Origin of the sequence: Isoptericola sp. NPDC058082 (assembly GCF_042885055.1) — a bacterium.
Lineage (GTDB): Bacteria > Actinomycetota > Actinomycetes > Actinomycetales > Cellulomonadaceae > Isoptericola.
Genome location: NZ_JBHVSQ010000001.1, coordinates 330,016 through 384,698 on the forward strand (window position 1 = coordinate 330,016; position 54,683 = coordinate 384,698).

The 54,683-nt window shown below is 75.2% G+C and carries 51 protein-coding genes, 6 tRNA genes and 4 riboswitches (1 of these 61 running past the window's edge); of the genes, 34 read left to right on the forward strand and 23 right to left on the reverse strand.

The genetic code is table 11. From position 1 onward, the window contains the following. Positions 1-419: 419 nt before the first annotated feature. The 7 genes from ACFVS0_RS01495 to ACFVS0_RS01525 form a co-directional block, all read right to left on the reverse strand. Positions 420-746, reverse strand: a complete 327-nt coding sequence (locus tag ACFVS0_RS01495; protein WP_430586956.1) for a hypothetical protein — start codon at positions 744-746, stop codon at positions 420-422. Positions 747-756: 10 nt separating this feature from the next. Continuing rightward, complete coding sequence (locus tag ACFVS0_RS01500) at positions 757-1,083, reverse strand: DUF2277 domain-containing protein (RefSeq protein ID WP_429729700.1); 327 nt, start codon at positions 1,081-1,083, stop codon at positions 757-759. A 109-nt stretch (positions 1,084-1,192) separates the two neighbouring features. Next, positions 1,193-1,267: transfer RNA gene (locus tag ACFVS0_RS01505), tRNA-Val, on the reverse strand. Positions 1,268-1,310: 43 nt separating this feature from the next. Further along, positions 1,311-1,383: transfer RNA gene (locus ACFVS0_RS01510), tRNA-Gly, on the reverse strand. 201 nt (positions 1,384-1,584) lie between these two features. Continuing rightward, a tRNA-Val gene (locus ACFVS0_RS01515) sits at positions 1,585-1,659 on the reverse strand. Between the two features lie 8 nt (positions 1,660-1,667). Then, a tRNA-Cys gene (locus tag ACFVS0_RS01520) sits at positions 1,668-1,738 on the reverse strand. A 54-nt stretch (positions 1,739-1,792) separates the two neighbouring features. Then, positions 1,793-1,865: transfer RNA gene (locus ACFVS0_RS01525), tRNA-Gly, on the reverse strand. A 127-nt stretch (positions 1,866-1,992) separates the two neighbouring features. On the opposite strand from ACFVS0_RS01525, the gene ACFVS0_RS01530 reads away from it, so the two are divergent. Continuing rightward, positions 1,993-3,153 carry a chorismate-binding protein gene (locus ACFVS0_RS01530; RefSeq protein ID WP_430586957.1) on the forward strand — a complete coding sequence of 387 codons (1,161 nt, stop codon included), beginning with the start codon at positions 1,993-1,995 and terminating at the stop codon, positions 3,151-3,153. Between the two features lie 95 nt (positions 3,154-3,248). Beyond that, positions 3,249-3,851, forward strand: a complete 603-nt coding sequence (locus ACFVS0_RS01535; RefSeq protein ID WP_430551132.1) for a dihydrofolate reductase family protein — start codon at positions 3,249-3,251, stop codon at positions 3,849-3,851. A gap of 18 nt (positions 3,852-3,869) precedes the next feature. Here the strand turns inward: ACFVS0_RS01535 and ACFVS0_RS01540 are convergent, their stop codons facing one another. Next, positions 3,870-5,405 carry a multicopper oxidase family protein gene (locus ACFVS0_RS01540; RefSeq protein WP_430586958.1) on the reverse strand — a complete coding sequence of 512 codons (1,536 nt, stop codon included), beginning with the start codon at positions 5,403-5,405 and terminating at the stop codon, positions 3,870-3,872. A gap of 9 nt (positions 5,406-5,414) precedes the next feature. Next, positions 5,415-5,912 (reverse strand): hypothetical protein, encoded by a 498-nt coding sequence (locus ACFVS0_RS01545; protein WP_430586959.1) that lies wholly within the window; start codon positions 5,910-5,912, stop codon positions 5,415-5,417. A 160-nt stretch (positions 5,913-6,072) separates the two neighbouring features. Between ACFVS0_RS01545 and ACFVS0_RS01550 the strand changes: the two genes are divergently transcribed. The 3 genes from ACFVS0_RS01550 (at position 6,073) to ACFVS0_RS01560 (ending at position 8,943) form a co-directional block, all read left to right on the forward strand. Next, positions 6,073-6,939 carry an aminotransferase class IV gene (locus ACFVS0_RS01550; RefSeq protein WP_430586960.1) on the forward strand — a complete coding sequence of 289 codons (867 nt, stop codon included), beginning with the start codon at positions 6,073-6,075 and terminating at the stop codon, positions 6,937-6,939. A gap of 59 nt (positions 6,940-6,998) precedes the next feature. After that, positions 6,999-7,070, forward strand: a tRNA-Val gene (locus ACFVS0_RS01555). Positions 7,071-7,290: 220 nt separating this feature from the next. Next, positions 7,291-8,943: an FAD-binding protein gene (locus ACFVS0_RS01560; RefSeq protein WP_430586961.1), complete on the forward strand. Its 1,653-nt coding sequence runs from the start codon at positions 7,291-7,293 to the stop codon at positions 8,941-8,943. Between the two features lie 66 nt (positions 8,944-9,009). Here ACFVS0_RS01560 and ACFVS0_RS01565 read toward each other — a convergent pair whose 3' ends face one another. Both ACFVS0_RS01565 and ACFVS0_RS01570 read right to left on the reverse strand, forming a co-directional pair. Continuing rightward, positions 9,010-9,654 carry a maleylpyruvate isomerase family mycothiol-dependent enzyme gene (locus ACFVS0_RS01565; RefSeq protein WP_430586962.1) on the reverse strand — a complete coding sequence of 215 codons (645 nt, stop codon included), beginning with the start codon at positions 9,652-9,654 and terminating at the stop codon, positions 9,010-9,012. A 115-nt stretch (positions 9,655-9,769) separates the two neighbouring features. After that, positions 9,770-10,558, reverse strand: a complete 789-nt coding sequence (locus ACFVS0_RS01570; RefSeq protein ID WP_430551138.1) for a hypothetical protein — start codon at positions 10,556-10,558, stop codon at positions 9,770-9,772. 167 nt (positions 10,559-10,725) lie between these two features. On the opposite strand from ACFVS0_RS01570, the gene ACFVS0_RS01575 reads away from it, so the two are divergent. Both ACFVS0_RS01575 and ACFVS0_RS01580 read left to right on the forward strand, forming a co-directional pair. Beyond that, a complete protein-coding gene (locus tag ACFVS0_RS01575; protein ID WP_430586963.1) occupies positions 10,726-12,258 on the forward strand; it encodes an amidohydrolase family protein in 1,533 nt (510 codons plus the stop codon). Then, positions 12,255-13,919: a S41 family peptidase gene (locus ACFVS0_RS01580; RefSeq protein ID WP_430562297.1), complete on the forward strand. Its 1,665-nt coding sequence runs from the start codon at positions 12,255-12,257 to the stop codon at positions 13,917-13,919. The genes ACFVS0_RS01575 and ACFVS0_RS01580 overlap by 4 nt, the downstream gene beginning before the upstream one ends. Before the next feature lie 55 nt (positions 13,920-13,974). On the opposite strand, the gene ACFVS0_RS01585 is transcribed toward ACFVS0_RS01580, so the two are convergent. Then, positions 13,975-14,535 carry a TetR/AcrR family transcriptional regulator gene (locus tag ACFVS0_RS01585; RefSeq protein WP_430562296.1) on the reverse strand — a complete coding sequence of 187 codons (561 nt, stop codon included), beginning with the start codon at positions 14,533-14,535 and terminating at the stop codon, positions 13,975-13,977. A gap of 122 nt (positions 14,536-14,657) precedes the next feature. Here ACFVS0_RS01585 and ACFVS0_RS01590 point away from each other — a divergent pair, with 122 nt between their 5' ends. Then, a complete protein-coding gene (locus tag ACFVS0_RS01590) occupies positions 14,658-16,478 on the forward strand; it encodes a flavin-containing monooxygenase (protein WP_430586964.1) in 1,821 nt (606 codons plus the stop codon). Positions 16,479-16,532: 54 nt separating this feature from the next. Then, positions 16,533-17,552, forward strand: a complete 1,020-nt coding sequence (locus ACFVS0_RS01595) for a LacI family DNA-binding transcriptional regulator (protein WP_430551143.1) — start codon at positions 16,533-16,535, stop codon at positions 17,550-17,552. 46 nt (positions 17,553-17,598) lie between these two features. Here the strand turns inward: ACFVS0_RS01595 and ACFVS0_RS01600 are convergent, their stop codons facing one another. Next, on the reverse strand, positions 17,599-18,327 hold the full coding sequence (locus ACFVS0_RS01600) for a GTP pyrophosphokinase family protein (protein WP_430551270.1): 729 nt from the start codon (positions 18,325-18,327) through the stop codon (positions 17,599-17,601). A 258-nt stretch (positions 18,328-18,585) separates the two neighbouring features. Beyond that, positions 18,586-18,699: riboswitch (SAM riboswitch) on the forward strand. Positions 18,700-19,080: 381 nt separating this feature from the next. On the opposite strand from ACFVS0_RS01600, the gene ACFVS0_RS01605 reads away from it, so the two are divergent. The 12 genes from ACFVS0_RS01605 to ACFVS0_RS01660 all read left to right on the forward strand — a co-directional run bounded on the left by ACFVS0_RS01605 (position 19,081) and on the right by ACFVS0_RS01660 (position 30,627). After that, positions 19,081-20,340 carry an LLM class flavin-dependent oxidoreductase gene (locus tag ACFVS0_RS01605; protein ID WP_430586965.1) on the forward strand — a complete coding sequence of 420 codons (1,260 nt, stop codon included), beginning with the start codon at positions 19,081-19,083 and terminating at the stop codon, positions 20,338-20,340. A gap of 94 nt (positions 20,341-20,434) precedes the next feature. Beyond that, entirely contained in the window at positions 20,435-21,379 is a 945-nt protein-coding gene (locus tag ACFVS0_RS01610) for a DUF1684 domain-containing protein (RefSeq protein ID WP_430586966.1), read from the forward strand. Further along, positions 21,376-22,440 carry an amino acid ABC transporter permease gene (locus ACFVS0_RS01615; RefSeq protein ID WP_430551146.1) on the forward strand — a complete coding sequence of 355 codons (1,065 nt, stop codon included), beginning with the start codon at positions 21,376-21,378 and terminating at the stop codon, positions 22,438-22,440. The genes ACFVS0_RS01610 and ACFVS0_RS01615 overlap by 4 nt, the downstream gene beginning before the upstream one ends. Continuing rightward, positions 22,437-23,309: an amino acid ABC transporter ATP-binding protein gene (locus ACFVS0_RS01620; RefSeq protein ID WP_430586967.1), complete on the forward strand. Its 873-nt coding sequence runs from the start codon at positions 22,437-22,439 to the stop codon at positions 23,307-23,309. The genes ACFVS0_RS01615 and ACFVS0_RS01620 overlap by 4 nt, the downstream gene beginning before the upstream one ends. A gap of 77 nt (positions 23,310-23,386) precedes the next feature. Then, positions 23,387-24,421: an ABC transporter substrate-binding protein gene (locus ACFVS0_RS01625; RefSeq protein ID WP_430551148.1), complete on the forward strand. Its 1,035-nt coding sequence runs from the start codon at positions 23,387-23,389 to the stop codon at positions 24,419-24,421. Positions 24,422-24,483: 62 nt separating this feature from the next. Beyond that, positions 24,484-25,476: a nitroreductase family protein gene (locus tag ACFVS0_RS01630; RefSeq protein ID WP_430586968.1), complete on the forward strand. Its 993-nt coding sequence runs from the start codon at positions 24,484-24,486 to the stop codon at positions 25,474-25,476. Between the two features lie 91 nt (positions 25,477-25,567). Continuing rightward, complete coding sequence (locus tag ACFVS0_RS01635; RefSeq protein WP_430584925.1) at positions 25,568-26,767, forward strand: LLM class flavin-dependent oxidoreductase; 1,200 nt, start codon at positions 25,568-25,570, stop codon at positions 26,765-26,767. 31 nt (positions 26,768-26,798) lie between these two features. Beyond that, the gene (locus ACFVS0_RS01640) at positions 26,799-27,236 is read left to right on the forward strand and encodes a rhodanese-like domain-containing protein (RefSeq protein WP_430586969.1); all 438 of its coding nucleotides are present in this window, start codon (positions 26,799-26,801) and stop codon (positions 27,234-27,236) included. A gap of 41 nt (positions 27,237-27,277) precedes the next feature. Beyond that, complete coding sequence (locus tag ACFVS0_RS01645) at positions 27,278-28,414, forward strand: LLM class flavin-dependent oxidoreductase (RefSeq protein ID WP_430584923.1); 1,137 nt, start codon at positions 27,278-27,280, stop codon at positions 28,412-28,414. Beyond that, positions 28,414-29,550, forward strand: a complete 1,137-nt coding sequence (locus ACFVS0_RS01650; protein WP_430586970.1) for an LLM class flavin-dependent oxidoreductase — start codon at positions 28,414-28,416, stop codon at positions 29,548-29,550. Before ACFVS0_RS01645 ends, ACFVS0_RS01650 begins: the two co-directional genes overlap by 1 nt. A 108-nt stretch (positions 29,551-29,658) precedes the next feature. Then, positions 29,659-30,105: a thioredoxin family protein gene (locus tag ACFVS0_RS01655; protein WP_430586971.1), complete on the forward strand. Its 447-nt coding sequence runs from the start codon at positions 29,659-29,661 to the stop codon at positions 30,103-30,105. Between the two features lie 66 nt (positions 30,106-30,171). Continuing rightward, positions 30,172-30,627, forward strand: coding sequence for a DUF4395 domain-containing protein (locus tag ACFVS0_RS01660; protein WP_430586972.1), 456 nt, complete (start codon positions 30,172-30,174; stop codon positions 30,625-30,627). Between the two features lie 6 nt (positions 30,628-30,633). On the opposite strand, the gene ACFVS0_RS01665 is transcribed toward ACFVS0_RS01660, so the two are convergent. Both ACFVS0_RS01665 and ACFVS0_RS01670 read right to left on the reverse strand, forming a co-directional pair. Then, positions 30,634-31,500: a GntR family transcriptional regulator gene (locus ACFVS0_RS01665; RefSeq protein WP_430584921.1), complete on the reverse strand. Its 867-nt coding sequence runs from the start codon at positions 31,498-31,500 to the stop codon at positions 30,634-30,636. Positions 31,501-31,550: 50 nt separating this feature from the next. Then, on the reverse strand, positions 31,551-32,819 hold the full coding sequence (locus tag ACFVS0_RS01670; RefSeq protein ID WP_430584920.1) for a carotenoid oxygenase family protein: 1,269 nt from the start codon (positions 32,817-32,819) through the stop codon (positions 31,551-31,553). Between the two features lie 181 nt (positions 32,820-33,000). After that, positions 33,001-33,114, forward strand: a riboswitch (SAM riboswitch). Between the two features lie 72 nt (positions 33,115-33,186). On the opposite strand from ACFVS0_RS01670, the gene ACFVS0_RS01675 reads away from it, so the two are divergent. The 12 genes from ACFVS0_RS01675 (at position 33,187) to ACFVS0_RS01730 (ending at position 47,837) form a co-directional block, all read left to right on the forward strand. Beyond that, entirely contained in the window at positions 33,187-34,824 is a 1,638-nt protein-coding gene (locus tag ACFVS0_RS01675) for an ABC transporter substrate-binding protein (RefSeq protein WP_430586973.1), read from the forward strand. 4 nt (positions 34,825-34,828) lie between these two features. Beyond that, the gene (locus tag ACFVS0_RS01680) at positions 34,829-35,809 is read left to right on the forward strand and encodes an ABC transporter permease (RefSeq protein WP_430586974.1); all 981 of its coding nucleotides are present in this window, start codon (positions 34,829-34,831) and stop codon (positions 35,807-35,809) included. Continuing rightward, positions 35,806-36,723 (forward strand): ABC transporter permease, encoded by a 918-nt coding sequence (locus ACFVS0_RS01685; RefSeq protein WP_430562281.1) that lies wholly within the window; start codon positions 35,806-35,808, stop codon positions 36,721-36,723. The genes ACFVS0_RS01680 and ACFVS0_RS01685 overlap by 4 nt, the downstream gene beginning before the upstream one ends. Then, on the forward strand, positions 36,720-38,447 hold the full coding sequence (locus ACFVS0_RS01690) for a dipeptide ABC transporter ATP-binding protein (protein WP_430586975.1): 1,728 nt from the start codon (positions 36,720-36,722) through the stop codon (positions 38,445-38,447). The genes ACFVS0_RS01685 and ACFVS0_RS01690 overlap by 4 nt, the downstream gene beginning before the upstream one ends. Continuing rightward, entirely contained in the window at positions 38,444-39,859 is a 1,416-nt protein-coding gene (locus ACFVS0_RS01695) for a M20/M25/M40 family metallo-hydrolase (protein ID WP_430586976.1), read from the forward strand. The genes ACFVS0_RS01690 and ACFVS0_RS01695 overlap by 4 nt, the downstream gene beginning before the upstream one ends. A gap of 128 nt (positions 39,860-39,987) precedes the next feature. After that, on the forward strand, positions 39,988-40,434 hold the full coding sequence (locus ACFVS0_RS01700) for a GNAT family N-acetyltransferase (protein ID WP_430586977.1): 447 nt from the start codon (positions 39,988-39,990) through the stop codon (positions 40,432-40,434). 86 nt (positions 40,435-40,520) lie between these two features. Then, positions 40,521-40,634, forward strand: a riboswitch (SAM riboswitch). Between the two features lie 14 nt (positions 40,635-40,648). After that, on the forward strand, positions 40,649-41,977 hold the full coding sequence (locus ACFVS0_RS01705) for an O-acetylhomoserine aminocarboxypropyltransferase/cysteine synthase family protein (RefSeq protein WP_430584915.1): 1,329 nt from the start codon (positions 40,649-40,651) through the stop codon (positions 41,975-41,977). Next, positions 41,974-43,293: an LLM class flavin-dependent oxidoreductase gene (locus ACFVS0_RS01710; protein WP_430586978.1), complete on the forward strand. Its 1,320-nt coding sequence runs from the start codon at positions 41,974-41,976 to the stop codon at positions 43,291-43,293. Before ACFVS0_RS01705 ends, ACFVS0_RS01710 begins: the two co-directional genes overlap by 4 nt. A 190-nt stretch (positions 43,294-43,483) precedes the next feature. Next, on the forward strand, positions 43,484-44,725 hold the full coding sequence (locus tag ACFVS0_RS01715; RefSeq protein WP_430586979.1) for an LLM class flavin-dependent oxidoreductase: 1,242 nt from the start codon (positions 43,484-43,486) through the stop codon (positions 44,723-44,725). Positions 44,726-44,776: 51 nt separating this feature from the next. Then, on the forward strand, positions 44,777-46,168 hold the full coding sequence (locus ACFVS0_RS01720) for an NtaA/DmoA family FMN-dependent monooxygenase (RefSeq protein ID WP_430586980.1): 1,392 nt from the start codon (positions 44,777-44,779) through the stop codon (positions 46,166-46,168). A 19-nt stretch (positions 46,169-46,187) separates the two neighbouring features. Continuing rightward, a complete protein-coding gene (locus tag ACFVS0_RS01725) occupies positions 46,188-46,706 on the forward strand; it encodes a gamma carbonic anhydrase family protein (protein ID WP_430551168.1) in 519 nt (172 codons plus the stop codon). A gap of 111 nt (positions 46,707-46,817) precedes the next feature. Then, entirely contained in the window at positions 46,818-47,837 is a 1,020-nt protein-coding gene (locus ACFVS0_RS01730) for an aldo/keto reductase (protein ID WP_430586981.1), read from the forward strand. A gap of 31 nt (positions 47,838-47,868) precedes the next feature. Here the strand turns inward: ACFVS0_RS01730 and ACFVS0_RS01735 are convergent, their stop codons facing one another. From ACFVS0_RS01735 to ACFVS0_RS01770, 8 genes are all read right to left on the reverse strand, one after another. Beyond that, positions 47,869-48,234 carry a nuclear transport factor 2 family protein gene (locus tag ACFVS0_RS01735; protein ID WP_430562273.1) on the reverse strand — a complete coding sequence of 122 codons (366 nt, stop codon included), beginning with the start codon at positions 48,232-48,234 and terminating at the stop codon, positions 47,869-47,871. 50 nt (positions 48,235-48,284) lie between these two features. Beyond that, positions 48,285-48,677 (reverse strand): hypothetical protein, encoded by a 393-nt coding sequence (locus ACFVS0_RS01740; protein WP_430584911.1) that lies wholly within the window; start codon positions 48,675-48,677, stop codon positions 48,285-48,287. 142 nt (positions 48,678-48,819) lie between these two features. Further along, complete coding sequence (locus ACFVS0_RS01745; protein ID WP_430562271.1) at positions 48,820-49,554, reverse strand: GNAT family N-acetyltransferase; 735 nt, start codon at positions 49,552-49,554, stop codon at positions 48,820-48,822. Positions 49,555-49,588: 34 nt separating this feature from the next. Continuing rightward, a complete protein-coding gene (locus ACFVS0_RS01750; RefSeq protein WP_430551173.1) occupies positions 49,589-51,016 on the reverse strand; it encodes an LLM class flavin-dependent oxidoreductase in 1,428 nt (475 codons plus the stop codon). 9 nt (positions 51,017-51,025) lie between these two features. Continuing rightward, entirely contained in the window at positions 51,026-52,219 is a 1,194-nt protein-coding gene (locus tag ACFVS0_RS01755) for a nitrilotriacetate monooxygenase (protein WP_430586982.1), read from the reverse strand. A gap of 17 nt (positions 52,220-52,236) precedes the next feature. After that, on the reverse strand, positions 52,237-52,770 hold the full coding sequence (locus ACFVS0_RS01760; protein WP_430587132.1) for a flavin reductase family protein: 534 nt from the start codon (positions 52,768-52,770) through the stop codon (positions 52,237-52,239). A gap of 29 nt (positions 52,771-52,799) precedes the next feature. Continuing rightward, a complete protein-coding gene (locus ACFVS0_RS01765) occupies positions 52,800-53,438 on the reverse strand; it encodes an NADPH-dependent FMN reductase (protein WP_430586983.1) in 639 nt (212 codons plus the stop codon). A 22-nt stretch (positions 53,439-53,460) separates the two neighbouring features. Then, a riboswitch (SAM riboswitch) is annotated at positions 53,461-53,592 on the reverse strand. 116 nt (positions 53,593-53,708) lie between these two features. After that, positions 53,709-54,290 (reverse strand): NADPH-dependent FMN reductase, encoded by a 582-nt coding sequence (locus ACFVS0_RS01770; protein ID WP_430586984.1) that lies wholly within the window; start codon positions 54,288-54,290, stop codon positions 53,709-53,711. Positions 54,291-54,445: 155 nt separating this feature from the next. On the opposite strand from ACFVS0_RS01770, the gene ACFVS0_RS01775 reads away from it, so the two are divergent. Further along, positions 54,446-54,683, forward strand: partial view of a winged helix-turn-helix transcriptional regulator gene (locus ACFVS0_RS01775; protein ID WP_430586985.1) — the 5' portion only. It continues 233 nt past the right edge of the window; the window shows 238 of its 471 coding nt (coding positions 1-238); the start codon lies at positions 54,446-54,448; its stop codon lies off the right edge, out of view.

A 54,683-nucleotide genomic window follows, 5' to 3' on the forward strand; every position in this document is an offset into this window, starting at 1 on the left:
GCGGGCGACGGTGGCGCGCAGCGACCGTCCGGCCGTCGTCCGGGACTCGTCCAGGACGTGCTGCCCCGGGGCCTGGGCGACTAAATAGTGTGCCAAGCGCGGGCGCGGCAACCCGCCGGCTGCTAGACCTTGGCCATGAGCACGGATGGCACAGGCACCCGACCCACGGTGCCGGTGGACAGGTTGGACGAGTCGATCGCCTCGCAGGCCAGGCTGGCACCCCGGCGGCGCCCGCTGGACGATCGAGACCGGGACGCCAGGTCCGGGGGTGACGCGGCAAAGGCGCCGGCGTCGCTCTCCGCGGCGGAGCTCGGCCCCATCGAAGGCGCCTCGAGCGGAGTCTCCTGGGATGACCCGGACGAGCTCTGACCCCGTGACGTGATCCTGAGCGTCGACGTCGACCCCGACGGCGCGTGGCGTCAGCGGGGGAGCCGGTCCGTGCCCACGGGGACCAGTCGCGGCATCCCGGCGGGGGCGACGCGGCTCAGGGCGACGTAGCGCGCCTCGGCGCGGTGCAGCCGGATGTGCTCGTCGAGGGACCAGTCCGGCCCGTTGGTGAGGACCATCCCGCACGAGCAGTCGATCTCCACGGCGCCGCCGTGGCCGTGCCGGACCTGTCCCACCGTGACGTGCGACGCCCGGGCGTGCGCCTTGGCGCGGTGCATCGTCGCGGAGACCGGGTCGGGCGCGGTCGGCGGTGCGTCGACGAGGGCCTCGTCGACGGGTGCGGGGAAGGGCTGATCCACGCGGGCGAGCCTAGTGCGTGTGGGCGATCCCGAGCTCGTGCATCCGCTCGTGCTCCTCGCGCGCGGCCTGCCGCGCGGCGATGCGCGCCTGCACCTCCTCGCGGCGCAGCGGCGGCACGGTCTTCGGCGGCTGCCGACGCTCGGGGAGCTCGCCGAGCAGGCGGGTGACGATCTCCGCGATCTCCGCGGTGGCCTGCTCGCACGGCTCACGGGTGGCCGCGCTCGCCGAGCGCTGGACGCCCGTCACCTTGCGGACGAACTGCTCCGCGGCGGCCCTGATCTCCTCGTCGGTGGCGGGCGGCTCGAGCCCCCGCAGGGTCGTGATGTTGCGGCACATGGTCTCGACGCTACGCCGCGGGGGTGACGAGGGCGACACCCGGCGGCGAGCGGACCCGTGGGGGAGGAACGCGAAAGGCCGCCCCGGGCGAACCGGGACGGCCTCGTTCTGGTGGGCGATACTGGGATCGAACCAGTGACCTCTTCCGTGTCAGGGAAGCGCGCTACCGCTGCGCCAATCGCCCTTGCGGCTGCTGCGCTCCCCCGAGAGGGGGATGCAGAGCTCGGAGCGGATGACGGGACTCGAACCCGCGACCCTCACCTTGGCAAGGTGATGCTCTACCAACTGAGCCACATCCGCGCGACCGGGTCGTTCAGGACTGCTGTCCTGGCCTCCCGGCGCCTGAGGAACATTACTCGACCTTCGGCTCACTGGTCCAATCGCGACCGTGTGACCTGCGACGCTGCCGTCCTCCGGCCGTCGACGGCGCGTCAGGGAGCCCGGTCGTGGCCCGAGAACGACGAAACCCCGACCGGTGACCCGGTCGGGGCTTCGTGATGCTGGTGGGCGATACTGGGATCGAACCAGTGACCTCTTCCGTGTCAGGGAAGCGCGCTACCGCTGCGCCAATCGCCCGTGCTGCGAGGTGGGTACGGGATTCGAACCCGTGTATACGGCTTTGCAGGCCGCTGCCTCGCCTCTCGGCCAACCCACCTTGAGACGTGCTCTCCCGACGCTCATCGTGAGTCGATCAGAGAGTGGGCCTCCGAGCGGATGACGGGACTCGAACCCGCGACCCTCACCTTGGCAAGGTGATGCTCTACCAACTGAGCCACATCCGCGCGACCAGGAACCAGGACACCCTGCGGTGCCCGCCGTTCTGGCGCGCCCCAAACATTAGTGGACCCCTGGCGGTCCGTCCAATCGCCTCCGCCGGGGTGTCCGCGCAGGACCCACTAGCGTGCTCGTGTGCACGATCCGACCTCCTGGGCCACGTTCGCCGGGCGCCGCGCGTCGCGCGCCGTCGAGTGCGTCGATCTCTCCGAGCAGCCGGAACGGCTCGACTCGGGGCTGTGGTTCGTCGTCGCCGACTTCGAGGCCGACCTGGGGCGCGACGGCGTCACGCGGCCGGGCGGTCGGGCCCGTGCCTGGCGGTTCGCCGACGTGGGCCCTGCTCCGGCGGCGGGGGGTGACGGAGGGCGCTGGTGCGGCCCCTCTCCGTCGGCATGGACCAGCTCCCTCGACCGGGACGCGTACGTCCGAGCCGTGGCGACGGTCCGCGAGCGGGTACGGCGCGGCGACGTCTACCAGGTCAACGTGTGCCGGGTGCTCTCGGCCCCGCTGGCCGCGTCGGACGTCCCGTCGGGCATCTCGTCGGGCGATGCCCGACGGGACATCGTCGAGCCCGATGCCGCGGCTCTTGCCGCGCGGCTCGCCGTCGGCAACCCCGCCCCGTACGCGGCCGCGGTGCACGTGCCCGCGGCGAGCGGCCTCGACCCGGTGTGGGTCGTGAGCGCCTCGCCCGAGCTGTACCTGTCCCTCGACGTCTCGGCCGGCGCTGCCGGCGGGGCCGCGTCGCTCGCCTCGGGCCCCATCAAGGGCACCGCGCGTACGCCGTCCGGGCTCACGGCCAAGGACCGCGCCGAGAACGTGATGATCACCGACCTGGTGCGCAACGACCTGCAGCGCGTCTGCCGCCCGGGCACGGTCGAGGTCTCCGACCTGCTGGCCGTCGAGGAGCACCCCGGCCTGGTCCACCTGGTGTCGCGCGTGCGCGGCGAGCTGCTCGGCGACGCTCCGGGACGCTGGGCGCGGGCGCTCGAGGCCACGTTCCCGCCGGGATCGGTGTCGGGGGCGCCCAAGTCGTCCGCGCTGCGGCTGATCGCCGAGCTCGAGCCGACGGCCCGCGGTCCCTACTGCGGCGCGGTGGGTTGGGTCGACGGCGACGCCGGGCGGGCCGAGCTCGCCGTCGGGATCCGTACCTTCTGGTGGGAGGACGCCCCCGGCGGCGGCGTCCTGCGGTTCGGCACCGGCGCCGGGATCACGTGGGGGAGCGACCCCGCGCGCGAGTGGGACGAGACCGAGCTCAAGGCGGACCGGCTGGTCGGGCTCGCGTCGTCGGAGGGGTGAGCCGCCGCGCCGACGGGTCTCCGGACCCCGTCGAGTCTCCGCACCGATGACTTTTCGCACCGATGAGTCTCCGCGTCCGGCGCCGTCTCCCGTGCATGACACAGGTGACCTGCGACCTCGGTATCTCCCTGGACGGCATCTCGGCGGGCGTGAACCAGTCCCTCGACCAGCCGTTCGGCGACGGTGTCGGCGACGGCGAACGGATCATGCACGCGTGGATGTTCGACAACCCGGACGACCACCGGGCGGAGCTCGACGCGATCACCGCGGCGGGCGCGTTCGTCATGGGCCGGAACATGTTCACCCCCGGGCGCGGGGAGTGGGACCTCGGCTGGCGCGGCTGGTGGGGCGAGGACCCGCCGTACCACGCGCCCGTCTTCGTGCTCACGCACCACGAGCGCGACCCGATCGAGATGGAGGGCGGCACCACGTTCCACTTCGTGACCGGTGGGCCGCAGGAGGCCCTCGCCCGGGCACGTGATGCGGCCGGCGAGCGGAACGTGTCCGTGGCCGGCGGGGCGACGACCGTCAACCAGTTCCTCGCCGCGGACCTCATCGACGAGCTGCGGCTGCACGTCGGGCCCGTGGTGCTCGACGTCGAGGGGGTGCGCCTGTTCGAGGGCGTGGGGACGCACGACCTGCGCATCGTGTCCGCGCGGGTCACGCCGGAGGTGACGCACCTGGTGCTGCGGCGCTGAGACGCCGTCACGGGCACGTCACTCGGGGACGTTGCCGGTGGCGTGCCCCAGCAGGTACGGCGTCGTGACCCCCGCGTACATCAGGTGCGCCACGAGGCCCTCGGTGGCGTGGGGCAGGTTGTGGCAGTGGTCCATCCAGATCCCCGGGTTGTCCGCGACGAACGCGACGTCGTAGACCTCGCCGTCGGCCACCTCGAGGGAGTCGGTCCACCACGGGCTGCCGCTCGCGGCCACGCCGTCGCGGGACAGCACGACGACGTGGTGGCCGTGCAGGTGCATCGGGTGCGGCGTCCCGCTGCGGTTGTCGATCCGCATGCGCACGACGTCGCCCTGGCCGACCTCGAACATCGGCACGTCCGGGTAGGTGTGCCCGTTCACCGTCCAGTGCATGCCCGGCCTCCCGTCGAGGAAGCCCGGCGCCCTGCCGATGACGTAGTCGAACGAACGGTCCGCCGCGTCCGGGTCCAGGCCGAGCGGCGCCGGCGTCCCATAGCCGAGCAGGTCGAGGGTCGCCGTCGGGCGCCGCGTCGGGGAGGACGCCGCGCCGTCGGGGCCCACGACGACGGCGGAGGCACCGCCCAGCTCGACGCGCGCCGCCGAGCCGTCGTCCGGCGCCACGACGAGCAGGTCCGCGCGCCCGCCGGCCGGGACCACCACCGCACGATCACGGACCTCGGGCGGGTCGTGCACGTCGGTGCCGTCGACGGCGAGGAGGCGGAACGGCACCCCGCCCACCCAGACGGGCAGGACGCCGTTGTCGCTGTTGATCACCCGGACGCGTGCCGCCGTCCCGGGCGGGACGTCGACGGGCAGGTCCCCGGTCGCGCCCTGGACCGTGCGCCGCGCCCCGTACCGGTGCACCAGCGCGGGGACGTCGACGGCGTCCTCCAGGAGGCGCGCGACCTCCCGCCCGCCGGCCGGCCGGGCGTCCCGGGCCGGGGCCACGACCACCGCCCCGAGCAGCCCCTTGCGCACCTGCTCGTGCGAGATCTGGTGGGAGTGGTACCAGTACGTTCCGGCGTCGGAGGCGACGAACCGGTACGTGTGCGAGCCGCCGACGGGGACGGCGTCCTGGGTGACGCCGGCGACGCCGTCCGCGGCGTTCGGCACGTCGATCCCGTGCCAGTGCAGCGTGGCGCCTCCCGGCACGCTCTCGTTGACGAACGTCACCTCGACGAGGTCGCCCTGCACGGCGCGCAGCGTCGGGCCCGGCGTCGTCCCGTTCACGGTGTACGCGTCCGTCGTCGTGCCGGGCGCCAGCTCCACGCGCTCGGCGCGCGCGGTGAACGTGAGGGCCACGTCGGCCGGGCCGGTCGGCGCCACCAGCGTGTCGACGCTCGTGGCGGCCGCGGCGCTCCCGCCGCCATGGCCGGAGTGACCCTCGAGCGTCGTGACGCGCGGCCCGCTGCCGCGCTCGAACGACCCCGTCTCGGTGACGGAGAACCGGCCCGGTGCCCTGCTGGTCTGCCAGAGCAGCAGGAGCGGCACCAGGACGGCCGCCGCCGCCAACCCGGCGACGACGCGCCGCAGGACCGGGGAACGGTCGGCCGCCATGTCGGCGGGTCAGGGCGTGACGCCGCCGGCGGCCAGCCCCGGCGTCGCGGTCGCGGCTGCCGCCTGCTCGGCCCGGTCGCGCGCCGCCACGCGCCAGCCCGTGTACAGGGAGACGCCGAAGAGCAGCAGGGCGTTGACCCCGTGCAGGCCACCGAGGAACGGGACGCTGTGCCCCGCGAGGCCGAGCGTGACCTGGAGCGCCACGAGGAGGAGGATCGCGAGGCCCCAGCGCCAGGCGCCGCGCACGCCGGCGAAGAACGACGCGACGAAGGTCAGCAGGGCGATGACCGGCAGGATCATGGTGCCCGTCATCCCGTGGAGCATCAGCCCGATCTCCTCGGGGAACAGGGACTCCCCGGACATGGACTGCTCCATGGCAGCCTGGTCCAGCACCCCGCCCTCGTCGATGAAGAGTCCCAGCCCGGCGACGGCGTAGACCATGACGGCCGCCTGGACGACGACCCCCGCCGCGACGACGTACGCGAGCACGCGAAACACCTGTCTCATGCCGATCACCTCGATCGTGCGAGGGCCGCACCGTCGCGGCCCGTTCTCTGATGGTGAGTCGGCCGTGGTGCCGCCGCTACGAACGGTCGGGGTGAACCGGGGGTGAACTCGAACGCCCGGGGCGACGCCGTCCGGGCGTGAAGTCGGGCACACTGGCCCCATGAGTCTGGTGATCTGGGCGGAGGGCCGTCTGGTCGGGCAGGGGGAGGCCGCGCTGAGCGCCGTCGACCACGGCATCACGGTCGGGGACGGGGTCTTCGAGACCTGCACGGTCTTCGACGGTCGGGCGTTCGCGCTGACGCGGCACCTGCGACGACTCGCGCGCTCCGCGACCGGGCTCGGCCTCGCCGCCCCCGACGAGCAGAAGGTGCGCGACGGCGTCGCGGCCGCGCTGGCCGAGGCCGTGCGCCTGGACGGCGCGTTCGACGGCCGGCTCCGCATCACCGTCACGGCCGGTGTCGGCCCGCTCGGCTCCGGTCGCGTCGACGCGCCGCAGACCGTCGTCGTGGCGGCGCAGCAGTCCGCGATGGCGCCGACGTCGCGGTCCGCGAGGTCGCCGTGGCCGCGCAACGAGCGGTCCGCCGTCGCCGGGCTCAAGACGACGTCCTACGCGGAGAACGTCGTGGCGCTCGCGGACGCCGTGAGCAAGGGCGGCGACGAGTCGATCCTGCCCAACACCGTCGGCGACCTGTGCGAGGGCACCGGCTCCAACGTCTTCGTGGAGCGCGACGGCGAGCTGGTCACCCCCACCCTCGACTCGGGCTGCCTGGCCGGGATCACCCGCGCCCTCACGCTCGAGTGGGCGGCGGAGGAGGGCCTGCCCGTGCGCGAGGCGAAGGAGGGCGAGCTGCCCTTCACGGTGCTCGACGAGGTGACGCAGGGGCGCGCGCAGCTCGCGCTCACGTCGTCGGGGCGCAACGTGCAGCCCGTCGTCTGGCTGGACGGCGCCGACGTCGCCGTGGGCGAGGTGTCGCGCGCGGCGCGCGAGGTGTTCGAGCGCAACTGCCGCGAGCGCCTCGACCCCTGAGTGCCCGTGGCGCCGGTTTGGTCCGCCGCCCGATCTGTGGCTAATATCGTCCACGCACCGGGCGATTGGCGCAGTGGTAGCGCGCTTCGTTCACACCGAAGAGGTCACTGGTTCGAACCCAGTATCGCCCACCCGTGAGCAAGGCCCCCTGACCGGCGGAAAGCCGGTGAGGGGGCCTTCGTCGTACGGCGCGGTGGTGCCCGCCTTCCAGGTGATCCCCGGCGACGACGCCGTGGCGCGACCGTGCCCGGCCTGTCGGGCTTCGCCTGACCCCATTGACGCCCGGCCTCCGGTGCAGGACCATCGGTGCTCAGCGAACCGGACAGTGGTGTCCGGATGAGAGGAGCCGTCATGCCTGTGCCGTCCCAGCCCCGGTTCGACCACACCTACGACGTCGTGGTGGTGGGCAGCGGGTCCGCGGGCTTCGCGACCGCCCTGGGCGCCGTGGACGCGGGGCTCAGCGTCCTGATCGTCGAGGGCACGGAGAAGTGGGGCGGCAGCTCGGCGATGTCCGGGGGCGGGCTCTGGCTGCCGGCCAACCCGCTGATGGAGCGTGCCGGCGCCGGTGACTCCCGCGACGAGGCGCTCACGTACCTGGAGGAGACGGTCGGGGAGGTCGGCCGCTCGACCTCCCGGGAGCGCAAGGAGGCGTTCGTGGACGGGGTCGCGGACTTCGTGACGACCGCCGAGCGCCACGGGATGCGGTTCGCGCGTGGCAAGGACTACCCGGACTACTACCCGGAGCTCCCGGGCGGGAAGATCGGGCGGTCGATCGAGGTCGAACCGCTGGACTCCCGGCCGCTCGGCGACTGGTGGGGCACGCTGCGCTCCGCGGTGCCGCTGCCGGCGAAGACCGACGACGTGTGGCTGCTGGGCCGGGCGTGGTCGACGCCGTCCGGGTTCGTGCGGGGAGCCCGGTTCGTGTTCCGCGCCCTGGGCGGCCTGGTGACCGGCAAGCGCCTGGTGGGCATCGGGAACGCGCTGATGACGTCGTTCGGTCGCGCGCTGCTGGTGGAGCGCGACGTGCCGCTGTGGCTGTCCTCGCCGCTCGAGGACCTCGTGGTCGACGACGCCCGGGTGGTCGGCGTCCGGGTGCGCCGCGAGGGGCAGGTCGTGACGGTGGGCGCGAGCCGCGGCGTGATGCTCGCGGCGGGCGGCTTCGAGTCGAACCCCGACTGGCGGCAGAAGTACCACGGGATCGACGGCAACCCGTCAGGCAACCCGGGCAACGTCGGGCAGGTGATCGAGATCGCGCGCGAGGCCGGCGCGGCGCTGGAGCTCATGGACGACGCCTGGTGGGGCGCCTCGGTCGAGGCACCGCCCGGTGGCACGCCGGCGTTCATCGTCGGGGAACGGTCGATGCCGTACTCGATCATGGTCGATGCGCAGGGCGCGCGGTTCGCCAACGAGTCCGAGTCGTACGTCGACCTCGGGCACCACATGCTCGACCACGACAAGGACGGGCCGTACTGGCTCGTCTTCGACTCCCGCGCCCCGCGCCGGTACCTGCAGACCTTCGCGATGGACCCGCGCGCCACGAAGGCGATGAAGGCCGCCGGCATCGTCCACAAGGCGGGCACGCTCCAGGAGCTGGCGGCTGCCATCTCCGTCGACCCTGCGACGTTCCGGGCCACGGTGCAGCGGTTCAACGGGTTCGCGCGGTCCGGCGTCGACGGCGACTTCGGGCGGGGGAACTCGGCCTACGACCGCTACTACTCCGACCCGCTCGTGCACCCCAACCCCAACCTCGGCCCGATCGAGAAGGGGCCGTTCACGGCGTACCGCGTGGTCATCGGCGACCTCGGGACCAAGGGCGGCGTCGTGACGGACGCCGACGGGCGGACGCTGCGCGAGGACGGGACGGTCATCGACGGGCTCTTCGCCGCCGGCAACGCCTCGGCGTCGGTCATGGGGCGCACGTACCCGGGTCCCGGCTCGACGATCGGCCCCGCCACCGTCTTCGGCATGCGGGCCGCCCGCTTCATGGCGAGGTCTCGCGACTGAGGCCGACGGGGCTGCGAGGGCGAGTCGCCGTCGGCCCCGGCTCGTGCGGGATCCGGTCCGTGGGGGCTAGAGCCGGCCCGCGAGGAGGGGGAGGCCCGCGCCGTCGAGCCGGGGCAGGACGGCGGAGCGGCCGCACGCGCCCATCAGCAGGTCGATGCCGCGCCCGGTGAGCGCGGCGCCCTCGCCCCAGGCCCAGTCGAGGTCGGTGGCCGCCAGGCGCAGCCCGCGCAGCCGGCCGCGCGGGGCGAACCCGACCGCACGCCCCGTCGTGACGAACTCCAGCCCGACGCGGACCGTCCCGGGGTCCGGGTCGTGGCCGAGCCCCAGGGGGAGCCGCATGTCGCCCTCGTGGACGAGGAGGTCGGTGAGGGGCGCTCGCGGGCCGGTCAACGGCGGGCTGAACCGGCTCTCGGCGCGTCGGCGCAGCAGCGTCACGGTCTCCGCGACCGGTCGCTGCCCGGCGCGCCGGGCAGCGGCGTCGTTCGCGCGATGGATGCTGCCCCGGGCACGGACGACGTCCCGCAGGAACTCTCCGAGAGCCCCGGGAGCCGCGGTCTGGGCGAGGTGCGCGCCGACGGTGAGCACGTCCCAGCCGGCGCACAGGCTCGGCGCGGCGAGCTGCGACTCGTCCAACGCCTCGAGCAGGTCCGCGACGGCGCGGCGTCGCTCGGCGGTCGCGGCGAACACGCGCGCCAGTGCGGATCCGTCCAACGCCGGTCCTTCCAGGTGGGGCCGAGAACGGGGGGCCGAGAACGGGGGTCGAGAAGAAGAGCATGCCAGGTCTGCCGGGAGTGCGGACCGTCGGACGGCGCAGGGGCGGCGGTCGTCAGGCGGAAGGCACCTCGACGCTGATGTTGGCACGCTCGGTGCCCGGCGGGTCGCCGAGCACCGCCCAGAAGTCGGTGTCGCGCATCCAGGCCGGGATGCCCGCCGGGAGGTCGCGGCTCGGGACGGCGGGCAGCTCGTCCGGCGTGAAGTCGGCGCCGTAGGGGATCAGCGGTCGCACCTCGTCGGGCGCCTGGACCCTCGCGTGCAGCCGTTCCAGCGCGACGTTCCAGTTGTCGAGCAGGTCCTTGCGGCTGATGGGCCCGCCGGGCTTGTCGGCCGTCGGGTGCAGGGCCCGCTGGTGGAACACGGACACCCCGGCTCCCTCGGGGGAGGTCACGAACGTGCGCCAGGCCTCGAAGGCGGGGGTGCCGAAGGTCACGACCGCCTCGATGCGGCCGGGCGCGAGCGCCGCCGCGAACCACCGGTGGCGGTAGGCGACGACCTCCGGGTCGTTCAGGTGCGGCAGCGCCATCGACTGGTTGTAGATGCCGTACAGGAACGCGTTGACCATGAGGTAGCTGGACGTGAACCCGAGCTTCTCGACGAAGCCCTGCACCCGCCGTCCCGCCTGTCCCGACAGGATCCGCCGGGTGAACGCCTCGGTCTGGGCCGGGTCCTGCCCGACGACGAGCAGCCGGGCGGCGCCGTTCGCGCGTCCGCGGTAGAACACCGGCCCCCACAGCGACCGGAAGCCGTCGGTGCCGCGGAACACCGTGTCGTCCGGGTAGGTGCGGCACAGGGTCCGGAACCGGCCGGTCGGCCCGGTGTCGAACGGATCGGTGATCATGGCGCCTCCCTCACCGACAGGGAGCGCCCAGAGCGCGCGACACGCACGCCCGCCACCGGGTGAAGTCGGTGCCCGGGGCCGGTGGGGCACCGCTGACCGTGGCGACAATGAGGCGATAGTCCCGGTGCGGGCGCCCGCCCGCCGGGGTCGACGGCAGGGGGACGGCCATGGCGCAGCTGGTCATCACCGGGAACGTCGCGACGATGGCGCAGGGGGCGTCGGAGCCCCCGTCGCGCGGGCGGGTCTGGATCGACGGCGACACGGTCGTCGACGTCACGACCGGTCGCCGGCGGGTCGCCGGCTTCGCCCGCGCCACCGAGGTCGACGTCGGCGACGCGTCCGTGCTGCCGGGCTTCGTGGACATGCACAACCACCTGGCCTACAACGCGCTGCCGCTGTGGACCGAGCCCGGCCGCACCGAGCCCTGGCTGCACAACAAGCACTGGCCGGACGCCGACACCTACACCGAGTCGATCACCGAGCCCGCCTGGGTGTACGCGAAGGCCTGTCCCGAGGCGTTGCTCGCGTACGTGCAGGTGCGCGCGATGGCCGGGGGAGCGACCGCGGCGCAGGGCTGGCCCACCGCCAACCGCGGGTATCGCACCGTGATGCGCAACGTCGACGCCGAGGACGTCGGCACCGGTCGGGACGACCTGATCTACACCTCGGTGGTCACCAAGACGGGCGAGGCGCTCACCACCGCCGTCCGGCGCATGACCGCCGGCTCCGGGTTCATCTACCACTGCGCGGAGGGGCGTCGCGGCTCCCGGGTCCTGGCCGACTACACGGACCTCGACCGCGCCGACGGGCTGCTCCCCACGCTGCTGGCCGTGCACGCCTGCGCGGTGGACGCCGACGGGTGGGCCCGGTGGGACCCCGCCGAGGCGGGCGGCGTCGTCTGGTCGCCGCTGTCCAACCTGCTGCTCTACGCGGAGACGACCCTCGTGGACGACGCCCGCGCCCGCGGCGTCACCGTGTGCCTGGGCAGCGACTGGGGCCCGTCGGGCACGAAGAACCTCCTCGGCGAGATGAAGGTGGCCCGCATCGCCGCCGACCGTCTCGGCTACGACCTCACGGACGCGCAGATCGTCGAGATGGTCACCAGCAACCCCGGCACGCTCCTCGAGCGGTGCTGGCACCGTCCCGTCGGCCGCCTCGTCCCGGGGGCGCTCGCGGACGTCACCGTCGTGCGGGGCCGCGGGCGCGGGGACGCCTGGACGCGCGTCGTCGCCGCCCGCGAGCGGGACGTCGCCCTCGTCGTCGTCGGCGGCGTCCCCCGCTACGGGGACTCGGGCCTCATGACGGCGGCCGCGGCGCCGCCCGCCTTCACCGCCACGGTGGGGGGCCGACGGCGCCGGGTCGCGCTGCCCGACCCGGCCGACCCGCAGCGCGCCTGGTCGTGGCGCGCGGTCCTGGACAGGCTGCGGGAGGTGCAGCAGGACCCCCAGCAGGCCATCGCGACCGCCCAGGCGCGCGCCTCCGCCGGGCCCCGCTTCGCGCCGGACGCCGAGCTCGAGCTCTTCCTCGACATGCCCGACACCCGCCGCACGGGTCGCGCCGGTCCGCCCAAGGACCCGGGCACGGTGCGGATCCCGCCGGTGCCGGCGCTGGAGCACGACGCGGCGTACTTCGACCTCCTCGACGCCGCGCCGATCCCGGACGGCGTCCTCGCCCCGCTGCGCGCGAGGTTCGGGTCGTGACGCCGCCGCCGAGCCCGGCCGCCCTCCGCGCGCGCGCCGGCAGCCGCCTCGACGACGTCGTGCCGTCCCGGGCCGAACCCGGGCCGGAGCCGGTGACGCTCACGGCGACGCAGCAGCACGACCTGGTCGACCTCTGGACCACGCTGCTCACCGACGTCTACGTGCACTACGGGCAGAAGCGGGCGCTCTACGGCTACGACCCGCTGCGGGCGCTCGCGGCCCTGCGCCGGGAGATCCCCCTGCTCGACGGCGCCGGGTTCCTGCGAGCGCTCACCAGGGTGGTCAACCGGCTGCGCGACCAGCACACGCAGCTGTTCGTGGGTGTGCCCGGGGCCGACCCGTACGTCGCCGCGCTGCCGTTCCTGGTGGAGTCGTCCGGCCCGTACACGTCGCCCACGTTCCTGGTCACGAAGACGACGGACGAGGTGCCCGACCCGGCGTTCGCCCCCGGGGTCCGGCTCACCACCTGGAACGCGGTGCCCTTCACCCGCGCGGTCGACCTGTTCGCCGACACCCTCACCGGGGGACGGCCGGACGCCCGCCGGGCGCGGGCCCTCGAGACGCTCACCCAGCGGCCGCTCGCCTTCCTGCCGCCGCCGGACGAGCTGTGGGTCGACGTCGGCTTCCGGAGGCCCGAGGACCCGGCGGGAGACCCCGACCGCACCGCCAGGTTCGAGTGGCGCGCCATCCGCCCGGGGGCCGCCGCGACCGCCGACGACCGGGTCGCGACCCGGACGCGCCGCGGGATCGACGTCGTCGGCGAGACCGCCCGCCGCGCTCGCAAGCTGCTCTTCGCCACCGACCTGTGGGAGGGCGACCGGCGGGGCGTGCAGCCCCGGGCGAAGGGCTCCGGGTGGCTGCGCACCAGCATCGCGGACGCCCTCGCCGCCCGGCCGGTGACGACGTCGCACGGCACGTTCGGCTACCTGCGGATCTGGACGTTCGACGTGCGCCATCCCGGCCGGTTCGTCGACGAGGTCGCCCGGCTGCTGCGCCGGCTGCCGCAGAACGGGCTCGTCGTCGACCTCCGCTCCAACCCTGGCGGCGTCGTCGACGCGGCCGAGCGGCTGTTCCAGCTCTTCACCGACGAGCGGGTCGAGCCGGCGCGGTTCGCGTGCCGCGCGACGCCGGCGATGGCCGACCTCGCCGAGGCCGACGGCAACGGGGCCGACCTCGCCGACTGGGCGGGCTCCCTGCGCGCCGCCCTCGACCTCGGCGAGGAGTTCTCGCAGCACCTGCCCCTCGCGGACCCCGACCTGTGCAACGGTGCCGCGCGGGCGTACCGGGGTCCGGTCGTCGCCGTCGTCGACGCCAACACGTACTCCTGCGGCGACCTCTTCGCGGCGGGCCTGGTGGACCACGGCATCGGCCGGGTGGTCGCCGTGGGTGCGGCGACCGGCGGGGGCGGCGCGAACGTCTGGAGCGGCGACGACGTCCAGTACGCCTACCACGCGGCCCACCGCGCGCTCCCGCCGTTGCCGCCAGGGATCGGCTTCGCGCTCGCCGTGCGGCGCATGGTCCGGTCCGGCACCTCCGCGGGCCTCGCGATCGAGGACGTCGGGGTGGCGGGCGAGGAGCGCTACGACATGACCGAGCGCGACGTCGTGGACGGGAACCTCGACCTCCTCGAGCACTGCACCGCGCTCCTGGCCTCCGCGTAGCCGCGCCAGCCCGCCGGTGGGGCCCGCCGGTGCCGCGCGACCCCCGGCCGCGACGTCAGGACGCCGGGACCGCCGTGGTGAACAGGCCGCGGTGCACGATCTCCCGGGCCTGGGTGCCGCGGGCGCCGCCACGGTCCCGCCGCTCGAGGGCGAGCGCGGACATGGCCATCGGCAGGGCGAGCATGAGGTGCTGCGTCGTCACGCCGGGGTGCACGACGCCGGCCGCGAGGCCACGCGCGAGCAGCGGCGCGAAGGCCGCGGCGGTGCGCCGCGCGAGGTCGGCGAGGGCGGGGGAGTCGCTGAGGGCGACGAGCGCGAACGACGGTGCGGCGACCTGGACGTCCAGCGCGTGATGGAGCAGCGTGACCACGCCGTCGTCCGCGTCGCCCAGGGCGGTGGCGAGCGTCTCCAGGTCGGCGACGTTCTGCTCGAGCACGGCCGACGCCAGCGCCTCGCGGCTGGGGAAGTGCCGGTGCAGGGTGGTGCGGCTGACGCCCGCGGCGGCCGCGACCCGCTCGAGCGGGACGTCGGGGCCCTCGGCCGCGAGCACGCGGCGGGCCGCCGCGAGCAGCAGGTCGCGGTTGCGCGCGGCGTCGCGACGGACGGGTTCGGCCATGGCGCCGAGGGTACCGACGGACCGACACGGCGTCAGAGGCGGACGCAAAACGTACGTTGATGTACGTTTCGTGGTGCAGGGCTGTCGCCCTGGCGAACCGTTCTCCTGACGAAAGGCCCTCCGTGACCGACACGACGACGCCTGCCGACCGCATCGCCGCCCTCGACCCCGACGCCCTGCGTGAGCGGTACCGGCACGAGCGCGACCGCCGGCTGCGCCCCGACGGGAGCGCCCGGTACCGGCGGGCGGCGGGGGAGTTCGGCTACTACGCGAAGGACCCGTACACCGAGCGCACGGAGCGTGACCCGCTGACCGACCGGGTGGAGGTGCTGGTCGTCGGTGGCGGGTTCGGTGGCCTGCTCACGGGCGCCCGGCTGCGCGAGGCGGGCTTCGGGTCGATCCGGATGATGGACGAGGCCGGCGACTTCGGCGGCACCTGGTACTGGAACCGCTACCCGGGGATCCACTGCGACATCGAGGCGTCGGTGTACATGCCGCTGCTGGAGGAGACGGGGTACCTCCCGACGATGCGCTACGCGCCCGGGGAGGAGATCCGGCGGCACGCGGTGCGGATCGCCGCGCAGTACGGCCTGTACCGCGACGCCGTCTTCCAGACCCGGGTCACGGAGCTCACCTGGGACGAGGACGGCGCCGAGTGGCTGGTGCGCACCGACCGGGGCGACGCGATGCGCGCCCGGTACGTGGTGGTCTCCTCGGGCACGCTGACCCAGCCGAAGCTTCCCGGCATCCCCGGGATCGAGGACTTCCGCGGGCACACGTTCCACACCAGCCGGTGGGACTACGGCTACACCGGCGGCAGCGCCGACGGCGGGATGGCCGGGCTCGCGGACAAGCGCGTGGCCGTGGTCGGCACCGGGGCCACGGGGCTCCAGGTGATCCCGCACGTGGCCCGCGACGCGGCACACCTGTACGTCATGCAGCGCACGCCGTCGTCGGTGGACGTGCGCGACAACCGGCCCACCGACCCCGCGTGGGCCGCCTCGCTGCGGCCGGGCTGGCAGCGCGAGCGGATGGAGAACTTCCTCGCGATCCTCTCGGGCGAGGATGTCGCCGAGGACCTGGTCGGCGACGGCTGGACGTCCACCGCGCGGCTCCAGCGGCAGATGATCACCGGTGCCGTCGACACGACCCTCGACCCCGTCGAGCGGGAGCGGCGCGACGAGCTCGCCGACTTCGCGAAGATGGACCTGATCCGGGCGCGCGTGGACGAGGTGGTCGCCGACCCGGCCACGGCCGAGGCGCTCAAGCCCTGGTACCGGTACATGTGCAAGCGCCCGGGCTTCAGCGACCAGTACCTCCAGGCCTTCAACCGGGACGACGTCACCCTGGTCGACACCGCCGACCACGGCGGCATCACGCGCATGACCGAGACGTCCGTCGTCGTGGGGGACACGGAGTATGAGGTCGACTGCGTGATCTTCGCGACCGGGTTCGAGGTCGGCGTCTCCGGCGTCGTCTCGGGCACGATGCCGGTGCACGGGCGCGGCGGGACCACGCTGCTCGAGGCCTGGGGCCGCGGGCCGCGCACCCTGCACGGCTTCTTCTCCCACGGCTTCCCGAACCTGTTCCACCTCGGGGCGATGCAGAACGCGAACTCGGTGAACTTCGTGCACATCCTCACCGAGCAGGCCGAGCATCTCGCCGCCGTCCTCGCCCGCGCGGCCAAGACCGGCGCGCGGTACGTCGAGCCGACAGCGGAGGCCGAGCAGGCGTGGTGCGACACGATCCTCGACGTCGCGGTCGACAACTCGTCCTTCCTCGCCGAGTGCACCCCCGGCTACTACAACGGCGAGGGCACGCGGCGCGCGACCCCGACGTCGTACAGCCCCGGCCCCGTCGCGTTCCACCGCCTGCTGGCCGAGTGGCGCGAGGGCGACATGCGCGACGTCCTCGTGCCGCCCGTCGACGAGCTCGCGGTGTGAGCGCGGGTAACCTCGTCTCGTCCCCACCCACCGGCCCGAGGAGCGACGACCCCGGTGAGACGTTCGTCCCCGAGCATCTCGGACGTGGCGCGCGCCGCCGGTGTGTCGATGGGCACGGTGTCGAACGTCCTCAACGGCACGGTGCGCGTCACGCCCGCGACCCGCGCCCGGGTCGAGGCGGCGATCCAGGAGCTCGGGTTCGTCCGCAACGGCGTCGCGCGCTCGCTGGCGGCCGGGCGGAGCTCGACGCTCGGCTTCGTGATCATCGACCTCGCGAACTCCTACTTCCTGGACATCGCGCGGGGCGCCGAGGAGGAGGCCGGCCGGGCGGGCCTGAACCTGCTGCTGGCGAACTCCGACATGTCGGAGGAGAAGCAGCGCACGTACGTCGACCTGTTCGTCGAGGACCGCGTGGCGGGCATCCTTGTCGCGGCGAACCACGGCTCGACGCAGGACCTGCACCGCTCGGCCCCGGGCGTCCCGCTCGTCGTCGTCGACGCGCCGGGCGACCACTCGGACGTCTGCTCGGTGGTGCCGGACAACGAGCTGGGCGGGTACCTGGCCGCGACGCACCTCGTCGAGCAGGGGCGCCGGCGGCTGCTGTTCGCCGGCACGACCGAGCTCGTGCCGGTCCGGGACCGTCTGCTGGGGGTCGAGCGCGCCGTCGCCGAGCACCCGGGCGTGGTGCTCGAGGTGGAGCAGACGGGGAACGTCCAGGTCGAGGACGGCCGGCGGGTGGGTGACGACCTCGTGCTGCGCGACCCGCGCGAGCGCCCCGACGCCGTCGTCGCCGCGGCGGACCTGCTCGCCGTGGGCGTGCTGCAGTCGCTGCTGCTGTCGTCCTCGCTGCGGGTGCCTGACGACGTCGCGATCATCGGCTACGACGACAACCGTGCCGCGTGGGACTCCGCCGTCCCGCTGTCGACCGTCCGGCAGCCGGGGGAGGCCGTCGGCCGGGAGGCGGTGAAGCTCCTGCTGGAGGAGCTGGTGACGGGCGCCGAGGCACACCGGCACCGGCTCGTGACGTGCGAGCCGCAGCTCGTGGTGCGCGCGAGCACGGCCGGGCCCGGCTGACCGCCGCGGGGCAGTCGTCGGGGCAGTCGTCGGGCCAGTCGTCGGGTCAGTCGTCGCGGGTGGTGCGCAGCGTCAGCCGCTCCGCCCGAGCCGCGCCCCAGAAGTTGTGGAAGATCTCCTCGGGGCTGAGCAGGGAGTCGCGGCGCTCGACCGGCTCGTCGGCACCGGCGATCGCCTTGACCTCCTCGTGGATACGTTCCATCGAGCTGTCGAGCGACGCGGCGACGTCCGCGGCGAGCTTGAGGGAGTCGGTGAGGTGGCGCGGCACGTCCCGCTCGTACTTGTAGTAGATCTTGTGCTCCAGGCTGGCCCAGAAGTCCATGGCGATGGTGCGCAGCTGGATCTCGACGATCACGTGCTCCACGCGGTCGGAGAGGTAGACCGGCACCTGCACGATGAGGTGCAGCGACTTGTACCCGTTCGCCTTGGGGTGCGCGATGTAGTCCCGCTCCTCCAGGACGGTGAGGTCGGCCTGGTTCGTGAGCATGTCCCGCACCTTGTAGAGGTCCGAGACGAAGCTGCACGTGACGCGCACGCCGGCGACGTCGAACATCTGCTCGCGCACGCCCTCGGGAGTCAACGGGATGCCCTTGCGGCGGCACTTGGCGACGATCGACTCGAGCGACTTGAGGCGCGAGCCCACGTGCTCGACGGGGTTGTAGTTCTGCATGTGCCGGAACTCGTCGCGCAGGATCGAGATCTTGGTCATGACCTCGTCGATCCCGAACTTGTACGTCAGCACCAGGCGTCGGAGGTCGTCCACGAGCGCCCTGATCTCGGCGGCGTCGGGGGAGCGGTGCTCCGCGTCGTGTGCGGCGTGCTGCCCTGGGTCGTGCCTCGCGTCCTGGCTCACGCGTCCCACGGTAGACGGGATTCCTGCGTGACCGAGTATCCGATAAATCCGGTCGGATCTGTTCAGTATCCGAGACGTGCGGGGGGAACCGTTGACACCCCCCTGTCGGGCACCTACGTTCCTGCGCACCGGGTCGGACGACCGCGGCGCCGTGAGGCGGCGCGTCCGGCCGTCCCGGGTGGTCACGAGCTCCGACGCGAAGCCCCGGCTGGTCGGACGGCAACCCCCAGCGCGGGTGGGTGCCCCGGGTGAGGACCAGGCCGGCCGTCGCCGACGGTACGGCAACACGCGAACCCCGCCCCGGCGGGGAGCAGGAGAGGACGAGCATGCACCGCGACGCGATCAGCACGCGCCCCCTGTCGTCCCGGACCCGGCACGTGCCGTCCGCCTCGCCGATGTCCATGTCGATGTCCATGTCGACGTCCGTGTCGATGTCCGTGCCGACGTCCACCCCGGCGTGGTGTCGACGCCGCTGATCGCGGCCTGAGCGTCCGCCGCCCCGCGGCGGACGCCCCTCCTCGACGGCCCGGCTCCTGCCGGGCCCGGCCGCAGACGGCCCCCGCCCGCCGCTCCCGGCGGGCCTTCCTCCCCTGCCCTCCCGGCGGCGGTGCGCACCCGCGGGTCCACGACCCGCGCCCGAGCGCGCCCGCCCGCCGCGCCCCGATCGGAGCCGACGTGCCGTACTCCCCGACCACCACGCCCGCGCTGCCCACCACGCCCGGCACCGCCCCGTCCCCCCTCGTCGTCGGTGTGGACCTCACGGCGGCCGGCGCCCGCCCCGGCGTCCACCGGGCGCGCGGCATCGTGCAGCCCCGGTCGTTCGACGGCGAGCGCTTCGTCCAGCTCGTGCGCACCGCCGACGACGGTGGCCTCGACCTCGTCACCCTCGACGAGGGCTTCCTGCTGCACCCGGGGCGGCGGCAGGTGACCGGGCGGCTCGACGCCGCCGTCGCCGCCGCGCGGGTGGCGCCGCACACGAGGCGCACCGGGCTGGTCGCCGCTGTCGACACCGCGCACGTGGACCCGGCGCACGTCGCCCAGGCCGTCGCCCGCGTCGACCAGGCGAGCTCCGGCCGGGCCGGGTGGCAGGTCGGCCTCCCCGCCGGCGCCGTCGTGCAGGACGACGCCTGGGCGGCGCAGGCCCGCGGCGTCGCCGCGCAGGTCGTGCGGCACTGGGACGGGCTCGCGACCGGGGCCGCGGGTGACGCCGCCGGCGCCGTCGCCGTGGACGACGAAGGACGGTTCCGCGTGGACCACGACGGCATCCGGTTCGCGGTGCGCCGGCACCGTCCGGCCGAGGGCCAGGCCGCCGACGCCCACCGTGGGGGCGGGACGCGGCAGGGCCGGCCGCCCGTCGTCGTCTCCGTCCGGAGCGAGGCCGCGATCGACCTCGCCGCCCGGACGGCGGACGTCGCCCGCGTGGCCGCCACCGCGCCGGCGCGCGCGATCCACCTGCGCACCCGGTTGCGCGACGCGGCCGAGGCCGCCGGTCGCGACCCCGACTCGCTGCGCGTGCTCACCGAGGCCTACGTCGTGCTGGCCGAGGACCGGGCCAGCGCGCAGGCGCGGCTCGAGCTGGTCGAGGCCCTGGAGGGCCCGGAGATCTCCGGCGGGCTGCTGGTGGTGGCGGGGACCCCCGACGACCTCGCCGAGACCATCGTCGACTGGCGGGACGCCGGCGCGTCCGACGGGTTCCTGCTGCGGCCCTCGTCGCTCGGCCCCGACCTGGACGCCCTCGTCGACGGCGTGCTCCCGCGGCTCGTGCGCGACGGCGTGCGGGCGGTGGCGTCCCCGGCGCCGCGCACGCTCCGCGCGACGCTCGGGCTGCCCGACGTCGACCCGGCCGCCACGGCCGTCGCCGCCCCCGCTCCCGCGCACTCCCGGCCGCGGGCCCGCGCGGGCCGCGCCGCCGACCCCCGGCTGGTGCGCGCGTGACCGCCCGACCCGACGCGCGCCGCGTCGCCCCCGCCGCCCGCGTCGTCGGAGCCCACCGCGACGCTGCTCGTCCTCTCGTGACCGGAGGTCCCCGATGACCGTCACCGACGCACCGCGCGTCCGCCTCTCCGACCCTGCCGCCGACCCCGCCGCCGACCCCGCCGCCGACCCCGCCGCGGAGCGACGCGCGCGCCGGCGGGCCGACCGCGAGCGAGACCTCGCCGCGCCCCACGGCTGGCTGAGCCTGGCCGGCTACCACTGGCTCCCGTCGCGACCGGAGCCGCTGCCCGGCGTGCCCGGGCTGTGGCTGGCGGACGACGCCGGCGCGCACCTGCGTCCGGGGGAGGCGGACGGCCCCCGGGTGCAGGGCCCCGAGGTCGCGGACGGCGCGTACGACGGCGACGTCCCCGAGGGCGGCAGCGTCGTCCTGGGCACGTTCCTGCCCGCCGGGCGCGAGCCCGTCGACGGTGCAGGCGGTGCCGACGGCGCCCGGCAGGACGCCGACGGGGTCGCGGCGGGCGAGACGGCCGCGGTGGCGATCGAGCTGGTGCGGCGCACCGGCCGCCTCGCGATCCGGCTGCGCGACCCGCACGCCCGCACCCGCCTCGACTTCGCCGGGGTGCCGGCCTTCGACCACGACCCGTCGTGGCAGGTGGAGGCGCCCGTCCGGCTCTACGAGACTCCGCGCGACCTGGTGGTCGGTGCCGCCCGCCCCGGCCTGGTGCACCGGCTGCAGGCGGTCGGCGAGCTGGACCTGACCCGTGGCGACCGGACCGTCACCCTCGTGCTCACCGGAGGGCCGGGAGGCGCGCCGACGCTGCTGTTCAGCGACGAGGCCTCCGGCGTCGCGCCCTGGCGGGTGGCGCGCCCCGAGCTCTCCGGGTCCCTGACCCCGGGCGGCACGGGCGTGGCACGGCTCGACCTGAACGACGCCGTCAACCTCCCGTACGCCTTCAGCGACCACGGCACGTGCCCTGCCCCGCCGCCGGGGAACCACGTCCCGTTCGCCGTCACCGCGGGGGAGAGGGTGCCGCGATGACCGCCGTCAGGACCGCGGGCGCACCCGCCCCGGCGCTCCCGTCGCCCGCGCCGGACGCCGGGGACTCCCCGTACTCGCACCTGCGCATCGTCCCCGCCCGCCACCCCGGCCGGTGGGTCGCGACCGCCGGCGTGGCCGTGCTGCTCGCGATGGTCGTCAGCTCGCTGCTCACCAACGACCGGTGGGAGTGGGACGTCGTCGCGCAGTACCTCACCTGGCCCTCGATCCTGTCCGGCGCCTGGGCGACCATCCGGCTCACGGCCGCGGCGTCGGTGGTCGGGTTCGCGCTGGGCACGGTGCTGGCGCTCATGCGCCTGTCGCGCTCGCCCCTGCTCGTCGGGGTGTCGTGGGCGTACACGTGGGTGTTCCGGTCCGTGCCGCTGCTGCTGCAGCTGCTGCTCTGGTACAACCTCGCCTACCTGTACCCGCACCTGAGCCTCGGCGTCCCCTTCGGGCCGGAGTTCCTCTGGTTCGACACCCTCGGCGTCATCGACAAGTTCGGCGCCGCCATCCTGGGCCTGGGGCTCTCGCAGGCCGCGTACTCCGCCGAGATCGTGCGCGCCGGCATCCTCAGCGTCGACCAGGGGCAGCAGGAGGCCGCCGCCTCGCTCGGCATCCCGCGCCGCCGCCAGGTGACCCGCATCGTGCTGCCGCAGGCGATGCGCTCGATCGTCCCGACGGCGGTGAACGAGGTGATCGGGCTGCTCAAGGGCACCTCGATCGTCTACGTCCTGGCGTACGGCGAGCTGTTCTACATCGCGTCCGTCATCTACGGCCGCAACGGCAAGGTCGTGCCGCTCCTCATCGTCGCGGCGATCTGGTACCTGGTCCTCACCACGCTGATCACGATCGTCCAGTACTACGTGGAGCGGCACTACGCGAAGGGCGCCGTGCGCACCCTGCCGCCCACCCCGCTGCAGCGGCTGCGCTGGTCGTCCGCCGTGACCGCGGCCCGTCTGACCGGTCGTCCGGTGCCCCCGCACGTGCCGCCGGCGTTCGCGGCCCGCGCGCGGGTCGGCGTCCTCACCCGCACCGCCCGCACCTCGGGAGGCCCCGCATGACCGCCACCACGACCCGCACCACGACCCGCACGACGACCCGCACGACGACCCGCACGACGGGGCCCACGACGGCGCCGGACAATGCTGCGGGACGCGTCGAGGTGCACGGCCTCCACAAGAGCTTCGGCACCCTCGAGGTGCTCCGGGACGTGGACCTCACCTTCGAGCCGGGCACCGTGACCGTCGTCCTCGGGCCGTCGGGCTCGGGCAAGTCCACGCTGCTGCGCGCGATCAACCACCTCGAGAAGGTCGACGCCGGCTTCGTCACGGTGGACGGCGACCTCGTCGGCTACCGCCGTCGGCACGCGCGACGCGGTGGCCGCCGGGGCGAGGTGCTGCAGGAGCTCAAGGAGCGGGAGATCCTCGGGCAGCGCACCCGGATCGGGTTCGTCTTCCAGAGCTTCAACCTGTTCCCGCACCTCACCGTGCTGGAGAACGTCGTCGAGGCGCCGCTGTCGGCGCAGCGCCGCCCCCGTGCCGAGGTGGAGGCCGAGGCGCGCGAGCTCCTCGCCCGCGTCGGGCTCGCCGACAAGGCGGACGCGCGGCCCCGCCAGCTGTCCGGCGGACAGCAGCAGCGCGTCGCGATCGCCCGCGCCCTCGCGCTGCGGCCCCGCGTGCTCCTCTTCGACGAACCCACGTCCGCCCTCGACCCCGAGCTGGTCGGCGAGGTGCTCGAGGTCATCAAGGACGTGGCGAGCACCGGCACCACCCTCGTCGTCGTCACCCACGAGATCGGCTTCGCCCGCGAGGTCGCCGACAACGTCGTCTTCATGGACGGCGGCGTCGTCGTCGAGCAGGGGCCGCCCGACCAGCTGCTCTCCCGCCCGCGTCACGACCGCACGCGCGCGTTCCTCGACAAGGTCCTCTGACCTCCCCGGCGTCCCCGCGCCCTTCCGGCACCACCTCACCCGCGGCCCCGGCCGCCCACCCGTCCCAGGAGACACCCATGACCGCACCGACCCGTCGAGCCCGCGCGCTCGCCCTGCTCGCCACCGTCCCCCTGCTGGCCCTCACGGCGTGCGCCGGCGTGAGCACCTCCGCGCCCGAGGCCGCCGGCACCGACGACGGCGTCGAGGCGCCCGCCGGCACCAGCTCCGAGGGCGCGGCCGCCGCCGGGCTCGAGGTCAGCACCAGCCCCGACCAGGACCGCATCAGGTCCACCGAGTCGGCCGAGGCCGTCGGCCTGCTGCCCGACGCGTTCGCGGACAAGGACGACTTCGTCGTCGCCGTCAGCGCCGGCGCGGCACCGCCGCTCGGCTTCTTCGCCGACGACGACAAGACCCCGATCGGCAACGAGACCGACATCGCGCAGCTCGTCGCCGACGGCCTCGGCAAGGACCTCCGCCTCGAGGTCAAGGCCTGGGCCGACTGGCCCCTGGCGCTGCAGTCGGGCGACGTCGACGCCGTCATCTCCAACGTCACCGTGACCGAGGAGCGCAAGGAGACGATCGACTTCTCCTCCTACCGCAACGACGAGCTGGGCTGGCTGACCAAGGCCGGCTCCGACGTCTCCGAGATCACCGAGCGGAAGGACGTCGCGGGCCTGCGGGTGGGCGTCGGCTCGGGCACCAACCAGGAGAAGATCCTGCTCGAGTGGAACGACCAGAACGTGGCCGAGGGTCTCGAGCCCATCGCCGGCGGGCAGCCGGAGTACTACGAGCAGCTCTCCGACGTCCTGCTCGCCCTGAAGTCCGGTCGCCTCGACGTCTACGTCGGCCCCAACGCGTCCCTCGCGTACCAGGCCAAGATCTCGCCCGACGAGCTCGCCGTCGTCGGCACGCTCAACGGCGGCTGGCCCGACACCGCGCAGATCGCCGTCGCCACCAAGAAGGGCAACGACCTCGCGCCCGCCGTCACCGCGGCCCTGCAGCAGGCCTTCGACGACGGCACCTACTCCCAGGTGCTCGAGCGCTGGGGCCTGGAGACCGAGGCCGTCGAGAAGCCCGAGACCAACCCGCCGGGCCTGCCCAAGACGGAGTGACGGCACCGGCCGTCCGCACGCCCGACCCGTCCCCTGACCCGTCCCCGAATCGAGGAGTGCCCGTGACCGAGAACACCACGCCGTCCGCCGTCGCGGTCCCGCGACCCCCGGGCAGGCCCCGCCCCGCCCGTCCCGCGACGCCGCGGGTGGCCGCGGACCTGCGGGAGCTGCAGGCCCGCGCGCGGGTCGCCGCCCGCTACGGTGTGCGACCCGAGGACGCGGACGACGCCGCGCCCGGCGTCGCCTCGGCCCTCACGAGGGCGCTCGCCACGTCGCACGGCGCGGCGCACCCCGGTGCGCCGGCCGGCGGCCCGGCGGCCCTCGACGTCCAGCTGGGTCATCGCTCCGTCCGGGCGTTCCTGCCGGGGCCGCTGGAGCCGTGGGTGCTGCCCACCGTCGTCGCGGCGGCGCAGTCCGCGCCGTCGTCGTCGAACCTGCAGCTGTGGAGCGTCGTCGCGGTCACCGACCGCGACCGCCTCGCGAGGGTGGCCGCGCTCGCCGGGCACCAGGAGCACGTGCGCGACGCGCCGCTGCTGCTCGTGTGGGTGGCCGACGTGGCCCGCGCCCGGGAGCTGGGCGCGCAGGACGGCGTCGAGCTCGAGGCCGCGGGCTACCTCGAGACGACGGTCGTCGCCTTCCTCGACGCCGCGCTCGCCGCGCAGAACGCGGTGGTGGCCGCCGAGTCGCTCGGCCTCGGCACCGTGTACGTCGGCGCGGTCCGGAACCACCCCGAGGACCTCGCCGCCGAGCTCGGCCTGCCGCCCGGTGCGGTCGCCGTCGTCGGGCTGGCCGTCGGGCACCCCGACCCCGACCACGCCCCGCGCGTCAAGCCGCGCCTGCCCCAGGACGCCGTCCTGCACCGCGAGACCTACGACGAAGGGCGAGTCGCGCACGTCGCCGACTACGCGCCGCGCATCGACGCGTTCTACCGCGACGAGCGGCTCGACGGGTCGTGGTCGCGGCGGGTCGTCGACCGGCTGCGCGGCGGCGGCTCGCTCAAGGGCCGCGAGCGCCTGCGCGAGGCCCTCACGGCCCTCGGCCTGCCGTCGCGCTGACCGTCCGCGCGCACCACGCACGACCCGCACGACACCGCACGACACCGCTCGACCCGCACGACACCGCACCACCCGCGACCTGGAGACCACCATGACCGACCCCGCCGCGACCCCGACCAGCAGGGTGCCCCTGTCCGTCCTCGACCTCGCGCTCGTGCCCGAGGGCCGCACCGGGGCGCAGGCGGTGCGCGACGCCGTCGACCTCGCCGTCGACCTCGACCGGCTCGGCTACCGCCGGGTCTGGTACGCCGAGCACCACCTGTCGCCCGGGGTCGGCTCCGCCTCGCCCGCGGTGCTCGCGGCCGCCGTCGCCGCCCGCACCGAGCGCATCCGCGTGGGCTCGGGCGCGGTGCTGCTGAGCACCACGAGCCCCCTCGTCGCCGCCGAGCAGTTCGGCACCGTCGCCGCCCTGCACCCGGGGCGGGTGGACCTCGGCCTGGGCCGGGCGTTCACGCCGCCGCAGGGCGGCCGCGCCACGCGTCCGGCCCCGGCAGCGGCCGCGGCGGGCGGGCCGCGGGTCGTCGACGGGCTGTACGTGCCCCCGGCCCCGCCGACCGCGGGGGACTCCGTGCTGCGCGAGCGGGCGCTCGCCCAGGCCGCGGTGGTGGGGGCCTCGCGCACGCCGGCGAGCTTCCGGGCCGAGGTCGAGCTCGTGCTCGGGCTGCGGGCGGGCACGTACACCGACGACGGCGGGCGCCGGTACGTGTCACCGCCGGTGCAGGACGCCGCCTTCGACCTGTGGGTGCTCGCGTCCTCCGGCGGCGAGAGCGCCCGGGTGGCGGGGGAGCTCGGCCTGCCCCTGGCGGCGAACTACCACGTGAGCCCGTCGAACACCCTCGAGACCGTCGCCGCGTACCGGGCGGCCTTCCGGCCGGGGGTCCTCGCCGAGCCGTACGTCGTCGTCTCCGCGGACGTGCTCGTCGCCGACACCACCGAACGCGCCCGCGAGCTCGCGGCGCCGTTCGCCGACTGGGTGCTCTCCATTCGCCGCGGGACGGACGGCGCGATCGCCTACCCCCGCCCCGCCGACGCCACGCCCTGGGCGGAGCGACCCGAGGCGGAGCGCGCGGTGGTCGCCGACCGGGTGGACACGCGCGTCGTCGGCGACCCGGCGACCGTCGTGGACCGCCTGGAGACGCTGGCCCGCGTCACCGGGGCCGACGAGCTGCTCGTCACCACCGCCACGCACGACCCCGCCGACCGGCAGCGGTCGTTCGCGCTGCTGGCCCAGGCGTGGGGCGCCACCGAGGGCGAGGCGCCCCGCGTGCCCGCCCTGGCCACCTCGCACTGACCTCGTACCGACCACCCTCGAGGAGGACCTCATGACCACGTCCGAGACCACCACGTCCGAGACCACCACGCCCGACCCGACGACCGGCACGACGCCCGCGACGGACGCGGCGACGGCCCCGCCTCCGCAGGACGCCCGCGCGGCCGGCGCCCGCGTCGAGCGCGGTGCCCTGCTGGTCGACGTGCGGTCGGCGCGCGGCCGCGCCGCCGCCGGCGACATCCCCGGGGCCACGCTCGTCGACCGCGACGACCTGGACGCCCTCTTCGGCCCGGCCGGCGCGCCCGCGGTCTCGCTCGACACCCCGGTCGTCGTCGTGTGCGGGTCGGTGAACGGCTCCGGGCCGGTCGCCGCCGCTCTGGCGGCCCGCGGCTACACCGACGTCACGCACGTCGACGGCGGGTTCCCCGCCTGGCGCGACGCCGGACTGCCGGCGACCGCCCCGGCGGACGACCCCGCCGCCGGCGCCTGACCGCCCGCTCGCGCCCGCCGTACCCTGCGAAGGAGACCCCCATGCCCGTCGAGTTCCTCGGCATCGCCACCACGAACGACGCCTCCGAGACGTCGGCCCGCACCACCGCCGCGTTCGACCCCGCCTACCTCGAGCGCATCGTGCGCGCCCACGAGGACAACGGCTGGACCCGCGTGCTGTTCGCCTACGGGTCCTCCGGCCCCGAGCCGGCGGCCCTCGCCGCGCACACCGCCGCGAGGCTGCAGAGCATCGAGCTGCTGCTGGCGCACCGCCCGAACGTCTCGTACCCCACGTACGCCGCGAAGACGTTCGCCACCCTCGACCAGCTCTCCGGCGGACGCCTGTCGGTGCACTTCATCACCGGCGGCAACGACCACGAGCAGGGGCGCGAGGGCGACCGGCTCACCAAGGACGAGCGGTACGCGCGCACCCACGAGTACATCCGGATCGTCAAGCAGGCGTGGACCAGCCCGGAGGCGTTCGACCACCACGGGCAGTTCTACGACTTCGAGGACTTCGTGCTCGACGCGAAGCCGTTCGAGGGCCACGTGCCCACGGTCTCCTTCGGCGGCTCCTCGGACGCCGCGTTCCGGGTCGGCGCGGCCGAGGCCGACATCTACGCCGTCTGGGGCGAGCCGTTGGCGCGCACGAAGGAGCAGATCGACCGCGTGCACGCCGAGGCCGCTGCCGCCGGCCGGGAGACGCCGCCGCGCATCCACGCCGCGTTCCGCCCGATCGTCGCCCCCACCGAGGAGCTCGCGTGGGAGAAGGCGCACCGCGTGCTGGACCGCATCGAGGCACGCAAGGCGGAGCTCGGCGGGCAGCTCTCCCGGCGGCACCCGATCGACAGGCCGGAGAACGCGGGGTCGCAGCGGCTGCTCGAGATCGCCGCCGAGGGCGAGCGGTACGACACCGCGCTGTGGACCGCGACGGCCAAGGCCACCGGCGGGGCCGGCAACTCCAACGCGCTGGTCGGCACGCCCGAGCAGGTCGCCGAGGCGCTGCTCGCGTACTACGACCTGGGCGTGCGGGTCATCTCCGCCCGCGGCTACGACCTGCTCGACGACGCGATCGACTTCGGCCGGTACGTCATCCCGCTGGTGCGCGAGGGCGTCGCCGCGCGCGACCGCGTCGCGGCCGAGACGGCGACGGCCGGCGCCGAGGAGCGCGTCGCCTGATGCGCTTCCAGCTGCTCGACATCGTCTTCAACCCGCCGCATCCCGTCACGGGGGAGACGGTGCCGCCCGCGGACCGGCTGGCGCGCGTCGTCGAGCACGCCGCGCTGGCCGAGGAGCTCGGCTTCGACTCGTTCGCCGTGGGGGAGCGGCACGCCGGCGACGTGCTGTCGTCCGCGCCCACGGTGATCCTCGGCGCCGTCGCCGCCCGCACCGAGCGCATCCTGCTGTCCACCGGCGTCACCGTGCTCTCGCTGCTCGACCCGATCCGGGTGGCCGAGGACCTCGCGACCGTCGACCAGCTCTCCCGCGGGCGGCTCGAGATCGTCATCGGGAAGGGGAACGAGGAGCTGCAGTACCCGCTGCTCGGCCTCGACATCGCCCGGCAGTACGAGTACCTCGAGGAGAACTACGAGCTGCTGCGCCTGCTGCTGTCGGAGGAGGACGTGACGTGGTCCGGCCGCCACCGGCACGCCCTCGAGCACGCCACCACGCTGCCGCGCCCCTACGCGGGGGCGTTCCGCATCTGGCACGGCTCCGCGACGAGCGAGTTCGCCGTCGACCTGGCCGCCCGCTGGGGCGACCCGATCGTCAGCGCCAACGCGCTGCAGCCGCGGGAGAACTACGGGGTGCTCATCGACCGGTACCGCGAGCGGTACGCGGCGGCCGGGCACGACCCGGCCCAGGGGTTCGTCGGGGCCGGTTCTGGCGGGCTGTTCCTCGCCGACACGACCGAGCAGGCGATCGAGGAGTACCGCCCGCTGTACGAGGGGCAGGTCGCGCGGCTGCGGGCCCGGGGCTACGACCCCGCGACGCACGTGGGCAAGGCCCTCGCCTTCGAGACGATCGAGGACGCGGTGGAGCGCGGGCCCGCGCTGGTCGGCTCGCCGGAGCGGGTGGCGGAGAAGATCCTCGACTACCACGGGACCTTCGGGCACGTGCTGCAGTCGGTGTCGGTGAACCACCTGCTCGAGCCGTCCCACCAGGAGGACGTGCTGCGCCGGTTCGCCGCCGAGGTGGCGCCGCTGGTGCGCGCCGAGGTGTCGACGACGCTCTGGGGTCCGGACGACGCGCGCCGGGCCGCCGGGTTCACCGCGGCGGGGCACCCCGGCGACCGCGTGGCGGCGGTGCCCGCCTAGCCCCGCGATCCGGTCGACGGGTTGTCCGCCATGCGGGCGCCCCGTCGACCGGATGGTGGGCGACGAGGAGAATGGCCGCGGACGTCGACCGTGGCGAGGGAGGGAACCATGACCGTGCAGCCGACCCAGCTCGTGGTGCTGGGGGTGCTCGTCCTCGGGACCGTCGTCCTCGGCGCGCTCTGGAAGGCGCGCCAGGGCCGCGTCCGCACGACCCCCGCCCGACGGGACCCCGGCGTGGACTGGGCGGCCCGCGGCGTCCGGCTGGGGGAGCGGGCCACGTTCGTCCAGCTGTCCGCCGAGGTGTGCGCCCCGTGCCGCGCCACCGCTCGCGTGCTGCGCGGCCTCGCCGAGCGCGAGGCCGGCGTCGTGCACCACGAGCTCGACGTCGACGACCACCTCGACCTCGTGCGGGAGCTCGGCGTCCTCAGCACCCCGACGGTGCTGGTGCTCGACGCCACCGGGGCGCAGGCCGCCCGCAGCAGCGGCGGCATGTCGCCCGCCCAGGCGCGCGAGGCGCTGGCCGCCGCACTCCCGGCACCCGCCGGCGTCGCCTGACCCGAGCCGCCCGACCCGCCTGACCCGAACCGAACCGCCTGACCCGACCCGCCGCAGGAGGCGACGATGACCCGCGAGACCACCACCACGCAGGCGCCGGCCGGCATCGACCCGCGGGGGCCGCGCGTGGGCGCCGGGATCACGGCGCTGCTGCTCGCCGTGGTCGTGCTCCTCGGGGCGAGCACCGCCGGCCTCGTGCTGCTCGCCGTCGTGGCGGCCGGGTTCCTCCTGGGCGCCATGCGCGGCGCGCAGGGCACGGTGCAGGGCTGGCTCTTCAAGACGCTCGTCCGTCCCCGGCTCGCGCCGCCCGCCGAGCTCGAGGACCCGCGGCCGCCGCGGTTCGCCCAGCTCGTCGGCCTGGTCGTCACCGGCGTCGGCGTGGTCCTCGGTCTGGCGGGCGTGCTCGCCGCCGTGCCCTGGGCCGCCGGCCTCGCCTTCGTGGCCGCCGGGCTGAACGCCGTCGTCGGGCTGTGCCTCGGGTGCGAGCTGTACCTGCTGGGCGCCCGCCTGCGCCGAGGCTGAACACCCCTACCGGGGCGTGAGCAGCAGCGTCAGGCCGTCGAGCAGACGCTCCAGACCGAAGGTGTACAGCGACTCGAGGTCGAGCTCCGTGCCGGGCGGCGTCACCTGGGCGACCAGCGCGCCGTCGACCGCGCGCCGGACGACGGACCACTGCCTGCTGGTCATCCCGGTGTCCGCCTCGGCGCCCGCCTCGGCCTCGATGTTGATCGCGGTGCCGCGGACGTAGTTGACCAGGGTCCCGTACACGTGCAGCCGGGTGGTCGGGTCCAGGCCGAGATCGTCGAGCGCGCGCAGGGTCCATGCGCCGTACTCCAGGAGTCCGGGCAGGGTCGCGGGTCGGAGGATGGACACCAGGCGCGGCAACCAGGGGTGACGCTGGTAGGTCTCCCACTGGAGATGAGCGGCGGTCCTCAGGTGGGAGCGCCAGCCGGGCGGCGGTTCCGGGTAGACGATCTCGGCGAACGCCGCGTCCGCGACGAGCTGGGTGAGCTCCGTCGTGCCGTCGAGGTGACGGCGCAGGGTAATCGTCGCGACGCCGAGCTCGGCCGCGACCGCCCGCAGGGACAGGCCGGGCACGCCGCTCGTGTCGGCGACGCTCATCGCCGCGCGGACGACCTGGTCCCGCTCGAGCCCTCCGGTCGCGCGCGACGGAAGCCTGCGAGAGGCGACCACCGCGCCGACCCGGGGCACCGTCTCGATCGCGCCCGACTGCCGGAGCGTGGCCAGGGCCTTGGTGGCGGTCGCCATCGCGACGCCCCACTCGTGCACGATCGCCCGGGTCGTGGGCACGCGATCACCGGGCTGGAGGTCGCCGTCGGCGATGCGCCGCTCGAGGTCGGCGACGATCACGAGGTACCGCGGCGTGTCGGTCACGGCGTCATGCTGCCACGGCGTCGACGGCACCGAGACTCGTCGGTCGGGAGTCATCGGTCCGGGAGCCAGCTGCCGTGCAGACCGAGGGGCACCCGGGCCGGCAGGTGGACGCGGGCGACGGGCGCGCCGGTGAAGTCCTGGGCGGCGAGGATCACCAGGTCGCTGGCGTTCCGCGAGGGGTTGTGGACGTAGGTGAGCAGGTATCCGTGGTCCTCGACGGCACCGTCGGCCCCGGCCGCGGCGAACACGGCCTCGCCGACTGCCTCGTCCCGCCCGAAGCGGTGCACCTCGGACGTGCCGTGCGCGAGGTCGTGCTTGACGAGGGCGTTGGTGAAGGAGTCGTCGCCCGGCGCCCCCTCGGGCTCGAACGGCACCCCGTAGAGGGCGGTCGCCGCCGAGTAGCCGAAGCGGTAGGGGCGGGTCAGGCGCGACTCGTTCACCCGCGGGAAGTCCTGCGGCCGGTCGTCCACCCGCTGCTGGTGGATCGTGCCCGGCCCGATCGTCCAGCGGTCCAGCATCGGGCGGATCGCGCCGGGCGCGGCGGGGTCGAACGGTCCGTCGGCCGTGATGACGTCGACCACCACCGAGTCGCCGTCGTCGTAGGCGTTCAGCGTGTGGCTGACGTGGACGGGGTCGACGTAGAACCAGCGCACCTCGCCTCCCGCCCGGGGCATGACGCCCACCCGGGTCGGGTGGTCCGGCAGCCAGCGGCACTCGAGGCCGTCGAAGCCGAGCGGCGTGTCCCAGAGGACGACGTGGCTCTCGGTGAGCGCGAAGTCGTGCATGAACGGCGTGCGGGTCATCGGGATCGAGGTGGTGCCGGTGACCGTCCCGCCGGCGTCGGTCACGATGTGCTGCACGACGTCGCGGCCCGGCATGTACGACAGCGAGTGCAGCTCCCCGGTGCGCGGGTCGTGCTTGGAGTGCGCCCCTGCCATGAACCCCTCGGGGGTGGCGCCGAGGTCGCACGACCCCAGCGTGTTCAGCTCCTCGTCCAGCTCCGCGGGCGGGAGGCCGCCTTCCGCCAGGGCGAACGTGCGCTGCGCGTGCTCGATCACGTGGACCATGGGCGCGAAGCCCGACGTCCGGACGAAGCGGTTGCGGTACCACTCGGCCCGGCCGTCGCGCAGCCGCACCCCGTGCACCATGCCCTGGCCCATGCCCCAGATGTGTACGCCGGGATCCTCCACGCCCAGGGCGTTGGGCCCGTTGCGCAGGTAGCGGCCGTTCAGCTCGGCCGGGATCCGCCCGGTGACGGGCAGGCCGTAGGCGGTGATCTCTTCGGTGACGGGCTCGAACGGCCCTTCCAGGTAGCGCATGGGTTCACCGTAGGAACGCACGCCCCCTGACCTGGACAGACGCGGGACGCTCGGCGGCTGTGCACTAGTGCAGCGGGCGCGTGCACGGCGGGACGCCCGGCCCGAGGGGAAGGCATCCGAGATATGAGACGACCACGGCATTCCTTGACTCGCGGGCCCCGGGCCGCTTCCCTGCCGCCCAGGTGACGAGCGCCAGCACCCAGGCCCGGCTCGCTGGCCAGCAACCCTTCGACGTGACGGGGTGCTCCGGGAACGACCTGACCCTGCCGCGCCCGCGGCGGGGTAAGCACGGCTCCGGTCGTCCACCGGGTCCCGGCAGCGTGCCGGGGCCGGGACGACCCGCCACGACCACGAGGAACGCCACGCGATGACCACCACCCCTCGCACCCACCGCCGCCGGACCCTCGGGCTGGCCGCGGCCGCCTCGGCCGCCGGCCTCCTGCTGGGCGCCTGCTCGAGCGGCGCCGACGCGACCGGTGCCGGCGCGTCGGCCGACGCCGAGCCCGTCGCCGGCGGCGACCTGACGTTCGCCATCACGGTGGACTCGCACTGCATCGACCCGCAGCAGGTCGGCAACAACGACGCGATCGCGGCCGCCCGGCAGACCGTCGCCTCCCTGACCGCCCAGGACCCGGAGTCGGGCGAGATCCTGCCCTGGCTCGCCGAGAGCTGGGAGGTGAACGACGACGCCTCCAGCTACACGTTCCACCTGCGCGACGACGCCACCTTCGCCGACGGCACCCCGATCGACGCCGAGGCCGTCAAGACCAACTTCGACGCCATCGTCGACCTCGGCGCCGTGGCGTCGCTCGGGTCGCAGTACCTGGTCGGCTACGCGGGCACCACCGTGGTGGACGAGAACACCGTGACCGTCGACTTCGACGAGCCCAGCGCGCAGTTCCTCCAGGCCACGTCGACGTTCTCCCTCGGCCTGCTGTCGCCCGGCTCGGCGAAGCTGTCGGCCGAGGACCGCTGCGCCGGCAAGTACGTGGGCTCCGGGCCGTTCGCCGTGCAGACCTACACCCAGGACCAGGAGATCGTCCTGGAGAAGGTCAAGGACTACGCCTGGGGCTCGGAGGCGAACGCGCACACCGGCGAGGCCTACCTCGACACCGTGACCTTCAAGGTCATCCCCGAGGCCGGCGTGCGCACCGGCTCCCTGCAGTCCGGCCAGATCGACGCCACCGCCGCGCTGAACGCCGTCGACCTGCCGCAGTTCGACGGCAACGGGTTCTGGCTGCAGTACCGCGCCAACCCGGGCGTCGTGTTCAACCTCTTCCCGAACGAGTCCAGCCCGCTGGCCGCCGACGAGGCCGTGCGCACCGCGCTCGTCAAGGGGATCGACCGCCAGCAGATCGTCGACACGGTGCTGACGCCGCAGGACCAGCCGGCCACGGGCGTGCTCTCCCACTCGACGCCGCTGTTCGAGGGCGCCGACGACCTGCTCGCCTACGACCCCGAGGGCGCGAAGAAGATCCTCGACGACGCCGGCTGGGTCGAGGGCGCCGACGGCATCCGGGAGAAGGACGGGCAGACGCTCACCACGACCGTGACGTTCTGGCAGGTGCCCGAGCCGCTCGAGCTCGTGCAGCAGCAGCTGCGCCAGATCGGCGTCGACCTGCAGCTCAAGCACGTGACCGTCGCCGAGAAGGAGGCGGCGAACGAGGCCGGCGACTTCGACTTCGACTACTACAACCTCACCCGGTCCGACGCCGACGTGCTGCGCACGATCTTCTCGGCGAACGCGCGCAACATCAACCAGCGCGACGCGGAGGAGGTCGACCAGCTCCTGGACGACTCCGCCGCGGCCACCGACCCCGAGGAGCGGAAGAAGCTCGTGGCCGAGGCGTCCAGGCTCCTCATCGAGCGCGGGCACGCCATCCCCGTCTACGAGCTGTCCACCACGATCGCCGCGAGCGACCGCGTCCAGGGCCTGACGTTCGAGGCGTCCTCGCGCCTGGACTTCTACGACGCCTGGGTCACCGACGGCGCGGGTGAGGAGTGACCGGATGACCCGCTACGTGCTGCGGCGCGCCGGGCAGGGGGTGTTCGTCCTCTGGGCGGCCTTCACCGTCGCGTTCTTCGTCCTCTACCTGCTGCCCAGCGACCCGGCCGCCCTGGTCGCGTCCGGTGGCGGCGAGGTGAGCCAGGTCGACCCGGCCCAGCTGGCCGCGCTGCGGGCCGAGTACGGGCTCGACCGCCCGGTCCTCGTGCAGTACGGCGCCGCCCTGCTCGCCGCGCTGACCGGCGACTTCGGCACCTCCTACGTGAGCGGCGCCCCCGCGACCACGCTCGTCGCGCAGGCCCTGCCCGAGACGCTCAAGCTCACCGGCACGGCGCTGGTGGTCGCCGTCGTCGGGGGCACCGCGGTCGCCGTGGCCAGCGTCTTCCCGCGGGCCCGGTTCCTGCGCCAGGCGCTGTCCGCGCTGCCGCCGCTCGGGGTCGCGCTGCCCACGTTCTTCGTGGGCCTGGTGCTGCTGCAGTGGTTCTCGTTCCGGGTGCCGGTGTTCCCGGCGATCGGCAACGACGGCGCGATCAGCCTCGTGCTGCCCACGATCACGCTCGCCGTCCCGGCCGGGGCCCAGCTCGCCCAGATCCTGTCCCGCTCCCTGCGGGGCACGCTCGGCGAGCCCTACGTCGAGACGGCGTGGGCCAAGGGCGCGAGCCGCGCCCGGGTGCACCTCGCGCACGCCCTGCGCAACGCCGCCATCCCGGCGTTCACCGTGCTCGGCGTCATGGTGGGCGGCCTGCTCGGGGGCGCCGTGGTCACCGAGACGGTGTTCTCCCGCGTCGGGCTCGGCCGGCTCACCGTGCAGTCGGTCAACCAGCAGGACGTGCCCGTGGTCCTGGCGATCGTCGTGCTGTCGGCGCTCGTCTTCGTCGTCGTCACCCTCGTGGTCGACCTCGTCTACCCCCTGCTCGACCCCAGGATCCAGGTGCGGGCCCCGCGCCGGGCCCGCACGAGGCGACCCACGGCGGTGACCGCATGACGCTCCAGACCCTCTCCCGGCCCGCGGCCCGGGCCGCCGCTCCCGTCCCGGCGCCCGCCGCCGGCGCGGCGCGCGACGGCCGACCCCGGCGCGCGGCCCGCGCCGTCCGCCACGTGCTGCGACGGCCGGGGCTGCTGGTCGCGGTGGCCGTGCTGCTGCTCGTCGCCGCCTGGGCGGTCGTGCCGCAGGCGTTCACCGCCCAGGACCCGCTGGGCGGCGTCCCCGCCGACCGGCTCCAGGCGCCGTCGGGCGCGCACTGGTTCGGCACCGACCACCTGGGGCGCGACGTGTACGCCCGGGTGGTGCACGGCGCGTCGCTCACGCTGCGCACGACGGCGCTCGCGGTGGTCGTCGGCCTCGTCCTCGGTTCCCTGCTGGGCCTGCTCGCGGGCTTCCTGCGCGGCTGGGTGGACGACGTGATCGGCCGGCTGGTCGACGTGCTGCTGGCGATCCCGAGCATCCTGCTCTCCCTGGCGATCATCACCGCGCTCGGCTTCGGGCCGGTCAAGGTGGCGATCGCGGTGGGCATCGGCTCGGTGGCGACCTTCGCCCGCGTCATGCGGGCCGAGGTGCTGCGCGTGTCGACCTCCGTGTACGTCGAGGCGGCCCGGGCGTCCGGGCTACGTTGGCCCGCCGTGCTCGGGCGCCACGTGCTGCCGAACTCCTCCGGCCCCGTGCTGGCGCTCGTCGCCCTCGACTTCGGCACCGCCGTGCTGGCCGTGTCCGCGCTGAGCTTCCTCGGCTACGGCACGCCGCCACCAGCGCCCGAGTGGGGCGCGCTCGTCTCCGGCGGGCGCGACTACCTCGCCACCGCGTGGTGGCTCACCACCCTGCCCGGGCTCGTCATCGTGGCCGTCGTGCTCGCCGCCAACCGTGTGTCGCGGGCCCTGGAGAAGTCGGGAGAGGACCAGTGACCGGAGCAGCACGCCCGCCGGCGGCGGAGGCGCCCGCGCCCCAGACCCCGGTGCTCGAGATCAGCGGCCTCGAGGTGGCCTACCGGGCCGCCGACGGCGGCACCCGCCCCGCCGTGCGGGGCGTGGACCTGCGGGTCGGGGCGGGAGAGGTGGTGGCCCTGGTCGGCGAGTCCGGCTCGGGCAAGAGCACGACGGCGCACGCCGCCCTGCACCTGCTTCCCCGCGGCGGCGAGGTCACGGCCGGCCGCATCCGGCTCGACGGCCGGGACCTCTCCGACCTCACGGCGAAGGAGTGGCAGGACGTGCGCGGCCGCCACGTGGGCCTGGTGCCGCAGGACCCGACCGTCTCCCTCAACCCGGTGGTCCGGGTGGGGGACCAGGTCGCCGAGGTGCTCGTCATCCACGGGTTGGCGCGCCGCGCGGACGCCAAGGTCCGCGCCGTCGAGCTGCTGCGCCAGGCCGGCGTGGACGACCCCGCGGCGCGGGCGCGCCAGTACCCGCACCAGCTCTCGGGCGGCCTGCGTCAACGGGTGCTCATCGCGATCGCCATCGCGGCCGGGCCCCGCCTGATCGTCGCGGACGAGCCGACCAGCGCCCTCGACGTCACCGTGCAGCGCCGCATCCTGGACCACCTCGACTCGCTCGTGCGCGAGACGGGCACCGCGGTGCTGCTCATCACCCACGACCTGGGGGTGGCCGCCGACCGGGCCGACCGCATCGTGGTCCTCGAGCAGGGACTGGTGGTCGAGGAGGGCCCCGCCGCCCGCCTGCTCGCCGAGCCGCAGCACCCGTACACGCGCGCGCTCCTGGCGGCCGCGCCGAGCCTGGCGAGCTCGCGCCTCGTCGTCGGCGGCGACCGCGGCCCCGCCCCCGACGCCGAGCGGCGCGCGGAGCCGGCGCCGTCCTCCGCGGAGGGCACGGCGTCGCCGGTGCTCGCGCTCGACGGCGTCCGCAAGGAGTTCCCGCTGCCGCGCGGGGCGGAGCGCCGCACCCTCGTCGCGGTCGACGACGTGAGCCTCGCCGTGGGGCGGGGGCGCACCTACGCCCTGGTCGGGGAGTCCGGCTCGGGCAAGAGCACGACGGCGCGCCTGGCGCTGCGTCTCGAGCAGCCCACGGCCGGGAGCGTCGTGTTCCGCGGCGAGGACATCACGGACGCGCGCGGACGGGAGCTGCGCGCGCTGCGACGGGGCTTCCAGGTGGTGTACCAGAGCCCGTACGCGTCGCTCGACCCCCGGTTCACGGTGGAGCAGATCGTGGCCGAGCCGCTGCGCGCCTACGGCGTCGGCGATCGTGCGGAGCGCGCCGACCGGGCGCGGGCCCTGATCGAGGACGTCGCGCTGCCGGCCGACGTGCTGCGGCGCGGCCCCCGGGAGCTCTCCGGCGGCCAGCGCCAGCGCGTCGCCATCGCGCGGGCGCTCGCGCTGCAGCCGGAGCTCGTCGTGCTGGACGAGCCGGTGTCCGCGCTCGACGTCTCGGTGCAGGCGCAGATCCTCGAGCTGCTGGTGCGGCTCCAGGCCGAGCACGGGCTCGCGTACCTGTTCATCTCGCACGACCTCGCGGTCGTGCGGCAGGTGGCCGACCAGGTCGGCGTGATGAGCCGCGGCCGGCTCGTGGAGCAGGGTGCGGCGGACCAGATCCTGCTGGACCCGCAGGAGGAGTACACGCGCGAGCTCGTCGCGGCCATCCCCGGCCGCCGGGCCGTGCAGAGGCTGGAGACGGTATGACGACCACGACGACCTCCACGACGACCTCCACGACGACGTCCACGACGACGGCGGCGCCCACGACGAGCGGCGGGCGGCGGCTCACGACCGAGGAGGTGCTCGCGGGCCAGACGGTCGAGCTGCTGCGGGCGCTCATCCGCAACGCGTGCGTCAACGACGGCACGGTGGGCTCGGGCCAGGAGGTCCGCAACGCGGAGACCATCGCGGACTTCCTCGACGGCGCCGGGCTGGAGCTCGAGCGGGTGGACCCACAGCCCGGGCGCACGTCGCTGGTCACGCGCGTGCACGGCACCGACCCGACGGCGCCGAGCCTCGGCCTGGTCGGGCACACCGACGTCGTCCCCGTCGAGCCGGACGGCTGGAGCCGCGACCCGTTCGGGGCCGAGCTCGTCGACGGCTGGGTCTGGGGCCGGGGCGCGATCGACATGCTCGGGCTCACGGCGGCCTACGCCGTCGTGACGCGGGCGCTCGCGACCTCCGGCCGCCCGCCGCGCGGCGACCTGCTGCTCGCCGCCGTCGCGGACGAGGAGCACGGCAGCGTGTGGGGGGTCGACTGGCTCACCACCCATCGGTGGGACCTGGTGCGGGCCGACCACGTGCTCACCGAGTCCGGCGGCGTGCCCGTGGGGCCGCTCGGGGCGCGGACGCTGGCCGTGGGGGAGAAGGGCGGCGCCGGCCGGCTGCTGCGCGTGCACGGCCGGCCCGGGCACGGCTCCGGCCCGTGGGGCAGCAGGAACGCCATCGTCATCGCCGCGGAGGTGGTGCGGCGCATCGCCGCCGCCCGCGGCCCCGTCGTCGTCGGCGACCTCTGGCGCCGGTACGTGGACGCGCTGGCGCCGGAGCCAGACCTGCGCGCCGCCCTGCTCGACCCGGAGCGGCTCGACGACGCGCTCCCGCGGCTCGGCGCCCTCGGCGCGGTCGCGCACGCCACGACGCACACGACGCTCGCCCCGACCGTCATCGGCGCCGGGTCCAAGCCGAACGTCATCCCGGGCCTGGCCGAGATCACGCTCGACATCCGCGTCCTGCCGGGCACCCGGCCCGGCGACGTCGAGGCGCTGCTCACCGAGACCCTCGGGGACCTGGCGGAGCACGTCGAGATCGTGGGCGACCGGTTCGGCGAGCCCTCCCTGTCGCCCACGGACAACGACCTGTACCGCGTCATCGAGCGGACGGTGTCGGCCCGCACCGGGGGCGCCCCCGTGGTGCCGACCCTCGGCACGGGCGGCACCGACGGGCGGTTCTACCGGCGCCGCGGCGTCCCGGCCTACGGCTTCGGGCTGCTCAGCGCCGACTGGGACCCCGGCGCGTGGCGCGGGCTGTTCCACGGCAACGACGAGCGGGTCGACGTCGCCTCCCTCGAGCTCACCACCGCCGCGCTGCACGACGTCGTCACGACGTTCCTGCGCTGAGGGCGGGCATGGGAACGGCCACCGCCAGGGTCCCCGGCCCCGCGACTCCCGGGGACGGCCCGCCGGGACCGGCGCGATGGGTCGCCACCGGATGGGACGACCCCCGCGCGGCCGCCCTCCGGGACGCCATGGACGCGGACCTCGCGCCCCGCTACGCCGCCCTGCGTGCCGAGCGGGCCCGTCTGTTCGCGGCGCGCGCGCCCGGCGGCCTCCAGGTCGTGCCGACGGCCGAGGAGGTCCTCGTGACCTGGTTGGCCCTCGTCGGCGACGAGCCTGTCGCGACGGCGTCGCTGCGCCGGCTCGGCACGCCGGACGCGGCGACCGACGCGGTGACGTACGAGGTCAAGCGGCTCTTCGTGCGCCCCGCCCACCGGCGGCGCGGCCTGGCGGCCGCGGCGTTGACGGCGGTGGAGGGCTCGGCGCGGGAGCGGGGGATCGGCGAGCTGCGGCTGCAGACCGGTGTGCTGCAGCCGGAGGCGGTCGCGCTCTACGAGCGCGAGGGGTGGCGGCGGATCCCGCCGTACCCGCCCTACCCGCCCGAGTCGAGCGTCTGCTTCGTCAGGTCGCTGCGGTAGCTGGGACAGCACGTGCGGGTCCGGCATACGAGACCGCGCCGGACCGGGGTTGACGGCCGCGCCCTCGTCGGCTTCCCTGCGCCCCAGGTGACGAGCGCCAGTGCCAAGGCCCGGCTGGCTGGCCGGCAACCCTTCGACGTGACGGGGTGCCCCGGGAGCGACCTGACCGCTGCGCGACCGCGCGGGGGTAAGCACGGTTCTCCAGGAGACGACGTTGACGACCCTGACCGAGACGCACCCCACCGACCCGACCCGGCCCCACGGGTTCACGACGACACAGGTCCACGCCGGGGGTTCCGAGGGCGACGGCCCTGGGAGCGCGAGCCCTCGAGCGACCCCGATCCATCTCACGGCGGGGTTCCGGTTCGCCGGCTACGAGGACGCCGAGGCGCACTTCGGCGCCGGCGAGGGATACGCGTACACGCGCCACGGCAACCCGACCACGGAGTCCGTCGAGCGCCGGATCGCCCGCCTGGAGGGCGGTGCCGAGGCGCTGTTCCTCGCCTCGGGCCAGGCGGCGATCACGACGACGCTCCTCGGCCTCGTCGGCGCGGGCCAGCGCGTGCTCGCCTCGCCCAGCCTCTACGAGGGCACGCGGGGGCTGCTCCTGGAGAACCTGCCCCGCCTCGGGATCGAGACCGACTTCGTCGCGGACCCGGCGGACGTCGGCGCGTGGGAGCGGGCGATCACCCCGGACACCCGGGTCGTGTTCCTGGAGTCGATCCCCAACGCGCGCGGCGACGTGCACGACCTCGCCGCGATCGCGCGGGTCGCGCACGCCCGCGGTCTCGCGTTCGTCGTCGACAACACGCTGGCCACCCCGTACCTGCTGCGACCGATCGAGCACGGCGCCGACGTCGTGGTGCACTCCGCGAGCAAGTTCCTCGCCGGGCACGGGTCGGTGCTGGGCGGGGTGGTGGTCGACGCCGGGACGTTCGACGCCGAGGCGTCGGGCCGGCTGTACCCGCACCTGGTCGCCCCGTCGCGGCTCGGCGGGGCGAGCCTCGTCGAGCGGCACGGCGGCCGGGCCCGGATCGCCTACCTCCGCGAGAGCGTCGCGCCGCGGTTCGGGCCGACCCCGTCGCCGATCAACGCGTTCCTCGTGGGGCAGGGCGTCGAGACGCTCTCGTTGCGCGTGGCACGGCAGAGCACGAACGCGCTGGCCGTCGCGCGGTTCCTCGAGGGGCGGCCGGAGGTCGACCACGTGGACTACCCGGGCCTCGGTTCGAGCCCGTCGGACGGGCTCGCGCGCCGCTACCTGCCCGACGGGCAGGGCGCCGTCCTGCAGGTGACGCTCCACGGCGGCGCGTCGGCGGCGCGCCGGTTCGTCGAGGGCCTGGGGATCGTCACGCACATGACGCACGTGGGCGACGTGCGCTCCCTCGTGCTGCACCCGGCGAGCACCAGCCACGTGCTGCGCACCCCGGCCGAGCAGGCCGCGCAGGGCGTCCACCCGGGCACGCTGCGCCTGTCCGTCGGCATCGAGGACCTGCCCGACCTCCTGGACGACCTCGAGCGCGGCCTCAAGGCGGTGGCGGCATGACCCGGCTGCAGCACCTCGGCTGGTTCCTCGCGCGCGGCTTCGGCCCGCACGGCTGGGGCCACGACTCCCTCGGGTGGGGCTACGACTGGACCCGGCCGGACCTCTACCAGGAGTCCGCGCGGGCGCTGGACCAGGCCGGGATCGACCTGCTGATCATCGAGGACGCGCCGTCCCTCGGCGGGCCCGAGACGCTCGACCTGCGGGTGCGCGCCGCGTTCGGCGGGCCCAAGCACGACCCGCTCCTGCTGGCCCCGTACCTGTTCGCCGCGACGCGGCACCTCGGCGTCGTGCCGACCGTGAACCCGGCCGCCGTCCTGCCGTACACCGCGGCGCGGCAGCTCGCCTCGCTCCAGCACCTGTCCGGCGGGCGGCTCGGGATCAACGTCGTGACGGACGTCGGCAGCGCGCGGCACTTCTCCGACGCGCCACCGCTGTCCCACGACTCCGCGTACGACCGGGCCGAGGAGTGGCTGGCGGGGGTGCGCGACCTGTGGCGCAGCTGGGACGACGGCGCGCTCGTCGCGGACCCGGTGACCGGCCGGTACGCCGACGGGTCGCGGCTGCGGCCGGTGCGTCACCGCGGCGAGCACTACGCGTTCGACGGGCCGCTGAACGCGATCCCGTTCCCGGACGGGGACGAGCCCGCGATCGTCTCGCCCGGCGGCTCGGCCCGGGGCCTCGGGTTCGCCGGGGCCAACAGCGACGTGCAGCTCGCGCTGGCCCCGCTGACCCAGGAGGGCGTGCGCGCCTACCGGGCGAAGGTGCACGCCGCGGCCCGCGACGCGGGGCGGGCGCCCGAGGACGTCAAGGTGCTCTTCGCGATCAAGCCCGTGCTGGTGTCCAGCCCCGAGGAGGCGGACCGGGTGGTCGCTGCCTCGGCGCGCCCTGACGAGGCGACCCTGCTCCGGGTCGCCGAGCAGCAGTCGAGCGACCTGGAGACGGACCTCACCGCCCTCGACCTGGACGCGCCGCTGCCGCCGGGGACGTTCGGCGAGCACGTGTCGCACGGGTCGGTGCGGCGGCTCGTGGGGGACCACGACGTCGCGACGACGCCGCTGCGCGCCCTGCTCACCGTGTTCGCGCGGGCCGGGCGGATCGCCGACCGCAGCGGGTGGGTCGGCACGGCCGACGAGCTCGCCGACCTGATCGAGGAGCTCGGCGAGTGGGGCAACGACGGCGTGCTGCTGTGGGGCGACCTGCACCCGGTCACCGTGCACCGCACGCTCGACGAGCTGGTGCCGATCCTGCGCCGCAGGGGGATCCTGCGCACCGAGCACGCCGAGGGTGGCCTGCGCGCCAACCTCCGCAGCTTCTGACCGTGGCGGCCGGGGCGTCCGCCGCCGGCCTGCCGGGCCGACCGTCTCACCTGAAGAGACGCTCGGCCGGAACCCTGGGGCGCCGCGCGCCGCGGACCTAGGTTCCCGCCACCGGGACCGGCCGTCATCGCCCCGGGGCCCCGGGCCCCGCGGCGGCACGGACATCGACGCAGACTTCGAGGAGCAGCACATGTCGAGCACCACCACCCCGAACAGCATCCCGTCGGCCGCGCGACCGGTCGTCGCCGTCGCCCTCGACGGCGCGGGCTGGCACCCGGCCGCGTGGCGGGAGCCGGCGGCCCGCCCCGAGGCCCTGACCGACCCGCACTACTGGGTGGACCTCGCCCGGCGTGCCGAGGCGGGCCTCGTCGACCTCGTGACCTTCGAGGACAGCTTCGGCCTGCCGACGGTGCCGTACGACGACCCGGACGGGGAGCGCGTCGACCGCGTGCGGGTGCGGCTCGACGCCGAGCTGGTCGCCGCGCGGGTCGCCCCCGCCACCCGGCACGTCGGCCTCGTCCCCGTGGTCACCACCACGCACACCGAGCCGTTCCACGTCTCCAAGGCGCTCGCCACGCTCGACCACACGAGCCGCGGGCGCGCGGGTTGGCAGGTGCGGGTGTCGGCGGTCGCGGCCGACGCGGCCCTGACCGGCCGTCGCGAGGTGCCCGAGGTCGCGTTCGAGGACTTCCTCGCGGTGCGCGGCGCCGAGCACGTGGCCGACCTGTTCGACGAGGCCGTCGCCGTCGTCGACACCGTGCGCGCGCTGTGGGACTCGTGGGAGGACGACGCCGAGATCCGCGACGCCGCGACGCGCCGGTTCATCGACCGCGACAAGGTGCACCGGGTCGACGCCGAGACGCCCTGGTTCTCGGTGCGCGGGCCGTCGATCACGCCGCGCCCGCCGCAGGGGCAGCCCGTCGTGACCCTGCTCGCGCACGCCGCGATCCCGTACGAGGCGGCCGCCCGGGCGGGCGACGTCGTGTTCGTCACGCCCGCGGACGACGCCGGCGCCCCGGCCGTGCTCGCCGACGTGCGCGCGGCCGAGGAGCGCGTCGGGCGCACCGGCGAGCCGCTGCGTGTGGTCGCGGACCTCGCCGTCGTGCTGGACACCCCGGGGGAGCGCGGCGCGGACCGCCTCGCGCGCCTGGACGACCGTGCCGGCGGGCCGTGGGTCACCGACGTGCGCGTCGTCGTGGGCAGCGCGGCCGAGGTCGCCGACGTCGTGGAGGCGTGGGTGCGGCTCGGGTACGACGGTGTCCGGCTGCGGCCCGCCGTCCTGCCCGACGACCTGGACGCGATCACCGCCGACCTGCTGCCCGAGCTGCGGCGCCGTGGGCTCGCGCGCACCTCCTACGACGCCGACGGCGCCACCCTGCGCGGGCTGCTGGGCCTGCCCGCGGACGTCCCGAACCGCTTCGCCGCCGTCTGAGACGGCCCTGGCAGCGCCGACCGTGACACCGCCGACCGAGAGGACCCGACCATGAGCATCCCCGAGAACAAGCCCCGCAAGCAGATCATCCTCGGCGCCTACCTGGGCGGCGTGAACCACCACACCCTGTGGCACCTGCCCGAGGCGGGCAGCCAGATCGACTTCTCGTCGTTCGAGCACACGGCGCGCACCGCCGAGCGGGGGCGCTTCGACTTCTTCTTCCTCGCCGAGGGGCTCGCCCTGCGCGAGCGCGACGGCGAGGTCTTCGACCAGGACGTCGTCGGGCGCCCCGACACGTTCACCGTGCTGGCCTCCCTCGCGGCCGTGACGGACCACCTGGGCCTCGCCGGCACGATCAACTCGACGTTCAACGAGCCGTACGAGCTGGCCCGCCAGCTGGCCTCACTGGACCACCTCTCGGGCGGGCGCGCGGCGTGGAACGTCGTGACGAGCTTCGACGCCTTCACGGGGGCCAACTTCCGGCGCGGCGGCTTCCTCGACCGCTCCGAGCGCTACGAGCGCGCGGCCGAGACCCTGGCCACCGTGCGCGAGCTGTGGGACTCCTGGGCCGACGACGACCTCGTGATCGACAAGGAGGCCGGCGTGTTCGCCCCGCGCGGCGCCGGCGCCTTCCGGCACTCCGGCCCCCAGTTCGACGTGGCGGGGCGGTTCGGGGTCCCGCGGCCGCCGCAGGGCCACCCCGTGATCCTGCAGGCCGGGGTGTCCCCGCAGGGGCGGGACTTCGCCGCGGCCGGTTCCGACGCGATCTTCTCGCCGTACGGCAGGTTCGAGGAGGCGCGGGAGTACTACGTGGACGTCAAGGCGCGGGCGGCGCGGCTCGGGCGCAACCCCGACCACCTGAAGATCCTGCCCAGCGCGTCCTTCGTGCTGGGGGACACCGAGGCCGAGGCCCGCGAGAGGTCCCGGTGGGTGCGCGAGGAGCAGGTGCCGGGCCGGACGGCGCAGATCCTGCTGGAGCAGATCTGGAACCGCGACCTGTCGGGGTACGACCCCGAGGGCCCGCTTCCCGACGTCGAGCCCCTCGTGGACGCGCCCCCGTTCATCGCGGGGCGGGCGCTCATCCACGCCGACCGGCCCGCCACGGTCGCCCGCCTGCGGGCGCGGGCGCAGGCCGAGGGGCTCTCGCTGCGGCAGACGGCGATCGAGGAGTTCACGCGCGGCAGCTTCGTCGGCACGCCCGCGCAGGTCGCCGACGCCCTCGACGACTTCGTGCAGCGCGACGGGTCGGACGGGTTCGTGCTCGGCTCGCACCTGGTCCCCACCGGGCTCGACGAGTTCGTCGACCGAGTGGTCCCGCTGCTGCAGGAGCGGGGGTCGCTGCGCGCCGAGTACTCGGGCTCGACCCTGCGGGACAACCTGGGGCTGCCCGCGCCCGTGCGCGCAGACTCCGCCCGGGCGGAGGTGACGCCCGCCGGCGTGTGACGACGGTAGGGTCCGGGGCATGGCGACGGTGCTCCCCTTCGACGGCCACACCCCCGAGATCGACCCCACGGCGTGGGTCGCCCCGACGGCGACGATCATCGGCCGCGTGCGCATCGGGCCGCGCGCCAGCGTGTTCTACGGCGCCGTGCTGCGCGGCGACATGGACGCGATCGTGCTCGGGGAGGGGTCGAACATCCAGGACAACTGCGTGGTGCACACGGACACCGGCGTGCCCGCGACCATCGGCGCCGGGGTGGGCGTGGGGCACGGCGCGATCATCCACGGCGCGACCGTCGGGGACGGCAGCCTGGTCGGCATGGGCGCCACGCTGCTGAACCACGCCGTCGTGGGCGAGGGCGCGTTCGTGGCCGCCGGGGCGCTGGTGCGTGAGGGGCAGGAGATCCCCGCCGGGCACCTCGCCGTGGGCGTCCCCGCCAAGGACCGCGGGCCGCTCGACGCCGAGGGCGCCGAGCGCGTGCGCCGCAACGCGATCGAGTACCAGGAGCTGGCCGAGCGGCACCGCCGCTCGATCGGCTGACACCGCCGGCTGACACCGGCGGCGACGCCCATCGGCGGGGCCGGGCGTCCAGCATCCGAGAGGCGCGCCGCCGGCCTTGCGGGGCCGCCGCGGGGGTGGTCGGCTGCGCGCATGACGACACCCTCCACGGGCACCCTGCCCACGCGCGCACTGCCGACCCGCACCCTGGGCTCCGGCGCCCACGCCCTCACCGTCTCGGCCGTCGGCTTCGGCGGCATGTCGGTGGCCGACTCCTACGGCCCGGCCGACGCCGCGGAGGCCGAGGCCGTGCTGCGCCGCACCCTCGAGCTCGGCGTCACGCTGATCGACACGGCGGACGTGTACGGCGCCGGTCGCAACGAGGAGCTCATCGGGCGGGTGCTCGGCCCGCAGCGCGACCGGATCGTGCTGGCGTCGAAGTTCGGGCTCGGGAAGCATCCCGACGGTCGCCCCGTCGACGGGCGCCCGGAGTACGTGCGCGCCGCGATCGACCGGTCGCTCGCCCGGCTCGGCACGGACCACCTCGACCTGTACTACCTGCACCGGGTGGACCCGCAGGTGCCGGTGGAGGAGACCGTCGGCGCGCTCGCCGAGCTGGTCGCGGCGGGCAAGGTCCGCGCGATCGGGCTCTCCGAGGCGGGCGCGGACACGGTGCGCCGCGCGCACGCCGTGCACCCGGTCACCGCCGTGCAGAGCGAGTACTCGCTCTGGACGCGCGACCCCGAGGACGCCGTCCTGCCCGCGCTGCGCGAGCTCGGCATCGGGTTCGTGCCCTTCTCCCCGCTCGGCCGCGGCATCCTCACCGGCACGGTCGACCAGGTGACCGACCTGGCCGCCGACGACGTGCGCCGCAAGCACGCCCGCTACGCCGGGGAGGCCTTCGAGCACAACCGCGCCCTGGTGCGGGCGCTGGAGGACCTCGCCGCCGCCCGGGAGGTCACCACCGCGCAGCTCGCGCTCGCGTGGCTGCTCGCGCAGGGCGAGGACATCGTGCCCATCCCCGGCACCAAGCGCCTGCGCTACCTGGAGCAGAACGTCGCCGCCGCGTCGCTCGCGCTGAGGCCCGACGACCTGGCGGCGATCTCCGCCGCCATCCCGCGCGGCGCCGTGCAGGGCGTGCGGCACCCGCAGCCCGACCTGCTGGAGGCCTGAGCGCTGGAGGCCCGAGCGGCCGCCGGGCCGGTCAGGCCGGCTCGGCGGCGGGCGCGAGCGTGGCAGCCAGCACCCGCCACCCCTCGTCGGCACGCACCCAGAGGCGCGTGTAGACCAACCGCGCGGACACGGCGGTGCCGCCCTGGATCGCGTCCACGGCGGCGACCAGCCGGGTCGTCCCGCTCGCGACGTCCTCCTGGACCTCGAGCGACTCCTCCTCCAGGCGGGTGATCTGCAGGAAGCCGGAGCGGTAGCTCTCGAGGTCGTCGTGCTTGGAGAAGACGGACCCGTCCGGGCCCGCCCCGACGCACCGAGGGTGCAGCAACGCCTCGAGCGCGTCGACGTCTCCGGCGCGCTGGGCGGCGTGCAGCGCGTGCTCTGCAGCAAGAAGGCTCATCGCCCGAGCCTACGCACCGCCGAGCCCGTACCGCGCCGGCGTGGACACCCTCACGCGTCGGCAGACACGAGCCAGAACGGCGCGGTCTCGCAGCCGTTCGTCGTCACGCCGTCGGGCAACCGGTCGTGCGCCCCTCCCACGAGCTCGACGTCCTCGCCCAGAGGCGGGATCGGCGCCTCCGCAGGGAAGATCGCGGTGTAGACCGTGTCCGAGGACTCGTCGTCGACGACGATGCACCCGTGGACCGCGGCGACCCGGCCTCGGAGGAGGGCCTGGTCACCTCCGGCGCCCGTCGGTTCGTAGCGGGCGACGACGACGTCGGGGTCGACGCTCGGCCCGGGTGCCGTCTGGCACCCCGCGAGCACGGCCATGCCGACCGTCAGCAGGGCCACGCTCGACATCCCGCGCCCGCGCATCCGCCGCCCCGCTCTCGTCGCCGTCATCAGGCGTCTGTGGTGCAGCACGGGCGCCCTCACCACACTGGTGTCGTCACACGTCGAGGACTTGCACCGGTCCGTAGGGACGAGGGCACCCGTTCCGCCGGAACCGGCTCTTTCGCCACCCCGCACGGCCCTCGGTCACGCCCTAGGCGAGCGGCGTGCGGATCGCGCCGAACGCGGTGCGGGCGCGCAGCCGGAACCCGAGGTTCTCGTAGAGCCGGATCGCGTTCGCGTTGTTCCCCGCCGCGTGCAGCATGGGCCGGGCGCCGCGCTCGCGGACGTGGTGCGCGACGTCGAGCACGAGGCGGGTGGCCAGGCCCTGGCCGCGGTGGTCGGGATCGGTCGTCACGGCGCTGATCTCGGTCCAGCCCTCCGGCTGCAGCCGCTCGCCGGCCATCGCGACCAGGCGTCCGTCGCGCCGGAACCCGACGTAGCGGCCCATGAGGTACGTGCGCGGGAGGAACGGGCCCGGCCGCGAGCGCTCGACGAGGGCGAGCATGTCGGGCACGTCGTCGGCGCCGAGCACGATCGCCTCGTCGTCCGGGCGCGTGGTCAGCCGGTCCGTCTCGACGAGCTGGACGCCCTCGTGGAGCGAGGCCCGCTCCCAGCCCGCGGGGAGTGCCACGTCCGCCGGCGGCCCCGGGAACTCCGCGCCGTGGCCGGCGACGTCCACGATCGCGTCCCAGACGTCCGGGTCGTCCCACGACCGGACCGCGGCGAACGGGGACACGTCGGCGGGGTAGCGCAGCACCAGCTCGTTGCCCTCCGCCAGGTGCGCGTGCGCCCCGGTGAGCGACGACCAGCGCGGGTTGTCGAGGACGGCCTCGGACGCGGTGCCGAGCGTGCCGGCGGGAGCGTCCGGCGTGGTGGTCGTGGTCATGTCGCCTCCTGGTCTGCCGTCGCAGAGTACGTGCTCAGGGCGTGGGAACGAGCGTCGGTTCGCTGTCGGCGTCGACGGTCGCGGACCGGCTCCGGGCTCGCCGGGTGAGCGGTTCGCGCAGCCCGAGGTGCTCGCGCAGCGTGACGCCCTCGTACGCGGTGGGGTAGGCCCCGCGCTCCTGCAGTGCGGGCACCACCTTCTCGACGACGTCGTCCAGCCCGGACGGCACGATCCACGGGCTGAGGTTGAACCCGTCGACGGCGCCGGTGCGCACCCAGCGGGTCAGCTCGTCCGCGACGGCGCCGGGGGTGCCGGTGAAGCCGCGCTCGCCCGCGTTGCGGATCACCAGCTCGCGGATCGACAGGTGCTCCGCCTCGGCGAGGGCGCGCCACTGCCGGGCGACCTCGTGCGTGCGCGCCCCCGTGGTCGCGGAGCCGCGCTCGCCGCCCAGCTCCTCGACCACCGGGTCGTGCGCGGGCAGGGGGCCGTCCGGGTCGTACGACGAGAGGTCCTCGCCCCAGATGTTGCCGACGATCGACAGCGCGGTGGCGGGCGTGACCTGGGCGTGCCGCACCCAGCGCGCCTTCTCCTCGGCCTCGGCCGGGGTGTCGCCGACGACGATCGCGGTGCCCGGGAAGATCTTCACGTCGTCCTCCGGCCGTCCGGCGGCGACGACGCGGCGGCGCACGTCGGCCGCGAACTCCAGCGCGTCGGCGAGCACCGCGCCGTGCCGGGAGAAGATGACGTCGGCGTGCGCGGCGGCGAAGTCGCGCCCCTGGGGCGAGTCGCCCGCCTGGAAGATCACCGGGTGGCCCTGCGGGCTGCGGGGCGTGGTGACGTCGAGCACCAGGTCGCGGGGGGTGCGCAGGTCGGCGCCCGGCACGTTCACCCGCGCCACGTCGCCGTCGGGGCCGTCCGGGAACGCGTCCCAGACCCCGCGGGCGACGGCCAGCACGGCGGCGGCCCGTTCGTAGCGGTCGGCGTGGTCGAGGTAGCCGCCGCGGCGGAAGTTCTCGCCGGTCCACGCGTTGTCCGTCGTCACGACGTTCCACGCTGCCCGCCCGCCGGACAGGACGTCGAGGCTCGCGAGGCGCCGGGCCAGGTCGGCAGGGTCGTGATACGTCGTGTTCTGGGTGGCGACGAGGCCGATGCGCTCGGTGATCGCCGCCAGCGCGGCGAGCTGGGTGATCGCGTCGGGGCGGCCCACGACGTCCAGGTCGTGGATCCGGCCGCGGGTCTCGCGCAGGCGCAGGCCCTCGCCGAGGAAGAACGCGTCGAACAGCCCGCGCTCGGCGGTGCGGACCACGCGCTCGAAGGAGGCGAAGTCCGTCTGCGACCCGGACTCCGGGTCGGACCAGATGGTGGTGTGGTTGACGCCCTGGAAGAAGACGCCGAAGTGCACCTGCGCGCGGGGGCGGGTGATCGGCGCGTCGGGGGCGTGCGGTGTCGTCGGTGTGGTCATCGGAGTTCCTCAGGCGGTCGCGACGGCGGTCGGGGCGGCGTGCCGCGCCCGGGTGCCGGCGTCGGGTCGGGTCTCGTGGCGGTTCGCGGGGCGCGGCAGCCCGAGCGTCTCCCGCAGGGTGGCGCCCGCGCGGGGCGCCGCGGTGAGCCGGGCGGCGCGCAGCGCGGGCAGCACGTCGCCCGAGAGCACCGGCAGGTCGGCGTCGAGGACGGCGGGCAGCAGCCGCACGCCGGCGACGTCGCCCGACGCGGCGAGCTCGGCGAGGAGGCCGGCGAGGCCCGGGGCGTCGCCGGTGTACCGCAGCGCGCCCGTGCCCCAGCCGGTGCGCGCCCCCGAGGGCGTGGCGGCGTCGAGCTCGGCGAGCCGGGCGGTCGCGGTGCGGTCGCCGGCGTCGAGCACCACCTCCAGGTCGAGCACCGCCCGGGCGGCGCCGTCGGGCCCGCCCGTCCCCGCGGCCGTCGCGGCGCGTGCCGCCGCGCGGGCGGTGGCGACGTCGGTGCCGCCGACGAGCGCGACGTCGACCAGGGGCTCGGCGCGCACCGAGGGCGCGACGTCGGCGGCCGCCGCGAGCACCACGAGCTGACCCTGGGGCGGGCGCGGCGTGATGAGCGGGCCCTTGACGGCGAAGCCCTCGCCGACGAAGTCGACGTGGTGCAGCCGGTCGCGGTCCACGTAGCGGCCCGTGGCGACGTCGCGGATCACGGCGTCGTCCTCCCACGAGTCCCACAGGTCGCGCACGACCTGCACGACGTCGCGGGCCTCGCGGGCGAGGTCGGCGACGTCGTCGCGGCCGTAGGCGGCCGCCGTCTCCGGGGTGCGGGTCGCGCCGGCGAGCCAGCCGCCCCGGCCGGAGGCCGCGATGTCGAGGGACGCGAGCTGGGCCGCCACGTGGAACGGCTCCGGATAGGTGGTCGGCACCTGGGGCACCAGGCCGATCGCGGTGGTGGTGCGGGACACGAACGCCGCGCGGGTGACGGCGTCGAGCCGCGCGGAGGCGGGCGACCCCGCGACCGCGGGCAGCAGGGCGTCGGCGAACGTGGCGAAGGTGACGCCGGCGTGCTCGGCGCGGCGCACCGTGCGGGCGAGCCGTGCGGCGGAGACGAGCTCGGTCACGGCGATCCCGGTGCTCGTGACGGCCGCGGGGTGCGCGCCCGCGCCGTCGACGTCGAGCCCCACGAGGAAGGGAGAGGTCAGGGTGGTCATGGTGCGGGGGCCGCCTCTCAGATCGCGGACTCGTCGCCGAGCCGGTGGTAGGTCCGGTCGAGGTAGACGAGCGGCGAGGCGTCGTCCGACCCGGACTGCAGCGCGCGCAGGGACACCAGGTAGCTGTCGCCGACCGGCGTCCGCTGCACCACCCGGGCCCGCACCCACGAGACCGCCCCGTCGATCACGGGCTCGCCCGAGGGCAGGGCCGTCCAGCCGCCGTCCGCGAAGCGGTCGATGCCGCTCGTCGCGAACCGGGCGGAGAGGTGGTCCTGGTGGTCGGCGAGGAAGCTGATCGCGAGCGTGCTGGCCTCCGAGACGGCGGGCCACGACGAGGAGGTCGACGCCAGCGAGAACGCCAGCAGCGGCGGCGCGGCCGACACGGAGATCACGGACGTGGCGGTGAACCCGACGGGGCGGCCCTCGTGCGCGAGCGCGACGACGGCGACGCCTGCCGGGTGCTGGCGGAAGACCGTCTTGAACTCGTCGGGGGACAGCTGGGGCTCGTCCTGCTGGGCCAGGAGCTCCTCGATCTCGGACAGGGCGGACAGGTCGGTGTGCGCGTGGGTGTGCTCCGTGGTCACAGGGCGGCTCCCGTCAGCTCGGCGGCGGTGGCGTCCGTCGTGGTGGTGGTCGTGGCGGTGGCGGCCGTGGCGGTGGCGGCCGTGGCGGTGGCGGCCGGCGCGGCGGGTACGCCGGCGGCGCGCCGCAGCGACGTCGCCCAGCGGGCGAACCAGGGGTCGAGCGCCTCGCCGAGGTCGGGCAGCTGCGCCTCGGTGAGGGTCAGGGTGCGGGTGGGCACGACGGCACCCAGCTCCACGAGGACGGGCCGCAGGTGCGCCTCGCCGGCGAGCGCGTGCGCCGGGTTGCCGGACACGACGAGCGGCACGACCACGACGCCCGCCAGGCCGTCCGGCCCGTAGAGGTCGAGGAACGACTTGAGCAGACCCGTGTAGGAGGCCTTGTAGACGGGGGTCGCGACGACGGCGACCGTGGCGCGCGCCAGGCGGTCCTTCGCCTCGTCGGCGGCCGGGTGCGCGGCCGTGAGGATCTCGCCCGCGAACGCCGCGAGCTCGATCGTCGCCACGTCCGTGGTGCCGAGCAGCTCGGCGACGCGGCGCCCGGCGGCCTCGGCCGCGGCCAGGGTGCGCGAGCCTTCGCGCGGGTTGCCGGAGACCACCACCACGGAGGCGGCGGAGGGGCGGGTGGGTTCGGTCATCGGGTGTACCTCGCAAGTCCGTCGATCACGCTTGCCGCGCGGCGTCTCGGCCCGCGGACGGGCCGGCCGGCGGCCTGGTCATCCTCCGGAGCACCCCGCCGTGACGTGGGGTTGCTGCCCAGCCAGCCGGGGCTTCGCGCTGGGGCTCTTGACCTGGGGCGGAGGTATAGCAGCCGTTTCGCAGAACGCCAGGCTGCTCCCGAGAATTCTCACGATCCGGACGCGGTGCGGTCCACGGTCGACCGCGCCGCGTCCTCCCCGACGGGTCGGTCAGGCCGCGGCGGCCGCCGCCCGCGCCGCGCGGAGCGGCGCGAGGGCGTCCGACCAGGCCACCACCTGGTCCAGGAGCTCGTCGAGCGCGGCGCGCTGCCGGGGCTCCGGGTCGAGCTCGCGGTACTCGCGGAAGTCGTGGTGGAACGACAGCGCCACCTGCGTGCGGACCGTCGCGAGCTGCAGCTCGGCCGCGACCAGGCGCAGGTGCTCCACGGCCCGCGCGCCCCCGAGGACGCCGTAGCCGACGAACCCCGCCGCCTTGTCGTTCCACTCGGCGTACAGGTAGTCGAGGGCGTTCTTGAGGACCCCGGGCACCGAGTGGTTGTACTCGGGGGTCACGAACACGAAGCCGTCGAACGGGGCGACGGTCGCCGCCCACCGCCGGGTGTGCTCGCCGGCGTACTGCCCGCCCGAGGCGGGGACCGGCTCGTCGAGGTGGGGCAGGTCCTGCTCGGCGAGGTCGACCAGCTCGAAGCGGGCGTCGTCGCGCCGTCCCGCGACGTCGAGCACCCAGCGCGCGACGCGCTCGCTGTGGCGGCCGGGTCGGGTGCTGCCGGTGATGATCGCGATCGTCGTCATGGTGCGCCTTCCGTCGGGTCGGGACGATCTCGGTCGCCCCGACGTGTTGTGGTCGATGGCGGGAACCTCCGGTGACCGGTGCCCTATGCCCGGTCGGCCACCCGCACCATGAAGTGCGTCACGCACCCCGGGGTGCGGATCGGGACGGAGCGAGCATGGCGAGCACGGAGATCGGGGACGGCGCGGAGATCTGGGACGGCGCGGGGACCTGGGACGGCGCGGCGGGCTCGGCGTGCGCGGGCGAGGACGACCGGCGCAGGGTCCGGGAGCTCTGCCACCGCGTGGGCGACAAGTGGTCGCTGGTGGTGCTGGCCGAGCTCGGCGACGGGCCCGTGCGGTTCACGACGCTGCTCGGCAGGGTCGAGGGCATCTCCCACCGGCTGCTCGCGGTGA

What these genes read in the sequence shown, in the direction of transcription:
- ACFVS0_RS01685 (WP_430562281.1), top strand. Translation starts at nt 35,806, where the DNA reads ATGACGCTCCAGACCCTCTCCCGGCCCGCGGCCCGGGCCGCCGCTCCC.
- ACFVS0_RS01575 (WP_430586963.1), top strand. Translation starts at nt 10,726, where the DNA reads ATGGCGCAGCTGGTCATCACCGGGAACGTCGCGACGATGGCGCAGGGG.
- ACFVS0_RS01620 (WP_430586967.1), top strand. Translation starts at nt 22,437, where the DNA reads ATGACCGCCACCACGACCCGCACCACGACCCGCACGACGACCCGCACG.
- ACFVS0_RS01745 (WP_430562271.1), bottom strand. Translation starts at nt 49,554, where the DNA reads ATGACCACGACCACCACGCCGGACGCTCCCGCCGGCACGCTCGGCACC.
- ACFVS0_RS01535 (WP_430551132.1), top strand. Translation starts at nt 3,249, where the DNA reads ATGACACAGGTGACCTGCGACCTCGGTATCTCCCTGGACGGCATCTCG.
- ACFVS0_RS01735 (WP_430562273.1), bottom strand. Translation starts at nt 48,234, where the DNA reads ATGAGCCTTCTTGCTGCAGAGCACGCGCTGCACGCCGCCCAGCGCGCC.
- ACFVS0_RS01560 (WP_430586961.1), top strand. Translation starts at nt 7,291, where the DNA reads ATGCCTGTGCCGTCCCAGCCCCGGTTCGACCACACCTACGACGTCGTG.
- ACFVS0_RS01635 (WP_430584925.1), top strand. Translation starts at nt 25,568, where the DNA reads ATGACCGACCCCGCCGCGACCCCGACCAGCAGGGTGCCCCTGTCCGTC.
- ACFVS0_RS01625 (WP_430551148.1), top strand. Translation starts at nt 23,387, where the DNA reads ATGACCGCACCGACCCGTCGAGCCCGCGCGCTCGCCCTGCTCGCCACC.
- ACFVS0_RS01715 (WP_430586979.1), top strand. Translation starts at nt 43,484, where the DNA reads ATGTCGAGCACCACCACCCCGAACAGCATCCCGTCGGCCGCGCGACCG.
- ACFVS0_RS01680 (WP_430586974.1), top strand. Translation starts at nt 34,829, where the DNA reads ATGACCCGCTACGTGCTGCGGCGCGCCGGGCAGGGGGTGTTCGTCCTC.
- ACFVS0_RS01650 (WP_430586970.1), top strand. Translation starts at nt 28,414, where the DNA reads ATGCGCTTCCAGCTGCTCGACATCGTCTTCAACCCGCCGCATCCCGTC.
- ACFVS0_RS01725 (WP_430551168.1), top strand. Translation starts at nt 46,188, where the DNA reads ATGGCGACGGTGCTCCCCTTCGACGGCCACACCCCCGAGATCGACCCC.
- ACFVS0_RS01695 (WP_430586976.1), top strand. Translation starts at nt 38,444, where the DNA reads ATGACGACCACGACGACCTCCACGACGACCTCCACGACGACGTCCACG.
- ACFVS0_RS01755 (WP_430586982.1), bottom strand. Translation starts at nt 52,219, where the DNA reads ATGACCACCCTGACCTCTCCCTTCCTCGTGGGGCTCGACGTCGACGGC.
- ACFVS0_RS01550 (WP_430586960.1), top strand. Translation starts at nt 6,073, where the DNA reads ATGAGTCTGGTGATCTGGGCGGAGGGCCGTCTGGTCGGGCAGGGGGAG.
- ACFVS0_RS01660 (WP_430586972.1), top strand. Translation starts at nt 30,172, where the DNA reads ATGACCCGCGAGACCACCACCACGCAGGCGCCGGCCGGCATCGACCCG.
- ACFVS0_RS01675 (WP_430586973.1), top strand. Translation starts at nt 33,187, where the DNA reads ATGACCACCACCCCTCGCACCCACCGCCGCCGGACCCTCGGGCTGGCC.
- ACFVS0_RS01545 (WP_430586959.1), bottom strand. Translation starts at nt 5,912, where the DNA reads ATGAGACAGGTGTTTCGCGTGCTCGCGTACGTCGTCGCGGCGGGGGTC.
- ACFVS0_RS01770 (WP_430586984.1), bottom strand. Translation starts at nt 54,290, where the DNA reads ATGACGACGATCGCGATCATCACCGGCAGCACCCGACCCGGCCGCCAC.
- ACFVS0_RS01640 (WP_430586969.1), top strand. Translation starts at nt 26,799, where the DNA reads ATGACCACGTCCGAGACCACCACGTCCGAGACCACCACGCCCGACCCG.
- ACFVS0_RS01730 (WP_430586981.1), top strand. Translation starts at nt 46,818, where the DNA reads ATGACGACACCCTCCACGGGCACCCTGCCCACGCGCGCACTGCCGACC.
- ACFVS0_RS01655 (WP_430586971.1), top strand. Translation starts at nt 29,659, where the DNA reads ATGACCGTGCAGCCGACCCAGCTCGTGGTGCTGGGGGTGCTCGTCCTC.
- ACFVS0_RS01615 (WP_430551146.1), top strand. Translation starts at nt 21,376, where the DNA reads ATGACCGCCGTCAGGACCGCGGGCGCACCCGCCCCGGCGCTCCCGTCG.
- ACFVS0_RS01710 (WP_430586978.1), top strand. Translation starts at nt 41,974, where the DNA reads ATGACCCGGCTGCAGCACCTCGGCTGGTTCCTCGCGCGCGGCTTCGGC.
- ACFVS0_RS01720 (WP_430586980.1), top strand. Translation starts at nt 44,777, where the DNA reads ATGAGCATCCCCGAGAACAAGCCCCGCAAGCAGATCATCCTCGGCGCC.
- ACFVS0_RS01540 (WP_430586958.1), bottom strand. Translation starts at nt 5,405, where the DNA reads ATGGCGGCCGACCGTTCCCCGGTCCTGCGGCGCGTCGTCGCCGGGTTG.
- ACFVS0_RS01740 (WP_430584911.1), bottom strand. Translation starts at nt 48,677, where the DNA reads ATGACGGCGACGAGAGCGGGGCGGCGGATGCGCGGGCGCGGGATGTCG.
- ACFVS0_RS01585 (WP_430562296.1), bottom strand. Translation starts at nt 14,535, where the DNA reads ATGGCCGAACCCGTCCGTCGCGACGCCGCGCGCAACCGCGACCTGCTG.
- ACFVS0_RS01500 (WP_429729700.1), bottom strand. Translation starts at nt 1,083, where the DNA reads ATGTGCCGCAACATCACGACCCTGCGGGGGCTCGAGCCGCCCGCCACC.
- ACFVS0_RS01765 (WP_430586983.1), bottom strand. Translation starts at nt 53,438, where the DNA reads ATGACCGAACCCACCCGCCCCTCCGCCGCCTCCGTGGTGGTGGTCTCC.
- ACFVS0_RS01670 (WP_430584920.1), bottom strand. Translation starts at nt 32,819, where the DNA reads ATGCGCTACCTGGAAGGGCCGTTCGAGCCCGTCACCGAAGAGATCACC.
- ACFVS0_RS01570 (WP_430551138.1), bottom strand. Translation starts at nt 10,558, where the DNA reads ATGATCACCGATCCGTTCGACACCGGGCCGACCGGCCGGTTCCGGACC.
- ACFVS0_RS01750 (WP_430551173.1), bottom strand. Translation starts at nt 51,016, where the DNA reads ATGACCACACCGACGACACCGCACGCCCCCGACGCGCCGATCACCCGC.
- ACFVS0_RS01700 (WP_430586977.1), top strand. Translation starts at nt 39,988, where the DNA reads ATGGACGCGGACCTCGCGCCCCGCTACGCCGCCCTGCGTGCCGAGCGG.
- ACFVS0_RS01610 (WP_430586966.1), top strand. Translation starts at nt 20,435, where the DNA reads ATGACCGTCACCGACGCACCGCGCGTCCGCCTCTCCGACCCTGCCGCC.
- ACFVS0_RS01645 (WP_430584923.1), top strand. Translation starts at nt 27,278, where the DNA reads ATGCCCGTCGAGTTCCTCGGCATCGCCACCACGAACGACGCCTCCGAG.